General features: G+C 71.9%; 47 protein-coding genes (1 of these 47 running past the window's edge). 26 read left to right on the forward strand and 21 right to left on the reverse strand.

Annotation, left to right across the window (positions count from 1 at the left end; genetic code table 11):
• The 4 genes from HHX41_RS00005 to HHX41_RS00020 form a co-directional block, all read left to right on the forward strand.
• A partial coding sequence (locus HHX41_RS00005; RefSeq protein WP_182904319.1) for an integrase core domain-containing protein occupies positions 1 to 428 on the forward strand: 428 nt, incomplete at its 5' end.
• A 288-nt stretch (positions 429 to 716) separates the two neighbouring features.
• Complete coding sequence (gene dapA, locus HHX41_RS00010) at positions 717 to 1,631, forward strand: 4-hydroxy-tetrahydrodipicolinate synthase (RefSeq protein ID WP_182904320.1); 915 nt, start codon at positions 717 to 719, stop codon at positions 1,629 to 1,631.
• A gap of 101 nt (positions 1,632 to 1,732) precedes the next feature.
• Positions 1,733 to 3,418, forward strand: a complete 1,686-nt coding sequence (locus HHX41_RS00015; RefSeq protein ID WP_169979500.1) for a ribonuclease J — start codon at positions 1,733 to 1,735, stop codon at positions 3,416 to 3,418.
• A gap of 49 nt (positions 3,419 to 3,467) precedes the next feature.
• Complete coding sequence (locus HHX41_RS00020; RefSeq protein WP_169979499.1) at positions 3,468 to 3,965, forward strand: DUF402 domain-containing protein; 498 nt, start codon at positions 3,468 to 3,470, stop codon at positions 3,963 to 3,965.
• A gap of 7 nt (positions 3,966 to 3,972) precedes the next feature.
• Here the strand turns inward: HHX41_RS00020 and HHX41_RS00025 are convergent, their stop codons facing one another.
• From HHX41_RS00025 to HHX41_RS00045, 5 genes are read right to left on the reverse strand one after another with little or no spacing between them, the layout of a single operon-like run.
• Positions 3,973 to 5,505 carry a DHA2 family efflux MFS transporter permease subunit gene (locus HHX41_RS00025; protein WP_182904321.1) on the reverse strand — a complete coding sequence of 511 codons (1,533 nt, stop codon included), beginning with the start codon at positions 5,503 to 5,505 and terminating at the stop codon, positions 3,973 to 3,975.
• 31 nt (positions 5,506 to 5,536) lie between these two features.
• Complete coding sequence (locus HHX41_RS00030) at positions 5,537 to 8,788, reverse strand: BTAD domain-containing putative transcriptional regulator (protein ID WP_182904322.1); 3,252 nt, start codon at positions 8,786 to 8,788, stop codon at positions 5,537 to 5,539.
• A gap of 52 nt (positions 8,789 to 8,840) precedes the next feature.
• A complete protein-coding gene (locus HHX41_RS00035) occupies positions 8,841 to 9,962 on the reverse strand; it encodes a hypothetical protein (protein ID WP_182904323.1) in 1,122 nt (373 codons plus the stop codon).
• Positions 9,959 to 11,233: a glucarate dehydratase family protein gene (locus tag HHX41_RS00040; RefSeq protein ID WP_182904324.1), complete on the reverse strand. Its 1,275-nt coding sequence runs from the start codon at positions 11,231 to 11,233 to the stop codon at positions 9,959 to 9,961. The genes HHX41_RS00035 and HHX41_RS00040 overlap by 4 nt, the downstream gene beginning before the upstream one ends.
• Positions 11,230 to 12,132 carry a 5-dehydro-4-deoxyglucarate dehydratase gene (locus HHX41_RS00045; RefSeq protein ID WP_182904325.1) on the reverse strand — a complete coding sequence of 301 codons (903 nt, stop codon included), beginning with the start codon at positions 12,130 to 12,132 and terminating at the stop codon, positions 11,230 to 11,232. Before HHX41_RS00045 ends, HHX41_RS00040 begins: the two co-directional genes overlap by 4 nt.
• 390 nt (positions 12,133 to 12,522) lie before the next feature.
• On the opposite strand from HHX41_RS00045, the gene HHX41_RS00050 reads away from it, so the two are divergent.
• A complete protein-coding gene (locus HHX41_RS00050) occupies positions 12,523 to 13,326 on the forward strand; it encodes an NAD(P)-dependent oxidoreductase (protein ID WP_169979486.1) in 804 nt (267 codons plus the stop codon).
• A gap of 1 nt (position 13,327) precedes the next feature.
• A complete protein-coding gene (locus tag HHX41_RS00055) occupies positions 13,328 to 14,743 on the forward strand; it encodes an aldehyde dehydrogenase (NADP(+)) (RefSeq protein WP_310741679.1) in 1,416 nt (471 codons plus the stop codon).
• A gap of 96 nt (positions 14,744 to 14,839) precedes the next feature.
• Here the strand turns inward: HHX41_RS00055 and HHX41_RS00060 are convergent, their stop codons facing one another.
• Positions 14,840 to 15,469 carry a TetR/AcrR family transcriptional regulator gene (locus HHX41_RS00060; RefSeq protein WP_182904326.1) on the reverse strand — a complete coding sequence of 210 codons (630 nt, stop codon included), beginning with the start codon at positions 15,467 to 15,469 and terminating at the stop codon, positions 14,840 to 14,842.
• 128 nt (positions 15,470 to 15,597) lie between these two features.
• Here HHX41_RS00060 and HHX41_RS00065 point away from each other — a divergent pair, with 128 nt between their 5' ends.
• Positions 15,598 to 17,280: an FAD-dependent monooxygenase gene (locus HHX41_RS00065; protein WP_182904327.1), complete on the forward strand. Its 1,683-nt coding sequence runs from the start codon at positions 15,598 to 15,600 to the stop codon at positions 17,278 to 17,280.
• A gap of 36 nt (positions 17,281 to 17,316) precedes the next feature.
• A complete protein-coding gene (locus tag HHX41_RS00070) occupies positions 17,317 to 17,739 on the forward strand; it encodes an ester cyclase (protein ID WP_182904328.1) in 423 nt (140 codons plus the stop codon).
• Between the two features lie 52 nt (positions 17,740 to 17,791).
• On the opposite strand, the gene HHX41_RS00075 is transcribed toward HHX41_RS00070, so the two are convergent.
• Both HHX41_RS00075 and HHX41_RS00080 read right to left on the reverse strand, forming a co-directional pair.
• Positions 17,792 to 19,078 (reverse strand): polysaccharide lyase family 1 protein, encoded by a 1,287-nt coding sequence (locus HHX41_RS00075; protein WP_182904329.1) that lies wholly within the window; start codon positions 19,076 to 19,078, stop codon positions 17,792 to 17,794.
• Between the two features lie 48 nt (positions 19,079 to 19,126).
• Positions 19,127 to 20,050, reverse strand: coding sequence for a 5-dehydro-4-deoxyglucarate dehydratase (locus HHX41_RS00080; RefSeq protein ID WP_182904330.1), 924 nt, complete (start codon positions 20,048 to 20,050; stop codon positions 19,127 to 19,129).
• 251 nt (positions 20,051 to 20,301) lie between these two features.
• Here HHX41_RS00080 and HHX41_RS00085 point away from each other — a divergent pair, with 251 nt between their 5' ends.
• The 6 genes from HHX41_RS00085 (at position 20,302) to cmdF (ending at position 27,439) form a co-directional block, all read left to right on the forward strand.
• The gene (locus tag HHX41_RS00085; protein WP_169979830.1) at positions 20,302 to 21,165 is read left to right on the forward strand and encodes a carbohydrate ABC transporter permease; all 864 of its coding nucleotides are present in this window, start codon (positions 20,302 to 20,304) and stop codon (positions 21,163 to 21,165) included.
• 19 nt (positions 21,166 to 21,184) lie between these two features.
• The gene (locus tag HHX41_RS00090) at positions 21,185 to 22,072 is read left to right on the forward strand and encodes a carbohydrate ABC transporter permease (protein ID WP_169979474.1); all 888 of its coding nucleotides are present in this window, start codon (positions 21,185 to 21,187) and stop codon (positions 22,070 to 22,072) included.
• A gap of 49 nt (positions 22,073 to 22,121) precedes the next feature.
• A complete protein-coding gene (locus tag HHX41_RS00095; protein WP_182904331.1) occupies positions 22,122 to 23,417 on the forward strand; it encodes a sugar ABC transporter substrate-binding protein in 1,296 nt (431 codons plus the stop codon).
• Positions 23,418 to 23,528: 111 nt separating this feature from the next.
• Complete coding sequence (locus HHX41_RS00100) at positions 23,529 to 24,692, forward strand: enolase C-terminal domain-like protein (RefSeq protein WP_182904332.1); 1,164 nt, start codon at positions 23,529 to 23,531, stop codon at positions 24,690 to 24,692.
• A 30-nt stretch (positions 24,693 to 24,722) separates the two neighbouring features.
• Positions 24,723 to 25,496, forward strand: coding sequence for an IclR family transcriptional regulator (locus HHX41_RS00105; RefSeq protein WP_169979468.1), 774 nt, complete (start codon positions 24,723 to 24,725; stop codon positions 25,494 to 25,496).
• 320 nt (positions 25,497 to 25,816) lie between these two features.
• Positions 25,817 to 27,439: a tyrosine 2,3-aminomutase gene (gene cmdF / locus HHX41_RS00110; protein WP_169979466.1), complete on the forward strand. Its 1,623-nt coding sequence runs from the start codon at positions 25,817 to 25,819 to the stop codon at positions 27,437 to 27,439.
• A 302-nt stretch (positions 27,440 to 27,741) separates the two neighbouring features.
• On the opposite strand, the gene HHX41_RS00115 is transcribed toward cmdF, so the two are convergent.
• Complete coding sequence (locus HHX41_RS00115; protein WP_182904333.1) at positions 27,742 to 29,328, reverse strand: 4-hydroxyphenylacetate 3-hydroxylase family protein; 1,587 nt, start codon at positions 29,326 to 29,328, stop codon at positions 27,742 to 27,744.
• A gap of 35 nt (positions 29,329 to 29,363) precedes the next feature.
• Complete coding sequence (locus HHX41_RS00120) at positions 29,364 to 30,611, reverse strand: acyl-CoA dehydrogenase family protein (RefSeq protein WP_182904334.1); 1,248 nt, start codon at positions 30,609 to 30,611, stop codon at positions 29,364 to 29,366.
• A gap of 269 nt (positions 30,612 to 30,880) precedes the next feature.
• Between HHX41_RS00120 and HHX41_RS00125 the strand changes: the two genes are divergently transcribed.
• From HHX41_RS00125 to HHX41_RS00145, 5 genes are all read left to right on the forward strand, one after another.
• Entirely contained in the window at positions 30,881 to 31,636 is a 756-nt protein-coding gene (locus HHX41_RS00125) for a class I SAM-dependent methyltransferase (protein ID WP_310741680.1), read from the forward strand.
• A gap of 16 nt (positions 31,637 to 31,652) precedes the next feature.
• Positions 31,653 to 32,783, forward strand: coding sequence for a DegT/DnrJ/EryC1/StrS aminotransferase family protein (locus tag HHX41_RS00130; RefSeq protein ID WP_182904336.1), 1,131 nt, complete (start codon positions 31,653 to 31,655; stop codon positions 32,781 to 32,783).
• Positions 32,784 to 32,857: 74 nt separating this feature from the next.
• Entirely contained in the window at positions 32,858 to 34,078 is a 1,221-nt protein-coding gene (locus HHX41_RS00135) for a class I SAM-dependent methyltransferase (RefSeq protein WP_169979456.1), read from the forward strand.
• Between the two features lie 145 nt (positions 34,079 to 34,223).
• Positions 34,224 to 35,423, forward strand: coding sequence for an acyltransferase (locus tag HHX41_RS00140; protein WP_182904337.1), 1,200 nt, complete (start codon positions 34,224 to 34,226; stop codon positions 35,421 to 35,423).
• Between the two features lie 44 nt (positions 35,424 to 35,467).
• Complete coding sequence (locus HHX41_RS00145; RefSeq protein ID WP_169979452.1) at positions 35,468 to 36,709, forward strand: cytochrome P450; 1,242 nt, start codon at positions 35,468 to 35,470, stop codon at positions 36,707 to 36,709.
• 189 nt (positions 36,710 to 36,898) lie between these two features.
• Here HHX41_RS00145 and HHX41_RS00150 read toward each other — a convergent pair whose 3' ends face one another.
• The 6 genes from HHX41_RS00150 to HHX41_RS00175 all read right to left on the reverse strand — a co-directional run bounded on the left by HHX41_RS00150 (position 36,899) and on the right by HHX41_RS00175 (position 44,463).
• Complete coding sequence (locus HHX41_RS00150; RefSeq protein WP_310741681.1) at positions 36,899 to 37,915, reverse strand: NAD-dependent epimerase/dehydratase family protein; 1,017 nt, start codon at positions 37,913 to 37,915, stop codon at positions 36,899 to 36,901.
• A gap of 187 nt (positions 37,916 to 38,102) precedes the next feature.
• Entirely contained in the window at positions 38,103 to 38,666 is a 564-nt protein-coding gene (locus HHX41_RS00155) for a dihydrofolate reductase family protein (protein ID WP_169979450.1), read from the reverse strand.
• A 235-nt stretch (positions 38,667 to 38,901) separates the two neighbouring features.
• Complete coding sequence (locus HHX41_RS00160) at positions 38,902 to 40,152, reverse strand: acyltransferase (protein ID WP_182904339.1); 1,251 nt, start codon at positions 40,150 to 40,152, stop codon at positions 38,902 to 38,904.
• 151 nt (positions 40,153 to 40,303) lie between these two features.
• Entirely contained in the window at positions 40,304 to 41,707 is a 1,404-nt protein-coding gene (locus HHX41_RS00165; protein WP_182904340.1) for an NAD(P)/FAD-dependent oxidoreductase, read from the reverse strand.
• Between the two features lie 218 nt (positions 41,708 to 41,925).
• Positions 41,926 to 43,098: an epoxide hydrolase family protein gene (locus HHX41_RS00170; RefSeq protein ID WP_182904341.1), complete on the reverse strand. Its 1,173-nt coding sequence runs from the start codon at positions 43,096 to 43,098 to the stop codon at positions 41,926 to 41,928.
• A 252-nt stretch (positions 43,099 to 43,350) separates the two neighbouring features.
• Positions 43,351 to 44,463, reverse strand: a complete 1,113-nt coding sequence (locus HHX41_RS00175; RefSeq protein WP_182904342.1) for a serine hydrolase — start codon at positions 44,461 to 44,463, stop codon at positions 43,351 to 43,353.
• A 248-nt stretch (positions 44,464 to 44,711) separates the two neighbouring features.
• Between HHX41_RS00175 and HHX41_RS00180 the strand changes: the two genes are divergently transcribed.
• Genes HHX41_RS00180 through HHX41_RS00195 form a run of 4 tightly spaced genes read left to right on the forward strand, consistent with a single transcriptional unit; the run spans position 44,712 to position 48,385 of the window.
• A complete protein-coding gene (locus HHX41_RS00180) occupies positions 44,712 to 46,043 on the forward strand; it encodes a phenylacetate--CoA ligase family protein (protein ID WP_182904343.1) in 1,332 nt (443 codons plus the stop codon).
• Positions 46,027 to 46,254, forward strand: coding sequence for a DUF6052 family protein (locus tag HHX41_RS00185; protein ID WP_220503606.1), 228 nt, complete (start codon positions 46,027 to 46,029; stop codon positions 46,252 to 46,254). Before HHX41_RS00180 ends, HHX41_RS00185 begins: the two co-directional genes overlap by 17 nt.
• Positions 46,251 to 46,925, forward strand: coding sequence for a flavodoxin family protein (locus tag HHX41_RS00190; protein WP_169979437.1), 675 nt, complete (start codon positions 46,251 to 46,253; stop codon positions 46,923 to 46,925). The genes HHX41_RS00185 and HHX41_RS00190 overlap by 4 nt, the downstream gene beginning before the upstream one ends.
• Complete coding sequence (locus HHX41_RS00195) at positions 46,922 to 48,385, forward strand: phenylacetate--CoA ligase family protein (protein ID WP_220503607.1); 1,464 nt, start codon at positions 46,922 to 46,924, stop codon at positions 48,383 to 48,385. Before HHX41_RS00190 ends, HHX41_RS00195 begins: the two co-directional genes overlap by 4 nt.
• 234 nt (positions 48,386 to 48,619) lie before the next feature.
• Here HHX41_RS00195 and HHX41_RS00200 read toward each other — a convergent pair whose 3' ends face one another.
• Positions 48,620 to 48,973: a DUF1801 domain-containing protein gene (locus tag HHX41_RS00200; protein WP_182904344.1), complete on the reverse strand. Its 354-nt coding sequence runs from the start codon at positions 48,971 to 48,973 to the stop codon at positions 48,620 to 48,622.
• A gap of 92 nt (positions 48,974 to 49,065) precedes the next feature.
• The gene (locus HHX41_RS00205) at positions 49,066 to 50,448 is read right to left on the reverse strand and encodes an FAD-binding oxidoreductase (protein WP_182904345.1); all 1,383 of its coding nucleotides are present in this window, start codon (positions 50,446 to 50,448) and stop codon (positions 49,066 to 49,068) included.
• 260 nt (positions 50,449 to 50,708) lie between these two features.
• On the opposite strand from HHX41_RS00205, the gene HHX41_RS00210 reads away from it, so the two are divergent.
• On the forward strand, positions 50,709 to 51,590 hold the full coding sequence (locus HHX41_RS00210; protein WP_182904346.1) for a cyclopropane-fatty-acyl-phospholipid synthase family protein: 882 nt from the start codon (positions 50,709 to 50,711) through the stop codon (positions 51,588 to 51,590).
• Positions 51,590 to 53,122, forward strand: a complete 1,533-nt coding sequence (locus HHX41_RS00215) for a class I SAM-dependent methyltransferase (protein ID WP_169979430.1) — start codon at positions 51,590 to 51,592, stop codon at positions 53,120 to 53,122. The genes HHX41_RS00210 and HHX41_RS00215 overlap by 1 nt, the downstream gene beginning before the upstream one ends.
• Positions 53,123 to 53,310: 188 nt before the next feature.
• Here HHX41_RS00215 and HHX41_RS00220 read toward each other — a convergent pair whose 3' ends face one another.
• Both HHX41_RS00220 and HHX41_RS00225 read right to left on the reverse strand, forming a co-directional pair.
• Positions 53,311 to 54,765 (reverse strand): extracellular solute-binding protein, encoded by a 1,455-nt coding sequence (locus tag HHX41_RS00220; RefSeq protein ID WP_182904347.1) that lies wholly within the window; start codon positions 54,763 to 54,765, stop codon positions 53,311 to 53,313.
• Positions 54,766 to 54,812: 47 nt separating this feature from the next.
• Complete coding sequence (locus tag HHX41_RS00225; RefSeq protein ID WP_182904348.1) at positions 54,813 to 56,135, reverse strand: nucleotide disphospho-sugar-binding domain-containing protein; 1,323 nt, start codon at positions 56,133 to 56,135, stop codon at positions 54,813 to 54,815.
• A gap of 512 nt (positions 56,136 to 56,647) precedes the next feature.
• Here HHX41_RS00225 and HHX41_RS00230 point away from each other — a divergent pair.
• Positions 56,648 to 57,076, forward strand: a complete 429-nt coding sequence (locus tag HHX41_RS00230; RefSeq protein WP_169979427.1) for an enediyne antibiotic chromoprotein — start codon at positions 56,648 to 56,650, stop codon at positions 57,074 to 57,076.
• A 188-nt stretch (positions 57,077 to 57,264) separates the two neighbouring features.
• Here HHX41_RS00230 and HHX41_RS00235 read toward each other — a convergent pair whose 3' ends face one another.
• Positions 57,265 to 57,671: the end of an MFS transporter gene (locus tag HHX41_RS00235; RefSeq protein WP_169979426.1), read on the reverse strand. 1,222 nt of this gene lie beyond the right edge of the window; only the last 407 of its 1,629 coding nucleotides appear in the window; the start codon falls outside the window, past its right edge; it ends in the stop codon at positions 57,265 to 57,267.

Here is a 57,671-nt window from a genome sequence, read left to right on the forward strand (position 1 = left end):
ACGCCATCGACGACCACTCCCGCCTGGCCTACACCGAGATCCTGCCCGACGAGACCAAGGAAAGCGCCACCGCGTTCTGGTACCGCGCCCAGGCCTTCTTCGCCACCTTCGGGATCACCGTGCGCCGAGTACTGACCGACAACGGCAGCTGCTACCGCTCCCGCCTATGGCGCGACACCCTGGCAGCAGCCGGCATCACCCACAAACGCACCCGCCCCTACCGGCCCCAAACCAACGGCAAGGCCGAACGCTACAACCGCACCCTGCTCGACGAATGGGCCTACGCCCAGCCCTACACCTCCGAGACCCAACGCCGCGCCGCCCTACCCGCCTGGTTACACACCTACAATCACCACCGCGGCCACACCGCGCTGAACGGCCTACCACCCGCCAGCCGCGTACCCAACCTCATGGGACAGAACAGCTAGCTGATCTGGGGCGGGCTCGCTGATCCGCCCCCGGCCCATGCCTGACGGCCTGGGTATCTTCCGCCCGTAGGGCGCACGACCGGTCGTACGCGGCCTTCCGGAAAAATTTCGCCAGCGGCGTGTAACGTCCGCGTAAGGCGCGGCGATTCCCGGTTAGAGGTCGCTGATGTGTGTACCCCCGAGCACATATCGGCGGCCTCTTCCGCTGTCGGCGGCACCGCGGACGGTACTGGACATAACGGGGTGGCGAGGTCCATCACCCCTGCGGATCCGGGTACCGTTCGGTCTATGGCATCGCCTACTGGAACTTCCGACGCCCCCTTCGGCCGCACGCTGACCGCGATGGTCACACAGTTCGCTTCGAACGGCGCCGTCGACTATGAGGGTGTCCAGCGGCTCGCCGCCTATCTCGTGGACGAGCAGCGCAACGACGGACTGGTCGTGAGCGGTACCACCGGGGAGTCCCCCACCACCTCCGACGAGGAGAAGGACCGCATCCTCCGCGCGGTCGTCGAGGCCGTGGGCGACCGGGCCACGGTCGTGGCCGGCGTCGGCACCAACGACACGCGGCACAGCGTCGAGCTGGCCCGGGCAGCGGAACGCGCCGGCGCGCACGGTCTCCTGGTGGTGACCCCGTACTACAACAAACCGCCGCAGGAGGGCCTGCTCCGGCACTTCACGGCCGTCGCGGACGCGAGCGACCTTCCGGTGATGCTGTACGACATCCCCGGTCGTTCCGGGGTCCCCATCACGACCGAGACCCTGTTCCGGCTGGCCGAGCATCCGCGTATCACCGCGGTCAAGGACGCCAAGGGCGACCTGTTCGCGGCCTCGCAGGTGATGTCCTCCACCGACCTCGTCTTCTACTCCGGCGACGACCTGCTGAACCTGCCGTGGCTCTCCGTCGGCGCGGTCGGGTACGTCAGCGTCGTGGGCCACGTGGCGGGCGCGGAGCTGGCCTCGATGGTCGACTCCTACCGGTCCGGCGATGTCGAGAACGCACTGGCCGTCCACCGCCGGCTCCTCCCGGTGGTATCGGCGATCATGACGCGCACCCAGGGCGCGATCATGGTCAAGGCGGCGCTCACGCTGGTGGGCCAGGACGCCGGGTACGTCCGGCCGCCGCTCGTGGACGCCACCCAGGAACAGATCGCGGCGCTTCGCGAGGACCTCATAACGGGGGGTCTCAAGCTTGTGGATTAGATCAACAGATGGAGTCGAATGAGCGACGTGTACAGAGAAAACGAACATAGGGAACGACGCGTGCGCGCCGCAGGCGAGCGGCGCGGGGCGAGGGGGGCGGCATGAGTCATCCGCATCCCGAGCTCGGGCCGCCTCCGCCGCTGCCGGAAAACGGCCTGCGCGTCGTCGCGCTGGGCGGTCTCGGCGAGATCGGCCGCAACATGGCGGTCTTCGAATACGACGGCCGTCTGCTCGTGGTGGACTGCGGCGTGCTGTTCCCCGAGCCGGACCAGCCGGGCGTGGATCTCATCCTGCCCGACTTCGACTACATACGGGGGCGCCTCGACGACATCGAGGCGCTCGTGCTCACGCACGCCCACGAGGACCACATCGGCGCGGTGCCGTACCTGCTGCGGGAGCGGCGCGACATCCCGATCGTCGGCTCGCGGCTGACCCTCGGGCTGATCGAGAGCAAGCTGACCGAGCACCGGATGCAGCCGGTCAAGGTCGAGGTGATCGAGGGCGAGCGGCGCTCGTTCGGGCCGTTCGAGTGCGAGTTCGTCTCGGTGAACCACTCGATCCCCGACGCGCTGGCCGTGGCGATCCGCACCCCTGCGGGTCTCGTCCTGCACACCGGCGACTTCAAGATGGACCAGCTGCCGCTGGACGGGCGGCTGACCGACCTCGGGGCGTTCGCCCGGCTCGGGGGCGAGGGCGTCGACCTGCTGATGTCCGACTCCACCAACTCGGAGGTGCCGGGCTTCGTCACCAGCGAGCGGGAGATCGCGCCGGTCATCGACGACGTCTTCCGCAGCGCGTCGAAGCGGATCATCGTGGCGAGCTTCGCCTCGCACATCCACCGCGTCCAGCAGATCATGGACGCGGCCGAGAAGCACGGCCGCAAGGTCGCGCTCATCGGCAGGTCGATGGTCCGCAACATGGGCGTGGCACGCGAACTCGGCTACCTGAAGGTGCCCGGGGGGCTGCTCGTGGACTCCCGGGAGATCGAGGAGTGGCCGCCGGAGGACGTGGTGCTGATCTGCACCGGCTCCCAGGGCGAGCCGATGGCGGCGCTGTCGCGCATGGCCAACCGCGACCACCCGATCAGGATCGCCGAGGGCGACACGGTCCTGCTCGCCTCGTCGCTGGTGCCGGGCAACGAGACGGCGGTCAGCAAGGTCATCAACGGCCTCAACCGCTGGGGTGCGCGGGTGGTCCACAAGGGCAACGCGCGGGTGCACGTCTCGGGTCACGCCGCCGCGGGCGAACTGCTGTACGTGCTCAACCTCACCAAGCCGTCCAACTTCATGCCGGTGCACGGGGAGTGGCGGCACCTGCGGGCGCACGCCGCGCTGGCCGAGCTGACCGGGGTCCCCCGGGAGAACATCGTGATCGCCGAGGACGGCGTGGTCGTCGACCTCGTCGACGGCCAGGCGAGGATCGCCGGCGCGGTCCCGTGCGGGTACGTCTTCGTGGACGGCACCTCCGTGGGCGACATCACCGACGTGGCGCTCAAGGACCGGCGCATCCTGGGCGACGAGGGGTTCATCTCCATCGTCGTCGTCGTGGACTCCACCACCGGGAAGCTCACCGGCGGGCCGCAGATCACCGCCCGGGGCTCGGGCATCGACCCCGACGCGTTCGACGCGGTCATCCCGCAGCTCGAGACCGCGCTGCAGGAGGTCGCGGCGGCGGGGGTGGCCGACGAGATGCAGATCCGCCGGACCATCCGGCGTACGGTGGGGCGCTGGGTCAGCGACACCTACCGCCGCCGCCCGATGATCATTCCGGTGGTCGTCGAGGTCTGACGGACAATCCCGTTGTACTCGGAGACGGGCGTGGCGTAGCGTCCCGCCCGTGTCCGAGGTGAGGATCATTTACCGCAAGTACGGCGGTTCGCTGCACTGGCACCACCACGCGCGGGTGCTGGGCGAGGACGAGCACGGCGTCTGGGTCGGCTGTCCCTCCGGGATGATCGCCCAACGGGGGCACGAGCGCCCCACAGTGTTCGACTTCGCGTCCGTCATCCTGTTTCCCCGCGACGCCTGGTGGACGGCGGCGTTCAACGCGCCGCCGCACAAGGCGGAGATCTACTGCGACATCACGACGATCCCCGTGCGCGGCGACGCCCGGATCACGATGGTCGACCTCGACCTCGACGTGCTCCGCATGCGGGACGGCCGGCTGATCCTGGACGACGAGGACGAGTTCGCCGAGCACCAGGTGCGGTACGCGTACCCGGAGGAGATCGTCCGTCAGGCGGAGCGGTCGGCCGCCTGGCTGATGGAGGCCGTGGGGGCGCGCACCGGTCCCTTCGGCGGCGCCCACGACCGCTGGCTGTCCCAAGTGACATGACCGGGGATCACTTGACCGGGACCGGCTCGTCCACGGACTCGGGGATCACCTTGGGCACGCCGCGCAGCGCGAACGGCACGGCGACCGCGAGGACGAGCAGGATCGCCGCGCCGGTCAGCACCGTGACGTGGATGCCCTCGACGAACGCCTGCCGCGCGGCCTGTGCGACGGCCCCCGCGGCGTCGCCCGGCAGCGCGGCGGCGGTCTTCAGGGCGCCCGCGAGCGTGTCGCGGGCCTCGGCCGCCGCGCCCTCGGGCAGCCCGGGCGGAAGCGCCAGGCCGTTCCGGTAGGCGCTGGTCAGCACGCTGCCGAGCACGGCGATGCCGAGCGCGCCGCCCATCTCGTGGGCGGTCTCGGAGATCGCGCTCGCCGCGCCGGCCCGCTCCTTGGGCACCGAGGCGAGCACCGTGTCGCCGGTCACCGCGAACGTGAAGCCCATCCCGACGCCCTGGACGATCATGGCGGCGAGCATGTAGAGATAGGGCGTCTCGGTGTCGATCCGGCTGAACAGGATGAACCCGATGGCGGTCAGCACGAGCCCGAGGCTGACGATCGGCCCGCGTCCCCACCGGTGCACGAGCACCCCGGACAGCGCGCCGCCGACGCCCCCGGCCAGGCCGCCCGGCATGCCGGCGAGCCCGGCGGTCAGCGGCGACCAGCCCATGACCAGCTGGAAGTACTGCGCGAAGACCACCGACATGGCGAGCATCGCGAAGACCGCGACCAGTTGGGCGCCGACCGTGGCCGCGAACGCGCGCCGCCGGAACAGCGCGATGTCGATCAGCGGCTCGGCCAGCCGGGTCTGCCTGCGGACGAACACGACCAGCGCGGCTACCGCGATCACCGCCGCGGCGATCACGGAGGGCTGCGCGACACCTCCGGTCGTGGCCTCCTTCATCGCGTAGATCAGGCCGAGCACGCCCACGGCGGACAGCGGGACGCTGACGAGGTCGAGCCTGCCGGGGCGGGGGTTGCGCGACTCGGGCAGCACCACGAGCCCGGCGGCCAGGACGGCCGCGACGACGGGCACGTTGATCAGGAAGACCGAGCCCCACCAGAAGTGGTCGAGCAGCAGGCCCCCGGCGATGGGCCCGAGGGCGAACCCGACCGCACCGACGCTGCTCCAGACGCCGACCGCGGTGGTCCGCTCCTTCGGGTCGGGGAACACGTTGCGGACCAGCGACAGCGTCGACGGCATGATCGTCGCGCCGGCCACGCCGAGCAGCGCGCGGGCCGCGATCAGCAGCGGGGCGTTCGGCGCGTACGCCGTCAGCACCGAGGTCGCGCCGAAGGCGGCCAATCCGACGAGCAGCAGCCGCCTGCGCCCGATCCGGTCGCCGAGGTTGCCCATGGTGATGAGCAGCGCGGCCAGCGCGAAGCCGTAGATGTCGGCGATCCACAGCAACTGGGTGGCCGAGGGTGCGAGGTCCTCGCCGAGCTTCGGCAGGGCGAGGTGCAGCACGGTGAGGTCGAGGGACAGCAGGAGCATGGCCAGGCAGGCGATGACCAGCGTGCCCCACTTGCGGGAGGTGTCGTTCATGGCCGCCAGCGTGCGCCCGGACGCTGACCGTTCACCCACCGAGCGCTGACAGGTGCCCTTCGACGATGGTCAGCGCCGCGGCGTCCGTGCTCCCCGTGATGCCCACTGCGACGGGCACCCGCTCCTGTGCGTAGGCCCGGCCCTGGGCGTACGCCCGGTCGAAGGCGTCGCCGCCGAGGACGGTCCGGCAGCCCGCCTCGATGCGGGCGACGTCCGGGTCGCCGGCGGCGGGAGCGCCGCGCAGGGCGGCGGCCATGCCCAGCAGCCAGGCCGCCCGCCCGCGGTCTCCTTCCAGCAGCGCGACGCCGGCGACCCCCTCCGCGACCGCGCCGGTCATCCCGAGGCTGCGGGTGCCGGGCACGGTGGTGAGGGCGCGCCGGTGCCACGCCAGCGCCTCGGCGGCGGCGCCCGACATCTGCGCGGCCCAGCCGAGCGCCAGGTAGACGCGCGAGCGGGTCTCCTCCACGCTGAACCACGCGCTCGTGCACTCCGCCAGGGCCGCCTCGTAGCGGCGCCGGGCCTCGGTCACGTCGCCCGCGAGCCGGGCGAGCTCGCCGAGCCCGAGGAGCGCCGCCGCGAGGGTCTCCGGGGCGCCGGTCCGCCGCGACAGCTCGGCGCCGCGCTCGAAGTCGGATCTGGCGGCGTCCGCGTGTCCGGAGCGCATCCGCGCCCAGGCACGCCGGCAGAGGGTCTCCGCGACGTCCGACGCGGCGCCCAGCCGCTCGGCCAGGTCGAGCGCCTCGTTGGTCAGCGCCTCGACCCGTTCGTGGTCGCCCCGCCGGTCGGCGACGTCCGCCATGGCGGACAGCATGATCACCCGGAGCCAGATGTCCCCCACGGCGCGGGCCTCCCGGAGCGCGCCGGTGAGCTCCTGTTCGGCCTCCGTGAGCCGGCCGTCGAACACCTTGAGATAGGAGAGGCTGAAGCGGCTGAGCGTCCGCGTCCACGGGTCGCGGTCGAACACGCGGAACAGGTCCTCCATCGTGTGGAGCTGCTCTCGCGCGGGGGGACCGCTGATCATCGCCTGCAGCACCAGCAGGAACGGCTGCCGGGGCGGCATGGGCAGGAGGTAGGTCCGCCGGACGGCCTCGGCCACGAGCGCGTCCACGGCGGGGCCGCCCGTCCCGCCCCAGGCCACGAGGCAGGCGCACACGACGTGCTCCTCCTCCAGCCCCTCGGGCGGTGTGGCGCCGATCCCGGCCAGCAGTTCGGCGGCGGGCCTGGCCGCCTCGCCGCGCAGCCCGCGCAGCAGCCAGTAGCCGGTCGCGGCCGACAGCAGCCGCAGCGCGGGCGCCGCGTCACCCGCGCGTACGGCGCGGCGCAGCGCGGCCTGCAGGTTGTCGCGCTCGCCGTCCAGCTCGCGCAGCCACTCGACCTGGTCGGGCCCGCGCAGGTGCGGGTCGGCCGTGGCGGCCAGGTCCAGGAAGTACGCGAGGTGGGCCTTCCGCGTGGACTCGCTCTCGCCGGCCTCGGCCAGCCGTTCGGCGCAGAACGCGCGGATCGTCTCCAGCATCCGGTAGCGGTCGTCCACCACCTCGACGAGGGACTTGTCCACCAGGGAGGCGAGCACGCCGTCGGTGTCGGGCAGGCCGCACACCCGCTCGGCCGCCTCCATCGTCGCGCCGCCCGCGAAGACCGTCAGCCGCCGCGCGAGCGCGCGTTCCGGCTCGTCGAGCAGGTCCCAGCTCCACTCGACGACCGCGCGCAGCGTCCGGTGGCGCGGCTGGGCCGTACGGCTGCCGCGCGACAGCAGCGCGAAGCGGGGGGCGTCGCCCTCCGGTTCGGGATCGTCGGTGCCGAGACGGGCGGCGATCTGGGCCAGGGGCAGCGAGCGCAGCCGGGCGGCGGCCAGTTCGAGCGCCAGCGGCAGCCCGTCCAGCGCCCGGCAGATCCGCAGCACGTGCCCGACGTCGCCGGGCCCGAAGGCGATGCCGGGCCGTACGGCGGCCGCCCGCTCGGCGAACAGCCGTACGGCCGGATAGGCGAGGGCGTCCTCGACGGCGTCCTGCGTCGCGGGCTCGCCGCCGGGCGGCGGGACCCGCAGCGGGGGGACGGGACACAGGCGCTCGCCGGTGATGCCGAGCGCCTCCCGGCCGGTGGCCAGCACGCGCAGGGCGGGGCACGCCGCGAGCAGCCGGTCGGCGAGCCGGGCCGTCTCGTCCACGACGTGCTCGCAGTTGTCGAGCACGAGCAGCACCGGCCGCAGGGTCAGGGCCGCCACCAGGCGGGCGACGGGATCGGCCGTGGCCGGCCGAGTCCCGGAACCGGGGATGGTCACGGCGCTCTCGCGCAGCCCGAGCGCGCCGAGCACGGCCTGCGGCACGTCGGCGCCGTCGGTGAGCGGGGCGAGTTCCACGAGGCACACCTCGCCCGGCCACCGGGCGGCCGCCTCGATCGCCAGCCGGGTCTTCCCGGTGCCGCCCGGGCCGGTGAGCGTCACGAGCCGGGCCTCGGCGAGCAGCGCGCCGATGCGTCCGAGCTCGGCGTCGCGGCCCACGAGTGAGGTGAGCGGCACCGGCCGTCCGCCGGTCGCGGCGGGGGTGGGAGCGAGCGCCGGGTCGGTGCGCAGCACCGCGAGGTGGATCGCCGACAGTTCTGCCGACGGGTCGGCGCCCAGCTCGCCGGCGAGGACCCGCCGTGCGTCCTCGAAGGCGGCCAGTGCCTCCGCCGGGCGGCCCGCGGCGTACAACGCGCGCATGAGCTGCCCGCGCGAGCGTTCCCGCAACGGGTGCGCGGCGACCCGTTCCTGCAGCTCGGGCAGCAGGTCGCGGTGCCGCCCGAGGGCGAGGCCCGCCTCGGCGAGGTCCTCGGCCGCCGACAGGCGCAGCTCCTCCAGCCGGGCCGCCTGGGCGGGCGCGAACGGCGCGTCGGGCACGTCGGCCAGCGCCGGCCCGCGCCAGAGGGCGAGCGCCTGGTCGAGCAGGCCGGCGGCACGGGCGGGGTCGCCCGCGTCGAGCGCCCGCCGCCCCTCGGCCGCCAGCCGTTCGAAGCGCGGCGCGTCCACGTCGTCCGGGTCCACCGCCAGCCGGTAGCCCGCCGGCTCCCGCACGACCAGGTCGCCGAGGTGCTGGCGTAGCCGCGACACCTGGGCCTGCAGCGCGTTCGTCGCCCCGGACGGCGGCTCGGCGCCGTAGAGGCCGTCGATCAGGCGGTCGGTGGTGACGACCTTCCCGGCATTGAGGACCAGCAGGCCGAGCAGCGCGCGCAGCCCGGGCCCGCCGACCGGCACCGGGTGGTCGCCGTCGGGCCGCGCCTCTGTCGGGCCGAGGATGCCGAACCGCATGGCCATGATTGTCCCGCATCGCCCGGCCAGGCGCGGTGTGGAGCGGTGCGGCTCAGCGGCGGACCGCCTCCGCGATCGCCTTCAGCCGGGCCGCGGAGGCGAGGCCGCCGTGGTACCAGTGGATCTCGGCGGCGCCGGCCGCCGTGTAGGCCTCGGCCAGGAACGACAGCGCCGCGCCGTCCGCCGGGCGCGGGGGCAGGGCCAGCACGTACGCGCCCACGCGGGGGCCGAGCCGGCCCAGGGCGCGCAGCCCGGCCTCGTCCACCTCGGGGGCGTTCCAGCAGTTGCCGACGAGCAGGTCGACGTCCACCCCTTGGGGGACGGTCGCGAACGGGCCGGTCGCCCACGGGTCGGCGTTGGCGTGCAGGGCGATCTTCAGGTCCGGCCGGATCGCCCGGGCCTGCGCCAGCAGCAGGTCGCGCAGTTCGCCGGCCAGACCGGTGCGCAGGTCGCGCATCGGGTCCGCGAGGTCGCCGAGCGCGTCCTCCACCGAGCCGGGCGCGCCGTCGACGCCCGCCCGCACCCGCGCGCGGACCTCGGCGACGTCCATCCCGGCCGTCTCGTAGCGGCGTACGCAGGCCGCGCAGAAGCACAGCGACAGCAGCGCGATCTGGGCGGGCGACCAGTCGGCGCCGTCGGTCTTCTCATGGTGGCCGCCGTGGCGGAAGCCGAGGGCGCCGCACGCCTCCAGGATCAGCGCGTCGGGGTCGCCGATCTCGACGATCTCGTGGACCAGCGTGCGGCAGTAGTCGCGCACGTCGGCCGCCGCCGGGCACAGCGCGTACGGGTAGGTCTCGCCGAAGGCGTTGGTGACGACCAGGTCGGGGTTGGCCGAGCCGAGCAGCGTGTTGTGGGTCAGCACGGTCCACGCCTGGACCGGCAGCCCGGCGGCGCGCAGGGCGTCCCTGGCCTCCCCGAACGGATCGTCCGAGTCCACCCACGACGGCGTGCCGGGCACGAGCCGGTTGCCCTTCCACGCCTCCTCGCGTACGGGGACGTAGCAGGCCGCGTGCCGGGCGTCGACCAGCCGGTGGGCCGGATGGGCGGGGGTCGCGGCGCGGGTCGTGTGGTAGGACGCGGCGAGCGCCACCGCGTCGACGCCGAGCGCCTTGAGGCGCGCGGCGGCGCCGGGGTCGCCGACGATGTCCCAGGGGTAGGCGTAGATGACGTTCACCAGCGTGGCCTCCGGGCGGAGAAGGACGGGTCGACGGACCGCATGTACGTCGTGTCGTCGCGGGAGCGGACCCCGCACTTCTCATACTGCTCGTTCATGATTGCGAGGGCGTCGCGGTCGAGCTCCACCCCGAGCCCCGGGCCGTCCGGCACCGGGACCGCGCCGTCGACGAACCGCAGCGCGCCCTTACCGCCCGAAGACGGGACGACCACGTCCTGGCCGTCCTGCCAGGGGGTGTGGGTGTCGCAGGCGTGGGTGACCGCCGGGGTGGCGGCGGCCAGGTGCGTCATGGCGGCGAGGCTGATCCCGAGGTGGGAGTTGGAGTGCATGGACAGCTCGATGCCGAAGGTCTCGCACAGCGTGGCGATGTGCGCAGAGCGCACCAGACCGCCCCAGTAGTGGTGGTCGGTCAGCAGCACCCCGATGGCTCCCTGGCGTACGGCCGGAGGGATGTGCTCGGGGGTGACCACGCACATGTTCGTGGCGAGCGGCATCGGCACCTCGGCGGCGACCCGCGCCATGCCCTCGATGCCCTCGGTGGGGTCCTCCAGGTATTCGAGCACGCCGTCGAGCTCGCGGCCGACCCGGATGGAGGTCTCCACGCTCCAGACGGCGTTGGGGTCGAGGCGCAGCGGATGCTCCGGGAACGCCGCACGCAGCGCGCGGATCGCCTCGACCTCCTGCTCGGGCGGGAACACGCCGCCCTTGAGCTTGATCGAGCGGAAGCCGTACGCGCCGATCAGCAGGCGGGCCTGCTCGACCACCCCCTCGGGGTCGAGGGCGGCGCCGAAGCAGTCGTCCGGCGCGCCCGGATGACCGGCCCACTTGTAGAAGAGGTAGGCGCTGTACGGCACGGCGTCGCGCACCCGGCCGCCGAGCAGGTCCACGACGGGCCGGCCCGCCGCCTTGCCGCGGATGTCGAGGCAGGCGACCTCGAAGGGGGAGAAGATCCGGTCGACGGTCTTGGCCCGCGAGGAGGTGCCGGTCAGGCCGTGCAGGTCGGTGACGACGTCGGCCCCGACGAGGCCGGCCACGGTGGCGTACATCGCGTTGCCGCCGTAGACGTCGTGGCCGATCAGCGCCTCGGCGGCGGCCCGCACCCGGACGAGGTGGTCGAGGTCGCCATAGGTCTCCCCGAGACCGGTCAGCCCTTCGTCGGTGACGACCTCGACGATCGTGCGCAGCGCCCACGGCTCGTGGACGCCGGCGGCGTTGAGCAGCGGCGGATCGCGGAAGGCGACCGGCGTGACGTTGATCTCGCGGATCCTCATCCCACCAGCTCCAGCCCGGTCGCGATGAGCTTGTCCAGCCGGGCGACGTGCTCGGGGGCCGCGTCGACGAGCGGTGGCCGGACCCGGCCCACGTCGAGGCCGCGCAGGGCGACGCCCGCCTTGACGAGCGAGACGGCGTAGCCGGGCACGAGGTCGCGCAGCTCGACCAGGGGCCGGTAGAAGCCGCCGAGCAGGCGCCGCACCAGCTCGTCGTCCCCGGCGGTCACGGCCTTGTGGAAGGCCAGAGCCACCTCGGGCAGGAAGCAGAACACGGCGGAGGAGTACAGGCTGACGCCGATGCCCCGGTAGGCGGCCACGGTCATCTCGGCCGTCGGCAGCCCGTTGAAGAACGTGAAGTCGCGGTCGGTCGCCTCCCGGACGGCGAGGACGATCCGCTGCATGGCGTCGATGTCGCCGAGGCCGTCCTTGAACCCGGCGACGTTGGGGATCTCGGTCAGCGCCGCCGCGGCGGCGGCCGTGAAACGGGCGTTGGCCCGCTGGTAGACGATGATCGGCAGGTCGGTGGCGGCCGCGACCTCGCGGACGTAGCGCACCAGCCCTTCCGCGGGCGCGCTGACCAGGTACGGCGGCAGCAGCAGCAGGCCGTCCGCGCCCGCCTCCGCGGCCCTGCGCGCGCACTCGCGGGCGAACGGGAGCGCGCCGCCGGCGCCGCCCAGGACGGGAACCCCCCCGGCCGCCGACTCGACGGCGATCCGCACCACCCGCGCGTACTCGTCGATGCCCAGCGCGTTGAACTCGCCCGTGCCGCAGGCGGCGAACACCCCGCCCGCACCCTCGGCGACACCGCGCGTCACGTGCGTGGCCAGCACGTCCTCGGCCAGCTCACCGTCCGCGCCGAACGGTGTGACCGGAAAGAAGAGAACGCCGTCGAGCTGCATCCGCCCACTCCCTTGGGTGTCCATATATATGGACAAAGTTCTTCAATATGTCCACGACGCTAGCTGTGTGATCTCGCGAAAGTCAACCGAGGCCGTCCCTCGACGGCTCGGTGGTCAGGCCGGCCCACCTGTTCACGTACTCGAACTGGCTCTGCAATTGCGTTTACTTGCCAGCAAAAACGATAAAAATTGGCAATAGTTGCGTCAAGAATCTGTCTCGGGTCAGATATGTGAATCATGCCCGTACTTGTGAACAGCTGGGAATTGCTGCGAGACTGGCGCCGTTCGCCAATGACACGGTCCGTACGCCGCGCGGACGATCACGGGGCACCGCCCACGGCGCGGGCGCCCGGGCCGCGCTTGCCGCAGGGCCGATCCGACAGGAGGCACATGCGAATTCTCATGACCGGCGCGGCGGGCGGCGTCGGCACCCTGCTGCGACCCCGGCTGGCCGGGGAGGGGCGCGTGCTGCGCCTGCTCGACGTCGTCCCGCTGGAGGCGGGGCCGGGTGAGGAGGCGGTGACCGCCGACATCACCGACCCGGAGGCGATGGACGCGGCCATGGACGGCGTGGACGCGGTGCTGCACCTCGGCGGCCACAGCCTCGAACAGCCGTGGGCGGACATCCTGCAGGTCAACATCAACGGCACCTACGTGGTGCTGGAGGCCGCGAGGCGGGCCGCGGTGCGCCACGTCGTGCTGGCCAGCAGCAACCACGCGGTCGGGTTCTTCCCGCGCGACGCGGGCGAGGCCCCCGACTACCTGTTCCCACGCCCGGACACCTTCTACGGCGTGAGCAAGGTGACCAAGGAGGCACTCGGCTCGCTCTACCACGACCGGTACGGCATGCACGTCACCTGCCTGCGGATCGGCTCGTGCTTCGAGCGGCCCAGGGACGTGCGCATGCTGTCGACCTGGCTGTCGCCGGACGACTGCGCGCGGCTGGCCGAGGCGTCGCTCGCGGCGGACGGCTTCCACGTGGTGTGGGGGGTGTCGGCCAACACGCGCCGCTGGTGGTCGCTGGAGGAGGGCCGGGCCATCGGCTACGAGCCCAAGGACGACGCGGAAATCTACGCCGATAAGCTGATCGCCGAGCACGGCGAGCCCGATCTCGGGGAGCTGCCGCACTCGCTGGTCGGCGGGGCCTTCTGCGGCCCCCGCTACGACGTCGAGAATCTCACAGCGGGGAGCTGAGGTGACTGACCAGGTGAACGACGCCGTCCAGTCGGCGGTCGAGCGGGCCGCCGCGGCGGGGCAGGCGTGGCGGGCGACGCCCCCGGCCGAGCGCGCCGCCGTGCTCGAAGGCGTCGCCGACGCCCTGCTGAAGCACGCCGAGGAGCTGTGGCCGGCCGCGGCGGAGGAGACCCGGCTGCCGGAGGCGCGGCTGCGCGGCGAGATCGCCCGTACGGCCGCGCAGTTCCGGCTGTTCGCCGACGTCCTGCGGGACGGCGGGTGGGTGGAGGCGGTGATCGACCACCCCGACCCCGGCGCCACCCCGCCGCGTCCCGACGTGCGCCGGATGAACCACCCGCTCGGCGTCGTGGCCGTCTTCGCGGCCAGCAACTTCCCCTTCGCGTTCTCGGTGGCGGGCGGCGACACGGTGTCGGCGCTCGCGGCCGGCTGCCCGGTCGTGGTGAAGGCCCACGAGGGGCACCCCCGCACCTCCGACCTGACCGCCTCCGTCGTACGGCAGGCCCTGCCCGACCCCGGCCTGCTCGGGCTCGTGCACGGGTTCGAGACGGGGGCCCCGCTGGTGCGGCACCCGCTCGTCACGGCGGTCGGCTTCACCGGCTCGGTCGCGGGCGGGACGGCCATCCAGAAACTGATCGACGAGCGGCCCGACCCGATCCCGTTCTACGGCGAGCTGGGCAGCGTCAACCCGGTCGTCGTGCTGCCCTCGGCCGACCCCGCCGAGGTGGCCTCGGGGTTCGCGGCGTCGCTGACGCTGGGGGTGGGGCAGTTCTGCACCAACCCCGGCCTGGTGTTCGTCCCCGCGGACGGAGGCTTCGAGCCGGCCGTCGCCGAGGCGGTCGGCGCGACCAGCGGCGGGCCCATGCTGACCGACAAGATCCGCGAGGGCTACCTGCGGGCGTCCGGCCGGCTGGCCGAGCGGCTCACCGTGCTGGCCGGCGGGGGCACGGTGGACGGCATCACCCCGCAGGTCTTCGCCGCCGATCTGGAGGCGTTCGCGGACGGGCTGCCCGAGCTGGCGGAGGAGTGCTTCGGCCCGTCGGCGATCGTCGTCCGCTACCGCGACCCCGGCGACCTGCCCGCCGTGCTGCGCCGGCTGCCCGGGTCGCTGACCGCGACCGTCCACGCGGCCGCGCCCGAGGAGGCCCGCGACCTCGTGCCGGTCCTGAACCGGCTGGCGGGGCGGCTCATCTGGAACGGCTGGCCCACGGGCGTCGCCGTCTGCTGGGCGATGCACCACGGCGGCCCCTGGCCCGCCTCCACCGCCCCGGCGCACACCTCCGTCGGCGCGGCCTCGATCAGGCGCTGGACGACCCCCGTGGCGTACCAGGACTGGCCGGGGGATCTGCTGCCGCCGGAGCTGCGCGACGACAACCCCCTCGGCGTTCCGCAGCGCGTGGACGGCCGCCTGCGCGTCTGACGCCGCCGCACGCGTCTGCGCGCCGCTCCCGCCCGGGTTTTCCGCCGCTTCCGCTCGGGTTTCCGCGCCGCTCCCGCTTGGGGGCGGCGCGCACGCCTATCCGGGATCGAGTCCGAGGAGCCGGCCGAGGAGGGCGACCTGGTCGGCGTAGTGCCGGACGAACTCGGGGGAGCGGGGATCGACCCCGCAGACGCCTTCGACGACGTGCGGCAGCGTCGTGGTCGCCATCGCGGCGGCCATCAGCATGACGGTGAGGCAGGCCGGGTCCACCTCGTCCGGCAGCCGGCCGGCCGCCTGCCGGGCGCGGACCTCGTCCACGTAGTCCCGCAGCCGCTCCGAGCGCGGCGCCTGGTCGGGGTCGGTCGCCGGCCCTTCGTACTCCAGGCCGCTCCATGCCAGCAGCCGGACGCCGTCCGGGTCGTGCAGCACCTCCAGCGCGTACCGGCGGAGCTGCTCGGGCAGCGGCGTGCCGGGCGTCACCAGCTCGCTCTGGCGCTCCCGCCAGCGTTCCCCGAGGGCCCGATAGAGGCCTTCCTTGCCGTCGAAGTAGTACGAGATCAGCTGCTGGTTGACGCCGGCCCTGGCGGCGATCGCGCTGAGCCGGGCCCCCGCGTACCCGTGCGCGGCGAACTCCACCGTCGCGGCGTCCAGGATGAGCCGCCGGGTGCGGTCCGGGTCGCGCTGCCGTTCCTGGGGTTGGGGAGACCGGCGTGGCTTCGTGGGCACGCCCCGATCGTACAGCCGGCGGTCATAATCAACCGGACGATTGACACAATTTTAGGTTCGGTTGATTATCGGAGGGGCGGGGCCGGCGTTCTGGACGACCCCGCCGGGCACAGACGGGAGCCGCAGCGATGACCGGACCGTACGACCGCAGGACCGCCGTCCTCATCGTGGGAGGAGGCATCACCGGCCTGTCCGCCGCGCTCTTCCTCACCCGTCTGGGGGTCCGGCCGATGCTGGTCGAACGGCATCCGTCCACGGCGATCACGCCGCAGGCGCGGGCGTTCAACCCGCGCTCGATGGAGATCTACCGTGCCGCGGGCCTGGAGGAGGAGATCCGCGGGCGTCAGTCGATCCTGGCCGGTCTTCCGGAGATGATCGGCGCGGACACGCTGGCCGGGCGGGAGCGCTTCCGGGTCGACCTGCTCGCGCACGTCCGGCCGCCCGCGGCGGTCAGCCCCGCCGACTGGGCGATGATCGACCAGGACGAGCTGGAACGCGTCGTGCGCGCCCATGCCGAGGGCGGCGGCGCGGAGGTGTGCTTCGGCACCGAGCTGGTCTCCTTCGACGCCGACGACGACGGTGTGACGGCCGTCGTCCGCGACCTCGCCACCGGCGCCGCACGCCGCGTCCGTGCCGATTATCTGGTCGCCGCCGACGGCCACCGTGCGGGCGTCCGCGACCGGCTCGGCATCGGCGCGGACCGGCCCGGACCGACCACCGACGTGTCGTATTTCGTCTTCGACGCCGATCTGTCCGCCGTGCTGCGGGGGCGGCGCTTCCTGCTGGCCTACCTCGACCGGCCGGCGCCGGGCACGGTCCTGGTGCCGCTGCGGACGTACGGACGGTGGATGCTCGGGGTGCCCGCGCATCCGGAGCAGCCCCAGGGCGACTTCTCGGATGAGCGTTGCGCCGAGCTGGCCCGCCTCGCGACCGGGGTGGCGGACCTCGACGTCACCCTCGTGCCCCCCGTGCCGGGGCGGCCGGGAACGGTGTCCCGCAGCACGATCGGCGGCTGGATCGCGCACCGCTTCCGGGCCGGGCGGGTGTTCTTCGCGGGCGACGCGGCCCACGTCGTGCCGCCCGCGGGTTCGTACGGCGCGAACACCGGCATCGCCGACGCGCACAACCTGGCGTGGAAACTCGCCGCCGTGCTCGCGGGCCGGGCGGGACAGGCGCTGCTGGACACCTACGAGCGGGAACGCCTTCCGGTCGCGCGGCTGACGCTGGAGACCGCGACGCGGCACCTCGCCGGCCGCCGCACGGGAGGGGACGTCACCGGGGTCGACGACGTGACGATGATCTTCGGTTACCGGTACGACTCCGCGGCGATCATCCCGGAGACGCCGGCCTTCGAGACACCGGCCTTCGAGACACCGGCCTTCGCGGTGCCGGCCGAGGATCCCCGCGCTCCCAGCGGGCGCCCGGGTCTGCGCGCACCGCACGTGTGGCTGGAGCGGGCGGGGACCAGGCTGTCCACGCTCGACCTGTTCACCGGCGCCTTCACGCTGCTGACTGGCCCGGACGGCGGGGAGTGGGCCGCCGCGGCCGCGCGGGAGGCCGGGCTGGACGTCCATCGGATCGGCGCCGGCCTGCGCGACCCCGAGGACCGGTTCCCCGGTGCCTACGGCATCACGAAGACCGGCGCGGTCCTCGTCCGGCCGGACGGCTTCGTCGCCTGGCGCGCACGCGAACTGCCCGCGCTCCCGGGGCGCCTGTTACGGGATGTGCTGACGCGCCTGCTCGGCCTGGACACCGCGCCGCCCGACCGGCCGGTCCTGCCGGCCTGGCCCGGCCCTCCGCCGCCCCGATAACCTGGACTTCCAGGTGCGAGGATCGGGGGTCTCGCCATGGCCGACGTGGTGGACCGGTATTTCAGCGCGTACAACGCCCACGACCTGGACGCGGTCATGCGGTGCTACTGCGCCAAGCCCGTCACGGTCGTCCCGGGCGGGCCGGCGGAGGGCCGCTCGGAGGTGGCGTCCTACCACACCGGCATCTGGCAGGCCTTCCCCGACGTCCACGTCACGGTGCTGCAGAAGGTCGCGGACGGCGGGACCACGGCGGTCGCCGCAGTGGGGACCGGCAGGCACACCGGGCCGTTCCCGATCACCACGGGCGAGGTCCTCCAGGCCACCGGGCGGTACGTCAGCGTACGGTGCTGCTGGTTCTTCGGCACCGAGGGCGGCCTGATCGTCGACCAGCAGGTCTTCTACGACCAGCTTGAGCTGTATCTCCAGCTCGGGCTCCCGCTGGCCCGCCTCGGCGTGTGACGCGGGGGGACGCGCGGCCCCTCCGGGTGGAGGGGCCGCACGCCGCCGGCCGTCAGTGGATCTCGCCGGCCCCGGCGTGCCGGGAGACCTCCCTGCGCACGGTCGCGGCGGGGTCGACGGTCGTGTGGAGGGTCGGGGTCCAGCCCGCGTCGGAGCCGAGGTCGGGGTCGTTCTTGGCGTTGTAGGCGGCGACCAGGTCGAGCGGGGTCTCCCTGCCGCCGACCCGCAGCAGGTTGCCCTTGGCCGTCAGCGTCGTGCCGCCCCAGTTGTAGAGCAGGTCGGCGGGGTCGACGCCCCGGCTCAGCCGGAAGTAGTTGTTCTCCGCGTAGATCTGGGACTCCACACCCACGCCCAGCGCGTACTCGAAGGGCCCGGCGTCGGGCACCTGGTAGTAGTTGTTGTAGACGTGCACCTTGCCGAAGCGGACGCGCGGCAGCCGCTGGAGGTTGTTGTAGAACTCGTTGTGGTGCACGGTGACGCTGAGCTTGCCCCGGTCGGTCGCGGGGTTGTTGGTCGAGCCGATCAGCATGGTCTTGTCGTGGTCCGTGAACTTGTTCCATGACACGGTCACGAAGTCGGACCCGGCCGTGATGTCCGCCTGGCCGTCGTGCACCTGGTAGGGCCGGCCGAAGTAGACCGGCTGCGCCGAGTCGGGGTTGTCCCCGTCGCTGAACGTGTTGTGGTCGATCCAGACGTGGGTCGAGCCGGTGACCGAGATGTTGTCGTAGAGGGAGTTCCAGTTGCCCTCGGCGCCGTCGGTGGGGTCCCACTGGGGGAAGCAGTCGGCGGCGTCCTCGAACCGGATGTTGCGGATGATGACGTTGTCGGCCTTGTCCACGTGCAGGTTGACGCCCCGGATGGTCGCTCCGGGCAGGCCCACGATGGTGGTGCCGGACGGCACCTTGAGCTTGATGTACTTCGTCTGCGCCGCGGCGGAGGCGGCCCGCGCGTCCTCCAGCGGCCCGGACGGCTCGGTGTCGCGGCCCCACACGGCCGGGTCGTACGCCGCGAGGTAGCCGGCCAGCGTGTAGCCGCCGGTGGCGAAGTCCGCGCAGGTCCTGTCGACGTCGACGACGCCCTTGACGTAGATGATGCGGGGGCCGGGGGAGGCGAGGGCCGCGGCCAGGCCGGCGCGGTCGGTGACCACGCGGACGTTGGCGGCGGGGGCCGCCGCGCCGCCGGTGGTGCCGGTGCCGGCCGAGGCCCAGCCGTCGCCCGCGGGCAGCGTCTGCCTGCCGAGGTCGGGCCGCGGGGCGGCCGCGGCGGGGCCCGCCCCGAGCACGGGGACGGCGGCCGCGACCGCGAGGGCGGCCGACAGGAGTAGGGATCTTCCGGGCATGACTGTCTCCGTTCTGCGATCGCTCCCCCGAAACTCGTCGCCCGGCGCTCAGGCCGGATCGGGCGACCGCTCCAGTTCGTCGAGAAGGGCGAGACCGCGGTCGATCAGCGCGGCGAGCCTGTCGATGTGCTCGGGGCTGGGATCGGACAGCGGCCGGCGGACGGGTCCCACGTCCAGACCACGCAGGCGTACGCCCGCCTTGATGAGCGAGACGGCGTATCCCGGGCCCTCGCCGCGCAGGTCGACCAGGGGCCGGTAGAAGCCCTCGATCAGACGGGTCGCGACGTCGTCGCGACCGTCCCGCAGCGCCTCGTAGCAGGCGAGCGCGAGGCCGGGGAGGAAGCAGAAGACGGCGGAGGAGTAGCGGACCACGCCGAGGTCCCGGTAGCCGGCCTGGGACAGCTCCGCCGTCGGCAGGCCGTTGAAGTACAGCATGGAGGGCGGGGCGGCCTCGATGATCCGGCGCATGAGGCCGAGGTCGCCGTAGCCGTCCTTGAGCCCGATGACACCCGGGTGCTCCGCGAGCGCCGCGACCGTCTCCGGCTCGAAGACGGCGTTGTCGCGCTGGTAGAGGATGACCGGCAGCCGGGTGCCGTCCGCGATCGCCTCGTAGTGGCGGCGCAGGCCGTGCTGGCCCGCCTGCACGAGGTACGGCGGCAGCGCGAGCAGGGCCGAGGCCCCGCCGTCCTCGGCCGCTCTGGCGAACTCCAGGGCCATCGCGGTGCCGTAGCCGATCCCGGCGACCACCGGGACGCGCCCGGCGGCCTCCTCGACGGCCGCGGCCACGCAGGCGGCGTAGTCCCGCAGGCTGAGCGAGGGGAACTCGCCGGTGCCGCAGCAGGCGAACACCGCGCCGCACCCCGCCTCGACGCCCTGCCGTACGTGCCGGCGGAACACCTCGAGGTCGAGCCGCTCCTCCTCGTCGCACGGCGTGACCGGGAAGAACAGCAGGCCGTCGAATGTCACCGGCATTCTCCGTCATCCTCCTGCGTCATCCATCTGAACCTGATTCATATTCGTGAACACCGGGAACGTACGGCGCGCGGCGGCGCGTGGTCAAGACGCGCACCCAAAGAGGGCGAATGTTTCGAAAAGGACACGGGTCCTTGACAGGACCGAGGCCCGAACATCAACGTTGATCCGTCCACGCTTGTGAACAAAGTTCAGGAATATGTCCTGACCGAGTTCCGAAAAGTCACAGAGGAGATGCGCCGGTGACGACGATGCGCCGCAGGGCCGTGCCGTACCTGCTGATCTCGCCGACGGTCGCGCTCATCGCGGCGTTCCTCGTCTATCCCATCGGCAGCGTCGCGTACTACAGCCTGCAGCACCAGAACCTCACCAGGCCATGGGCCAACGGCTTCGCCGGGCTGGACAACTTCCGGCGGATGCTGTTCGAGGACGAGCTGTTCTGGCAGAGCCTCGGTTTCACCGCAAAGTGGGTGATCGTCGAGGTCGGCCTGCAGCTGCTCCTCGGACTCGCGCTCGCCCTCATCGTCAATGAAAGTTTCATCGGCCGGGGGCTCGCCCGGTCGCTGGTCTTCTCGCCGTGGGCCGTCTCCGGGGTGCTGACGACGGGCATCTGGATCCTGCTCTACACCCCCAGCACCGGAGTGCTGCGGTTTCTCGGGCAGCCGGAGGCGGCGGTCCTCGGCAACCCCGACACGGTCTTCCCGGCCGTCGTGGTCACCGAGTTGTGGCGCGGCGTGCCGTTCTTCGCGATCCTCCTGCTCGCCGGCCTGCAGGGCATCCCGGGCGAGCTGTACGAGGCCGCGGCGGTGGACGGGGCGGGCCGGACGAGGCGCTTCTTCCACGTCACGCTGCCGCACCTGCGGGACGCGATCGTGCTGGCCACCCTGCTGCGCGGGGTCTGGGAGTTCAACAACGTCGACCTGCTCTACACGCTCACCGGCGGCGGTCCCGCACAGGCGACGACCACGTTGCCGCTGTACGTGGCCCAGCGCGCCGTCGACTCCAAGGACTTCGGGTACGGCTCGGCGCTGACGATGGCGGGCTTCGTGATCCTGCTGTTCTGCTCCATCCTCTACCTCCGGCTGAACCGGTTCGGGGAGGACCGAGACCGATGAAGAGGCGAGGGTTTTCGCAATGAGCGCCGACGTCATGACCCGCCCCCGCAGCCGGGCGGCGGTGCCCGCGGGGGCACGCCGCCGTCGTTCGAAGAGGAAGGACCCCGGCCGTGTGCTGCGGCTCTACATCCCCCTCGGGCTGTATCTGGTCTTCACCCTCGTGCCGTTCTACTGGATGCTCGTGTTCGCCCTGCGGCCGGCGGGATCGACCGACCCCGTCCCCTGGCCGATCACGTTCGAGCACTTCGAGACCGTCTGGAACGACATCGGCTACGCGGTCTTCTTCAAGAACAGCGTGATCGTCGGGGTCTGGTCGCTGCTGTTCACCACGGTCATCGCGGTGATGGGCGGGTACGCGCTGGCGCGCTACCGGTTCCGCGGCCGGAGCCTGTTCATGGTCGTGCTGCTGTGCACCCAGTTCATCCCCGGCGCGATGATGCTGATCCCGCTGTTTTCGATCTTCAAGTCGCTCGGCCTGATCAACAGCCTGGGGAGCCTCGTCCTCGCCGACACCGTGTTCAACCTGCCTCTGTCGATCATCCTCATGAGCGGTTTCATCTCGGCCGTGCCGTTCACGGTGGAGGAGGCCGCGATGGTCGACGGCTGCACGCGGTTCCGCGGCTTCCTCGCGATCGTGCTGCCGCAGCTGCGGCCCGGCCTGATCGCCGTGGGGTCGTTCGCGTTCATCCACACGTGGAACAACTTCCTGTTCGCGCTGATGTTCGTCAGCAAGCAGGACAGCTTCACGATCCCCGTCGGTCTCAGCTACACGATCGGGGAGTACAGCGCCGACTTCGGGGCTCTAGCGGCCGGGGGCGTCGTCGCCGCCCTGCCTGTGGTCTGCGTGTTCGCTGTGGTCCAGCGCTATCTCGTGCACGGCATCAGCGCCGGCGCGGTCAAGGGATAGCACCCCCCACCCATTCAGAGACCAGCCTGTCGAGAGCAGGAGGACACAGATGAGAATGAAAGTGGCCTGGGCGGCGCTCGCCGTTCTCGCCGTCACCGCCACGGGATGCGGGTCGGACTCGGGCTCGGGTTCCGGCGACGGCTCCGGCAAGACGACCATCACGTTCTGGGACAACAACGGGGGCACCCGCACCCCGATCTACCAGGAGCTGATCAAGCGGTTCGAGGCGGCCAACCCCTCGATCCACGTCGAGTACGTCGGCGTCCCGATCGCGTCCGTCCAGCAGAAGTACGACACCGCCATCGCGGGCGGGGACACCCCCGACGTCGGCGGCGTCACCACGTCGTACCTGGCCAACCTGACCGGTCAGCAGGCGCTGGAGCCGGCCGACGACTGGCTGTCCAAGAGCTCGGTGAACGGCAAGCTGGCCACGCCGATGCTCGACTCGGTCCGCAAGACCGTGCCCGACGGCAAGCTCTACCTCGTGCCGGGCACCTCCAACATGGACGTGGTGTGGTACCTGAAGGACAAGCTCCAGCAGGCGCCGAGCACCTGGGATGAGTTCTTCACCAGCGCCGACGAGCTGACCAAGAAGCCCGACGAGTACGGCTACACCATCCGCGGCGGCGCCGGCTCGATCTTCCAGATCCTCGCCGAGATGTACTCCTACTCGGGCGTGGGCGAGTTCTTCGACGCCTCGGGCAAGAGCACGGTCAACGACCCGAAGAACGTCGAGTTCCTCGGCAAGATGGCCGGGCTGTACAAGAAGGACACCCCCGAGGCCGACGTCACCAACGACTTCCCGAAGATGGTCGCCGCGTTCGGCACCGGGAAGATCGCGATGATGCACCACAACCTGGGCTCCTACAACGACCACGTCAAGGCGCACGGCAAGGACAAGATCGCCGCCTTCGCGCTGCCGACCGGCCCCGGCGGCAAGCGGACCATCGTGGCCAACCCCGTGGACGGGTTCGCGGTGTTCAAGAACAGCGAGCACAAGGACGCCGCCTGGAAGTTCGTGGAGTTCCTGGTCTCCCACGACAGCAACAGCTACTGGAACCAGCAGACCGGCCAGATCCCGGCCAACACCGAGGCGCAGGGCGACTCCTGGCTGCAGGACCTCCAGCACGTGAAGACGGCCGTCGAAACGCTGAACGACCCGAACACCCAGGTCGTGTCCCCGCCCTACTACCTGCCGCAGTTCTCCTCCATCACCAAGGCCGACACCGAGCCCCTCTTCCAGAAGGTCCTGCTCGGCCAGATGAAGCCCCAGGAGTTCCTCGACACCCTGGCGCAGAAGCTGACCGACGCCCAGGCCGAATGGAAGAAGGCGACCGGCGGCTGATCGAGCCCGCCGGCATCCGGGACCGGGCCGGTGCGTCCCTGACCGCGCACCGGCCCTCTGGGCCCGGTCGACACGGTCCCTCCCGAACTCACCGACGAAAGGGAAGAGTCCATGGCGGTAGTCGAACGCGTCATCGTCACGCTCTTCACCACGGTCACCGAATCCGTGGTGGACGGGCACGGCCACCGGCATCCCGGGCCGCCCAGGGAGGTGCGGGAGGCGCTGCTGGCCGTCACCGACAGCGACGGCGCGACCGGGTACTGCCTGGCCGCGCCGGACACCGTCAGGGAGGCGGTGATCAACGGCCACATCGGCCCCGCGCTGGTCGGCCAGGACAGCCTCGACCGGGAGCGGCTGTGGCACCGCGTCGCCCGCCGGCAGCGGGGCGCCCAGGGCAACCTGTCCGACCGCGCGCTCAGCGCCGCCGACCAGGCCCTGTGGGACCTCGCGGGGCGCAAGCTCGGCCTGCCCGTCTGGAAGCTCCTCGGCGGCGCCCGCTCCGAGGTGCCCGCCTACGCGAGCACCATGTGCGGCGACGACATCACCGGCGGCCTGGCCACCCCCGAGGACTACGCCGCCTTCGCCAAGGAGCTGGTGTCCCGCGGCTACCGCGGGATCAAGCTGCACACCTGGATGCCGCCCATGCCGTACGGCGTGGACCGCGACATCGAGGCGTGCGCCGCGGTCCGCGAGGCGGTCGGGCCGGACGTCGCGCTCATGCTCGACAGCAACCACTGGTACTCCCGCTCCGAGGCCCTGACCCTCGGCCGGGCCCTCGACGAGCTGAACTTCACCTGGTACGAGGAGCCCATGGAGGAGGCGTCGGTACAGTCGTACCGATGGCTCGCCGACCAGCTGAAGACGCCGATCCTCGGGCCGGAGACCTCCTGGGGCAAGCACATGGCCCGGGCGGAGTGGGTGGCCGCGGGGGCCTGCGACATCCTCAGGGTGGGCGTCGTCGGATCCGGCGGGATCATCCCGGCGGTGAAGGCGGTCCACCTGGCCGAGTCGTTCGGCATGGACTGCGAGATCCACGGCAACGGCTCCGGCGCGCTGGCCGTGATCGGCGCCACGCTGTGCGGGCAGTGGTACGAGCGGGGGCTGCTGCACCCGCACTCGGACTACGACACACCCGCCCCGCACCTGCGGTCGATCGTCGACCCGCTCGTCGACGGCAGGGTGCGGATGCCGGACACTCCCGGATTGGGGGATGATCTGGATATGGACTACATCGCCTCCCGGACGGTGGCCAGCTGGGGAACCGGCTCACAATAGGAGGTGGACAGGCGGGTCAGGGAGGTACACATGGCGGAACCCGTGCCGCACGTGAAGTCGGCACTCCGGACGGTCGAGCTGCTCGACTTCTTCGCGCAGTATCCCGGACTGCACAGCCTCACCGACCTTCAGGGCAAGCTGGGCTATCCCAAGAGCAGCCTGCACGCCCTGCTGCGCACGCTGGTCGACCTCGGCTGGATCGAGACCGACGTCACCGGCACGCTCTACCGGATCGGCATGCGGGCTCTGCTGGTCGGGGCGACGTACATCGACGGGGACCCGGTGGTCCAGCTCGCGCACGACGCCCTGGACTGGCTGGCCGAGGTGACGGGGGAGACGGTGCACCTCGCCCGGCTCGACCACTTCGACATCGTGTATCTCGCCACGCGTGCCTCGCGGCACTACCTGCGGCCGTTCTCGCGGGTGGGCCGCCGTCTGCCGGCGAGCACCACGTCGCTCGGCAAGGCGATCCTGGCGAGCAGGGACGACGACGAGGTGCGCGCGCTGCTGCCCGCCGAGCTGCCCTCGCTGACGGCCCACACGATCGTGGACGCCGAGGAGCTGCTGGTCGACCTGCGCCGGGTGCGCAAGCAGGGCTACGCGGTGGACCGCGAGGAGAACACCGAGGGGCTGCGGTGCTTCGGCGTCGCGCTGCACATCAGCGACCCGCCGCGCGACGCCATCAGCTGCTCGGTGCCGATCCCGCGCCTGACCCCGGAGCGGGAGAAGGAGATCGCCTCCTGCCTGCTGGAGGCCCGCGAGCGCATCGAGCGCTCCGCCATGCGCCAGCGCCGGGCGTACTGACCGGCGCCCGCCGCCCGTTCACAGGAGCCGTCCGCACCGGACCACGAGCGCCCCGGGACGTGTCGCCACGCCGCGGGGCGCTTCGCCGTGTCCGCGTGCCCGCCGCCCGGGAAACGCGCTGCCCGGGAACGCGTGCGCCGCCGGGGAAGATCCGGCGAGCATCCCGGAAGATGCGCGGGTCACAGCCCGGACGTGACGATGACGGGGTGACGGTCGCGCTGCCTCCCGCTCCACGGGTCCACCGGCCGCGACCCGACCGGAGCCGCCGCCGTGGTGCCGGTAGCGGCCGCTTCCGTACCCAACCTATGGCGGGGTGAGAGATGACTCTGGTCGAGACCGAGACGTCAGTCGATTTCGACGGTGAGACCCTGGACATCGCGACCGTACGGCGTGTCGCGGAGAACCAGGTGCCGTGCGGCGTGGCGCCCTCCGCGCTGGCCAAGGCCGCGGCCAACAGGCGGCAGTTCGAGGACATCGTCCGGCAGGGCATCCCGGTGTACGGGGTGACCACCGGGTACGGCGAGATGATCTACATGCTCGTGGACACCTCCAAGGAGGTGGAGCTGCAGACCAACCTGGTCCGCAGCCACAGTGCGGGGGTCGGGCCGACCTTCGCCGAGGACGAGGCGCGGGCGATCGTCGCGGCCCGGCTCAACGCCCTAGCCAAGGGCTACTCCGCGGTCCGGCCCGAGCTGCTGGAGCGGCTCGCGCTGTACCTGAACCTGGGGATCACCCCGGCCATCCCCGAGATCGGCTCGCTGGGCGCCAGCGGCGACCTCGCCCCGCTGGCGCACCTCGCGTCCACGGTCATCGGTGAGGGGTACGTCCTGCGCGACGGCCGCCGGGTCGAGACCGGCCCGATCCTGCGCGAGCTCGGCATCGAGCCGCTGCGGCTGCGCTTCAAGGAGGGGCTCGCCCTGATCAACGGCACCTCGGCGATGACCGGGGTCGGCTCCCTGCTCGTCAGCAGGGCGCTGGACCAGGTGCGGCAGGCCGAGATCGTCACCGCGCTGATCTGCGAGGTCCTGCAGAGCTCCACCAGCCCCTTCGTCGCCGACGGGCACGACGTGGCCCGCCCCCACCGGGGCCAGATCGACGCCGCCGCCAACATGCGTGCCCTGCTGCGGGGCAGCCGCCTCGCCGTGGAGCACGGCGACCTGCGGCGGGCGCTCAAGGACGGCGCGGAGGCGTCGCCCGGCGCCGAGGGCGCGGGCGTCCACCGCACCGAGGTCTACCTGCAGAAGGCGTACACGCTGCGGGCGATCCCGCAGGTCGTCGGCGCCGTCAGGGACGCCGTCTACCACGCGTCCGGCACCCTGGAGATCGAGCTCAACTCCTCCAACGACAACCCGCTGGTCTTCGAGGGCAAGGAGGTCTTCCACGGGGCGAACTTCCACGGCCAGCCGGTCGCCTTCGTGATGGACTACCTCACCATCGCCCTCACCCAGCTCGGGGTCTTCTCCGAACGCCGCACCAACCGGCTGCTCAACCGTCATCTCAGCAACGGCCTTCCCGAGTTCCTGGTCGCGGGGGACCCCGGCCTCAACAGCGGGTTCGCCGGCGCGCAGTACCCCGCCACCGCGCTGGTCGCCGAGAACCGGACGATCGGCCCGGCCAGCATCCAGAGCGTCCCGTCCAACGGCGACAACCAGGACGTCGTCAGCATGGGCCTCATCGCCACGCGCAACGCCCGCAGGGTGCTGGAGAACAATCACAAGATCCTCGCGGTGGAGTACCTCTCCGCCGCCCAGGCCGTGGACCTGTCGGGCAGGTACGACGGGCTCAGCCCGGCCGGCAAGGCGGCGTACGAAATGGTGCGCTCGCTGGTGCCGACGCTCGACAGGGACCGTTACATGGCCGACGACATCGAGCTGGTCGCCGCCGCGCTGTCCCGGGGCGAGTTCGTCAACGCGGTCGCCCGCGCCGACCTCGAACTGCGCTGAGCGACCGGCCGGAACGGCCGGGACCGAGAACCGGGGAACGCCCGGGGCGGGACTCCCGCCCCGGGCGTTCCGCGTGCGGGCACGGGCGCGGTACGGGCACGGCACGGGCCCGGCAGGGACGCGGCGCGGGCGCGGAGGCGGGGGAGGAGGGCGCGCGGCGAGCGGAGTGGGGCAGGACCGGCCCCGGTGGCGCGAGGCCGGGAACGGCGAACGCGCCGGATCCCGGGGGAGATCCGGCGCGCCGGTGGTCGTGGTCTCGGCAGGGGCCGCGGCCGGGGCGGCGGTGGCCGTCCCGGCGGGGCTCACAGGTCGAACAGGCTCTTCTTCGCCTGCCGCAGCTCCTCGAACGAGGACAGGTCGGGAACCGTCCAGCCGTCCAGGTCGTACTCGCTCAGGCACTCGTCGACGAACGCCTTGTAGCCGTCGACCTGGCCGTTGGCGATCTGCGCCGACAGCAGCTCCACCCTCGTGTTCTCGTGGTTGCCGGCGTAGTTGCGCTCGTACAGCTCGTGCCGGCCGCCGAACTCGGTGCCGACGGCGTCCCACAGGAGCTTCATCACCTTGATCCGCTCGACCGAGTCGATGCCGTCCGAGCCGCGCAGGTACTTGTCCAGGTACGGCCGGACGTCGGGGTTGCGGAAGTCCTCGGCGCCGGAGTTGACGTAGATGAGGCCGCTGGCGATGTCCTGCTCGACGATCTCCTTGACCCGGGGGTAGCCGATCTGCATGAACCACCGGTAGGCCAGGCCGTACGCCGGGTTGGGCAGGACGGCGCCGTTCACCCACGGGACGGGGTTGCGCGCGGCGGCGTCCGACAGGCCCCAGAACAGGTTGCGCCAGGCCAGCACCTCGCCGATGCGGCTCTGCACGCCCCGGAAGTCCTTGGTCCCGGTGATCTCCACCGCCTTGGCCAGCAGGCCGGCGATGAACTCCAGCTTCACCGCCAGCCGGGTGCACCCGTGGAAGGTGAAGCGCTCGGGGAAGCCGGACCGGCCGGTGAAGAGCTGGACCTTGCCCAGGTGCCCGTAGATGAAGACGTTCTCCCAGGGGATGAGCACCTTGTCCAGCACGAGGATCGTGTCGTTCTCGTCCAGCCGGGAGGACAGCGGGTAGTCGAACGGGCTGCCCATCACGGCGGCCATGGCCGAGTAGGACGGACGGCAGATCAGCTTCAGCCCCGGGGCGCCCATCGGCACGGTCGCGACCAGGGCGAACTTCTTGTCCTTGATCGGCAGGCCGTAGTGGGCGATGAAGTTGTAGTGGGTCAGCGCCGAGCCGGTCGCCACGACCTTGGCGCCGCTCACGACCAGGCCCGCGTCGGTCTCCTTCTCGACGTGCACGAAGACGTCGGCGACCTCGTCCGGCGGCCGGTTGCGGTCGACCGGCGGGTGCACGATCGCGTGGTTCCAGAACAGGACCTTCTCCTGCGACTCGCGGTACCACCGCCGGGCGTTGTCGGAGAAGGGCTCGTAGAACTCCGCGTTCGCGCCGAGCGTGCCGAGGAACGCGCCCTTGTAGTCGGGGCTGCGCCCCATCCACCCGTAGCTCATCCGGGCCCAGGCCGCGATCGCCCGCTGGTCGGCCACCAGGTCGTCGGCGCTGCGCGGGGTGGTGAAGAAGCTGTGGGTGTAGCCGTCGCTGCCGGTGTCGGTCGGCACGACGAGGGCGTCCCGCCGGTCCGGGTCGTGCAGGGCGTCGTACAGCCGCGCCGTCATCCGGATGGGGTTGTGGAACGCCGGATGCGTGGTGACGTCCCGGACCCGCTCGCCGTACAGGTAGATCTCGCGGTCGTCGCGCAGGCTCTCGACGTACTCGGCGCCGGTCAGGGGACGCGTCTTCCGCGGCGGAGCGTGCTCCGCCGCGAGCGGCGCGTCGTGGAGGTCTGTCATCGCCAGATGTCCCTTCCTTCTCGGTCGTCCGGGGCTCACCCGTGGTCCGCGACGCCGAACCGGGCCCGGGCCAGGTCGCGCTTGGCGATGGTGGCGAGGAAGGTCGAGACGCCGGCGTGCGTGACGAACATCGACATGTCCCGCCACACGCGCTCGATCCGCTCGCCCCGCCGTACGGCGCTCGACCCGGCCGTGGGGAACAGGTAGCGCTCGACCGCGCGCCAGCACAGCGACACCACCTCGGCGCAGATCGCGGCCAGGCGCAGCTCGTGCTCGTGGGTGACCGCCGCCGGGCCCTGGGCGCAGGCCTCGCGCCACTGCCGGATCGCGTCCATGGTCGCGGCCTCGGCCGTGGCGATCAGGCCGGCGGCCTTGCCGTACCTGAGCTGGAAGTCCGGGTCCTGCGAGCGCACCACGATGGGCGGGAACGGGGTGGTGCGGGTGCGCATCAGGTCCTCGTACCCGTCGAGCGCGCCCTTGGCCATGCCGACGGCGAGCACCGCGTCCTCCATGACCATGAAGCTGAGCTGGCCGCCGCCGTACTCGGGGTTGCCGTGCAGGGCGCGCCCCGGCGAGCCCTCCCTGACGTCGATCTGGCTCATGTGGGTCTTGATCGTGTAGCGGTCGGGGACGCGGCCGCCGGTGATGCGGATGCTGTGGGAGCCGCTCCCCTTGAGGCCCAGCGCGTGACCCCAGTCGTCCAGGCGGGTCCACTGGTCGCGCGGCGCGATGAACATCATGGGCTCCGGCTCGCCGCCGTCCTCCGGGGTGACCATCGCGTGGCCCATGAAGTGCGTGGCGTACGGCGAGCCGGAGCAGTAGCCCCAGGTGCCGTCGACCACCCAGTCCCCGTCCGCGGTGCGCTCCGCCGTGCCGCCGGGCACGACCGTGGCCGGGCAGATGAACTCGCCGGAGGCGAAGATCTCGTCCTGCACCTCCCGGGGGAACACGGTGGCGGCCGGGAGCGCGTGCGCGGCGCCCAGACAGAACATCCAGCCGGTCGAGGGACACCCCCGGGTCAGCGCGATGGCGACCCGCATGAACGTGTCGATGCCGAACTCGTAGCCGCCGTACCGGCGGGGCACCAGGATCCGGTAGAACCCGGCCTTCCGGAACTCCTCGTGGACGTCCTCTCCGTAGTACGTGCGCTGCTCGGTCTCCGCCTGGCGTTCGACCAGGCGGGGCACCATGGCCTCGGCCCTCGCGACCACCTGCTCGGGCGTGAGGCCGGGCTCGGGAGGGGACGGGAGGCGGTGCTCGGGAAGATCGGTGATGACTCCCATGCTGCGCGGTTCCTCACGGTCTCGTGGGCGTACGGATACGCGGTCAGCGTCACACCCGCCACCGGACCGGTGCATCTCCCGAAATGCCCTGCCATATCGCGGGACGTGCGGGCATGGCATTCCGGGATAAGACAGCGCGCCGGAGCCCCGGAGAGAATCCGAGTGCGGTTCCCCGTCCCGGAGACGGTCAAGTAGCGGACGAGGCGCCCCCGCGACGCCGGACGCGCCCGGCGTCCGCGTGGCGGGCGCCCTGGCGGTTGGGAGTTGCGGTGACCACAGTCGACAGCCGAACGCGGGACGACAACGTCTACGGAGAGGACGTCAGCGAGATCTACGACCTCCTCTACCAGCGGCGCGGCAAGGACTACGCGCAGGAGGCCGCCGTGGTGGCCGGTTTGATCCGCGACCACGCCCCGCACGCGGCGACGCTCCTCGACGTGGCCTGCGGCACCGGAGAGCACCTCAGGTCGCTGCGGACGATGTTCGAGCACGTCGAGGGCGTCGAGCTGTCCGACGCCATGCGGGAGCGGGCCCGGGCCAAGCTGCCCGGCGTCGCCGTCCACCCGGGGGACATCCGCGACTTCGACCTCGGCCGGTCCTTCGACGCCGTCTGCAGCCTGTACGGCACGGTCGGCTACATGGCGGGCACGGAGGAGCTCGACGCCGCGATCGGCAGCATGGCAAGGCACGTCGCCCCGGGCGGTGTGCTCATCGTCGAGCCGTGGTACTTCAGGGACGGCTTCGCCGACGGCCACATCGGGCACGACGTCGTCCGCGACGAGCACCGGGTGGTGGCGCGGGTCGCGCGGTCCGTGCGCGCCGGCGACACCGTCGAGGTGCGGGCCCACTACCTCGTCGGCGACGGCGACGGGGTGCGCCACTTCGAGCACGTCCAGGTCATGAGCCTGTTCTCCCGGGAGGAGTACGCCGCCGCGTTCCGGCGGGCCGGCCTCGACGTGACCTGCCTGGAGGAGACGGGCGACATGCTCGCCGGGCGCTCGCTGTTCCTCGGCGTGCGCCGGTGAGGGGGAGGGGCGGGCGGTGATCCCCCTGTTCCGGTCCGCGGTCGCGCCCGGCGCCGCCGAACTGGTCGCCGACGTGGTGCACAGCGGCCGGTTCGGCCACGGGCCGCGGGTGGAGGAGTTCGAGCGCGCCCTCGCGGAGCGCGTCGGCCACCCTCGCCTGGTCGCGCTGAACAACGGCACGTCGGCGCTCCACCTCGCGCTCCATCTGGCGCTGCGACCGGCGGGCGGGCCGGAGTGGGACGGGCCGCCGGGCGAGGTGCTGACCACGCCGTTCACCTTCGAGGCCACCAACTGGAGCATCCTCGCCAACGGGCTGCGGATCACCTGGGTGGACGTGGACCCGGCCACGCTCAACATGGACCTCGACGACCTGGCCAAGAAGATCTCGCCGGCCACCCGGGCCGTCATGGTGGTGCACTGGGGCGGCTGCCCGGTGGACCTCGACCGGCTGCGGCGCATCCTGGACGACGCCGAGGCGGCGTACGGCGTCCGCCCCGCGGTGATCGAGGATTGTGCCCAGGCGTGGGGGGCCGTCTGCCACGGGCGGCCGCTGGGCAACCACGGCAACCACTGCGCCTACAGCTTCCACGCGACCAAGCACCTGAGCTGCGGCACCGGGGGCATGCTCGTCCTGCCCGACGAGCCGTCGCTGGAGCGCGCCCGGCGCCTGCGCTTCTTCGGCATCGACCGCGACGCCGACCGGGTTAACGCCGACTACGACGTGCCCGAGTGGGGCTACAACTTCTACCTGAACGAGATCGGCGCGGCGATCGGCCTGGCGAACCTCGCGGACGTGGACGCCCGGGTCGAGCGGCACCGGCGCAACGCGGCCTTCTACGACCGCGAGCTCGCGGGCGTGCCCGGCCTGGAGCCGACGGCGCGCACGCCGGGGCTGGAGTCGTCGTTCTGGCTGTACCCGGTCAAGGTCGAGGACCGGGCCGCCTTCATGCGGAAGATGACCGCCGCCGGGATCACCGTGAGCGTGGTGTGCCGGCGCAACGACGCGCACGGTTGCGTGACCGCGGCGCGTACGGCCCTGCCCGGCCTCGACGCGGTGCACGAGCGGGTGGTCAACATCCCCGTCGGCTGGTGGCTGTCGGACGAGGAGCGCGAGCACATCGTGGCGACGGTGAGGTCCGGCTGGTGATTGCCGCGCCATTGGCGGAACGCACCGCAACCGCCGATAAGAAATGCCGCGGACAGCGGTGTTAACGTCCAGTCATGGATATTTCCTGCCGGATTTGCGGCGGCCCGGTCAAGGCCTCGGTCGACCTGGGGTCGCACCCCCGCGGAAACGCGTTCCCCAAGCCCGGGGATATCGCGGACGAGTTCTTCTTCCCGCTCATCGTCGGAATGTGTGACTCGTGCACGATGGTCCAGCTCATGGCGGACATCCCGCAGGAGGTCAGATATCACGACGAATATCCGTACCACGCCTCGAATTCCGTGGTGCACAGCCGGCACTTCGAGGGAATCGCCGAGCGGTTCCTGGAGACGGAGCTGACCGGCCCCGACCCGTTCATCGTGGAGATCGGCAGCAACGACGGCGTCATGCTCGCCCGGATCGCCAGGGCCGGGGTGCGGCACCTCGGCATCGAGCCCTCGCGGCAGGTGGCCGAGATGTCCCGGGCCCGCGGGGTCCGGGTCCTGTCCCGGTTCTTCGACGAGTCGGCGGCGGGGCCGATCCGCGCCGAGCACGGCCCGGCCGACGTCATCTTCGGCGCCAACGTGATCGCGCACATCGCGCACCTCGCCTCGGTGCTCAAGGGCGTCAAGCTGCTGCTCGGCCCGCGCGGCGTGTTCGTCTTCGAGGAGCCCTACCTGGGCAGCGTCGTCGAGCAGACGGCGTTCGACATCCTCTACGACGAGCACTCCTTCGTGTTCTCGGTGCGCGCGATCAAGGCCGCGGCCGAGCGCTACGGGCTCGAGCTCGTGGACGCCGAGCACGTCGAGCTGCACGGCGGCTCGATGCGCTACACGCTGAGCCAGCCGGGCGCGCGCGAGGTCCGCCCCGCGGTCGGCGAGTGGCTCGCCCGGGAGGCCGCCCAGCGGCTCGGCGAGCACGCCACGCTGGAGGAGTTCGCCCGGCGGGCCGCGCGCGTCCGCGACGACCTCACCGCGCTGCTGCGGAGCCTGCGCGCGGAGGGGAAGACGATCGCCGGGTACGGCGCCCCCGCCAAGATCACCACGGTGACCAACTACTGCGGGATCGGCACCGACACGGTGCCGTTCGTCTGCGACTCCACGCCGTCGAAGCAGGGCCGCGTGGTGGCCGGCTCGCACATTCCCGTCGTGTCGCCCGAGGTTTTCGCGGCGAACCCGCCGGACTACGCGATCCTGTTCGCCTGGAACCACGCCGGGGAAATCATGCGCAAGGAGCGGGAATTCGCCGAGCGCGGCGGCCGGTGGATTCTCTACGTGCCCGACGTCCACGTCGTCTGAGTGCTATTCGGAATAAGCACGGGCGGAGATGCGGCGGCGCGCCGCGGATGCGAATGATGGAGTCGCCGGAAAGCGTCATCCCGAGATTGCCCAGCGTTTTCCCGTTCGCCGGCAGGGGCAGTCCGAGTGGAAAGGAAGACCCACCGTGTCCGTGGCGACGTCGTCCGTTCACCGCGGCGCCCTCCAGGAGGAGCGCCGCCCCGATCTGCCAGCACTGACCGGCATGCGGATCATCGCCGCGCTGCTGGTCTTCATGAGCCACGTCATCTACCCGATGACCGCGGGCGACCTCGATCCGGCGACGCCGTACCAGGACGACGCCATCACCCAGAACCTGATGTGGTTCTTCTCCCCGGGTGGCTCCATCGGGGTGTCGTTCTTCTTCATCCTGAGCGGCTTCGTGATCACCTGGTCCTACCGGCCCGGCGACTCGGTCCGCGCCTACCTGCGGCGCCGCTCGGTGAAGATCCTGCCCAACCACGTGGTGACCTGGGCGCTCGCGATGCTCCTGTTCGCCGCCGCCTACACGCCGATGTGGGGGCTGCCGAACCTCCTGCTCGTCAACTCCTTCTCGCCCGACTCCAACTACTGGGGCGGGGCCAACATGCCGGCGTGGTCGCTCAGCTCGGAGATGCTGTTCTACCTGCTGTTCCCGCTGCTGATGATCCCGATCGGGAAGATCAGGGAGAGCCGCCTGTGGGCGTGGGCCGGCGTCACCGTCATCGGCATGGCCGCGGTCTGCCTCGTCACGTTCACGCTGCTCCCCGACGAGCCGCGCTACCCGGGTGACCCGCTGTCGCTGCCGCAGTTCTGGTTCGTCTACATGTTCCCCCCGGCCCGCCTGTTCGAGTTCGTGCTCGGCATGGTCCTCGCCCGGATCGTGATCAGCGGCCGGTGGCCCCGGATCGGCATCACCCCTGTGGCCGTCCTGCTCGCGGTCGCGTACGCCGCCACGCTGTGGGTGCCCTCGCCGTACAGCCTCGTCCTGGTGACGGCGGTCCCGTTCGGCCTGGCGATCGGCACGTTCGCCGCGGCCAACCTGAGCGGCCGGCGCACCGTGATGGGCAGCAGGCCGATGGTGTGGCTGGGCAACGTGTCGTTCGGCTTCTACATGACCCAGGCCGTGGTGCTCTTCTGGCTGCGTCCCGCCGTGCTGGGCCGCGCCGAGTACGGCGTCGTGGGCGGCACCCTGCTCGTCCTCGCACTGATCGGCGTGAACGTGCTCGCGGGATGGCTGCTCTACCGGTTCGTCGAGCAGCCCGCCATGCGGCGGTGGAGCCGGTCCCGCAGGACCGGGACCGAGGGGCCGCGCCTGACGGCGGCCTCCGCCGGATCGTCCGACTGAGCGATTCCTCGTCCAACGCACCGAAGCAAACCCTGGAGACATCCGTGGAAAGACGCTGCCCAGTCCTCGACACCACCGGCCGGGACATCCACGCGGAGACCGACCGCCTGCGCGCACAGGGTCACGCGACCCGGGTTGAGCTTCCCGGCGGGGTGGTCGCGTGGTCCGTCAACACCCATGCCGCGATCCGTCAGTTGCTGACCGACCCGAACGTCACCAAGAGCGCCAGGAACCACTGGCCCGCGTTCATCAACGGCGAGATCCCCCCGGACTGGGAGATGATCAGCTGGATCGCCATGGACAACATGGTCACGGCGTACGGCAAGGACCACGTCCGGCTGCGCCGGCTGGTCGGCAAGGCCTTCACGCCGCGCCGGACCGAGGCGATCAAGCCGCGGATCGTCGAGCTGACCACCATGCTCCTCGACGGGCTGGCGGCCACCCCGCCGGGCGAGGTGGTCGACCTCCGGCAGCGTTTCGCCTACCCGCTGCCGGCGATGCTGGTCGCCGACCTGATCGGGATGTCCGAGGCCGCCCGGGTCGAGACCGCCAAGGTCATCGACATGATGGTGGACACCACCGTCACCCCCGAGCAGGCCCAGGCGATCCTGCGCGGCTGGCGGGGCGCGATGGAGGAGCTCATCGCGGAGAAGCGCCGCAACCCCGGCGAGGACATCACCAGCGACCTGGTGGCCGCGCGCGACGAGGACGGCTCGCGCCTGTCCGAGCAGGAGCTGGCCGACACCATCTTCGCGATCCTCGGCGCGGGCTCGGAGACCACGATCAACTTCTTCGACAACGCCATCACGGCCCTGCTGTCCCACCCCGAGCAGCTCGAACTGGTCACCTCGGGCCGCGCGAGCTGGGACGACGTGATCGACGAGACGCTGCGGGTCGAGTCGCCGCTGGTGCACCTGCCGCTGCGGTACGCCGTCACCGACATCCACCTCGACGGGGTCACCATCCCGAAGGGCGACCCGATCCTCGTCAACTACAGCGCGGTGGGTCGCGACCCGGCCCTGCACGGCGACGACGCCGGCCGCTTCGACATCACCCGGCCGGACAAGGAGCACCTGTCGTTCGGCCACGGGCCGCACTACTGCCTGGGTGCGAGCATCGCCCGGGCGGTCGCGACCATCGGCCTGTCCAGCCTCTTCGAGCGCTTCCCCGAGCTGACCCTCGCCGTCTCGAAGGACGACCTGCAGCCGCTGCCGACGTTCATCATGAACGGCCACCGGGCCCTGCCGGTGCGGCTGACCGCCCCGGTGCCCGCCGGCGTCCGCTGAGCGCTGCGGACCTCGCGGCCCGGCCACAGAGCCCCCCGCACCGGATGAACCATCCGGTGCGGGGGGCTCTGCCGTCGCCCGGGCATCCGGTCACACGGCATCCGGTCACACACGGGCATCCGGGTCACACACGGCAGGAGGGCCGGGCGGCGCCCGGCCCTCCTGTTCGTCGGCCGACGTGGCCTCCTGTCACGCGGCGCTGTCCAGCACGGCGGGCTCGCGCACGCCGACCGCGCCGGTGTCGGGCAGGGCCAGCCACCAGGGGTTGGCGCGGGCCCAGGCGATGGTCCGGGCGACGCCCTCCTCCAGCGAGGTGGCGCACCGCCAGCCGAGCACGCGGCGCGCCTTCGTGCTGTCGGGGATGCGCCGGGGGACGTCCTCATAGGCCGAGCCGAGGGCGCGGCGGGTGTCCACGGTGTCCACCGGTTCCTGCGCCGCGTCGGCCCCGGTCAGCCTGGCGACCAGCGCGCCGGCCTCGCGGACCGTCGTCTCGACCATGCTGCCCAGGTTGAACGACTCGCCGACGGCGGCCGGGTGACCCGCGGCCAGCAGCGTGCCGTCGACGGCGTCCTCCACGTAGGTGAAGCATCTGGTCTGCCCGCCCCGGTCGTACATCACGATGGGCCGGCCGTTCAGCGCGCGGTGGATGCTGCGGCTCAGCACGAACGCGGGGCGCTGGCGCGGGCCGTAGGCGTTGAAGTAGCGGACGACCGTCGCCGGCAGGCCGTGCTGGCGGGCGAAGGCGAAGGTCAGGTGCTCGGTCAGCGCCTTCGCCGTGGAGTAGGTCCAGCGGTCGGCGGAGGTGGAGCCGAGCACGCGGTCGGCCTCCTCCGTCCACGGCACCGCGGGGTTCTTGCCGAACACCTCGCTCGTGCTGGCCACGACGACCCGGGCGCCGGCGCGGACGGCCTGCTCCAGCACGTTGCGGGTGCCCTGGAAGTTGATGTCGATGACGTCGAGGGGCCGGGCCAGGTACTGGTCCACGCCGACCACCGCGGCCAGGTGGTAGACCACGTCCACCCCGGCGGTGATCGCCCTCGCGAGCCGGTCCGGATCCCGTACGTCGCCCTGCACGAGCCGGGCGTGCTCACGGGCGAGCCGCTGGTGCTCCGGCAGCGGGCCGCTGTCGAAGACGGTCACCTCGTCCCCCCGGGCGATGAGGCGGTCCACCAGGTGGCTGCCGATGAAGCCGGAGCCGCCTGTCACCACCACACGGGAGGGACGGTGGCCCGTCCCGTGCGGCGGTGACAGCGGATTCACCCTTCTTGCGTCTCTTTCCACGGCCGCTGATCCCTTCCGTAGCCGACGACGCGCCTGGTCAGGCGCGCATCCGAAATGGCGCGACGGCCGCCCGCGACCGGCGCGGGGGCCGTCGCGGGGCGACCGTGTTCTCCTAGTCCTCCGGTGCCTTTGGGGCGGTGGGCCGGTAGTTGAGGATGACGATGCCCGAGGCGAGCGTCCTGCTGTCCACGAGCTCCAGCGGCGAGGCGACGCCCTTGCGGTGGAGCTGCCCCTCCTCGCTGCCCACCAGAACGGGGTGGAGCCAGACGTTGATCTCGTCGAGCAGGCCGTGGCTCAGCAGCGAGTCGGTGAGCCGGCCCCAGCCGAAGGTCAGGATGTTCTGCCCCGGCTGCTGCTTGAGCTTGGCCACCTCGCCGGCGACGTCGGACCCGATGACGGTGGAGTTGTTCCAGTCGGCCTTCTCCAGCGTCGAGGAGACGACGTACTTGGGCAGGCTGTTCATCCGCTCGGCGTACCCGCTCTCGTCCGTCATCTCGGGCCACGCCTCGGCGAAGCCCTCGTACGTGACCCGCCCGAGCAGCAGGGCGTCGCTCGCGAACAGCAGCTCGCAGGCCTGGGCCTCCGCCTCGTCGCTCCAGTAGTCCATCGACCAGACCTCGGGGTGTTCGATGGCCCCGTCGAGCGACGTCATGACCGATGCGATGAGTTTCCTCATCCGCTGACCTCCTTCTTCGTGTTCGCGGCCGTGCCCCCGCACCCTCCCACGCGGAGGGGGTCGAGCGGTGGCGCCGGCCGGATGTGGCGCGTGGCCGGATCCGGCCGCGCGGGGGAGTGGAGATGTGTTTCGACCGCAATGCCGGAGAGGCCGGTGACGGTCGCGGCTGGCGATCCATCGGGGTCCGGCGCTCTCCGGCGTTGCGGTCGTGGTTGTGCGTCCCGTGACGCGGCGGTCAGGCGCGGTCGGAGCCGGTGGACGCGGCGCCCACCGGCACGCCCGGCTGGGCCGGGTCCGCGGCCGTCACGCGTGCCCTGGTGTCCTTCCTGAACCAGACGTTCCACAGCTTCATCACCGGGCGCTCCAGGGCGTAGTAGCTCACGGTGGACAGGACCACGCTCACCGCGAGCACGAAGGCCGTCGTCTCCCAGAAGCCGACGGTGCCCCGGAACTGGGTGGCGTCGAGCGGGTCCACCCCGAAGATGTTGCCGTTCTTCAGGTAGAACTCCTGGACCAGCACGTGCCAGAGGTAGATGCCGTACGAGATGCGCCCGAGGTAGCGCATCACCGGGTTGGCCAGCACCGCGTCGATGAACCTCGACTTCGCCTCCGGCAGCGTCAGCGGCACGATGAACAGCACGCCGAAGACGAGCACGAGGGTGTGGCCGACCAGCTCCTGGATCAGGGCGGGCCAGTCGCCCATGCCCGGGGTGCCGAAGGGCTGCGGGGCGTACGCCAGGTAGACGACCAGCGCGGCGAGCCAGAACAGGTTCGGCCGCCTGGCCGCCAGCCGGTAGAGCCCGGGCACCCGGCCGGTCACCTCGGAGTAGGCGTGCAGGATGCCCAGCGCCATGCCGCAGGCGAAGGCCGTCATGTAGTAGAAGGGCCAGAACCAGAACTCGTACGGGCCCTTGAACGAGGGCAGGTTCGTGTAGACGATCCACGCGAACCCGCCGGCCAGCACGAGGGCGGGCGTGATCATCATGAGCCGCATCCGCCGGGCCGGGTCGGCGCTGCGGCGCGCGAGCCGGTTGGAGGCCAGCGCGAGCAGCGGGATGGCCAGGTAGAACGTGAGCTCGGTCGGGACGGTCCAGGTGTGCAGCAGGCCGGTCAGCGGCTGGCCTTCCTGCCAGAAGAAGTGGATCGCCAGGAACGGCCGGATCACGTCGCGGATGCCGTGGATCCCGTTGAGGTTGATGAACAGCAGCGCGACGGCCAGCATCAGCCAGTAGGCGGGCAGGATGCGGAACGCGCGCCGGGTGAGGAACGCCGGCACGTTCGGCCTGCGGGTGCCGGCCAGGACCGCGCGGGCGAAGGGCCGGTAGAGGAACAGGCCCGACAGCACGAAGAAGGGCGGCAGGCAGACCGCGAGGCCGTCCGCCAGGTATCCCCAGATGCCGTTGCCGGGCTGGTCCATGAAGCTGGTGGCGCCCGCCAGCCACGCGGCGTGGAAGACGAGCACTCCCAATGCGAGGACGCCGCGCACGCCCTCTAGTCGCGGAATTCGTTCACCGCTGTCGGCTCTCGCGCCGTGCGCGCTGGATGTGGCCACCATTTTCCTGCTCCTATCAGGAGTGAATCCGTTCGCAATCGTTTGGCGACGCCAATCGACCCCCCTTGCGTCGTTATCATCAGGTTCAGCCGGAAATGCGCACATCTTTTGGAATGCTGGATTCGGCGCGGCTTTCCGCCCGCCACGGCGCGCTCGCCTGTGGACGGCCGCCCTTCAGCAGGACCCGCAGGATCATGCCGGGGCTCATCAGCGCCTGCGGGGGGTCGACGAGCCCCGCCACGCGCATGAACGTCCTGGTGACGACGCCGTCCCTGGACATGGCGTTCTGCAGCCTGGCCATGTAGGAGTTCATCACCCGGACCATGAGCGGGCGCTCGCCCTCGACCTGGGGGAAGCTCAGGTCGCCGCCGGCCGAGATGTTCCAGGGCACGTCGATGACGGCGGCGATGTCGCGGAGGAAGTCGAGCGGCCTGGGCTCGGTCCCCTTGCGCAGGTGCGTGCGCAGGGTGAGCGCCTCCAGGGCGGCCACGGTCATGCCCTGGCCGTACACGGGGTTGAAGCTGCAGGCGGCGTCGCCCATGACGAGCAGGCCGTCGGGGAAGCGGGTGAGCCGCTCGTAGTGCCGGCGGACGCTGGCCGGGTAGCGGAAGGAGACCGGGTCGTCCAGCGGCTCGGCGTCCTTGATGACGTCGTAGATGTCCGGGACCGGCAGGGACCGGACGAAGTCCATGAAGCCCTCGGGGGTCGCGGGGGCGCTGTCGCCCAGCACGCCGGTGAGGGACACCACGCACCGGCCGCCCTCGATCCTGGAGAAGAAGGCGCCGCGCGGGTGCGAGGGCGAGGAGACGGGGTTGATGGACAGGTCGCCGTGGAGGATGCTCTCGTCGGGCAGCCGGAAGTGCCGGGTGGTGTAGGTCAGGTTGATCTTGACCTTCTCCTCGGCCGGCCGCTCGTAGCCGAACTCCTCCAGCCACACCGGGGTCCGCGACCCCCGGCCGGTCGTGTCCACCACGAGGTCGGCCTCGATGGTGACCTCGTCGCCGTCCCCAGCCTGGGGACGCACGCGCGCCCCGGTCACCCGGCCGCCGTCGGGCGTGGCGACCAGCCCGGCGATGTCGTGCTCCTCCAGGAACGTGACGTTGGGGAGCGCGGCCACCCGGGCGCGTACGTGGCTCTCCAGCACGGGACGGGCGGCGGAGACGCAGATCAGCCCGGTGCGGGCCGGCTCCAGCCGGGCCCCGTTGAAGAACCAGCGCAGCTCGCCCAGGTCGCCGGTGGGCACGCCGGCGGCCACCGCCCCCTCGGTGAACCCGGGGAACAGCTCCTCCAGGATCTGCTGGCCGCGGGCGAGCAGCCCGTGCACGTGCCGGCCCTGGGGGACGCCGCGGCGCGCGGTCGTCACGCCGCTCAGCCGGTCCCGGTCGACCACCACCACCTCGGCGTAGCCGTCCGCGAGCACCCGCGCCGCGAGCAGGCCCGCCATGCTGCCGCCGAGCACCACCGCGCGGTTTCCCACGAGACTGCTCATCGGGTTACCTCCCTGTGTACCGGATCGCGCAGAAAGTGCGGCGATCCGCCGTTTCGCACCCCGTCATCGTCAGACGCCCTCGGGAAGCGGCGCATCTTCCGCAGTGCTCCGGTGCTCCGGCGGTCGGCGGGCTGTTCGCGGGCATGCCGAAGGGCCGGGCGGCCGGGACCGGCTCCGGTCCCGTCCGCCCGGCCGGGGCGTCCGGTTCGGTTACGGCGTCAGGCGTTCACCGGCGCCGGCCGCAGCGAGCGCGCGAAGGCCCGCACGTCGCCGACCAGCAGACCGGGCTGCTCCATCGCGGCGAAGTGCCCGCCGCGGTCGAACTCCGTCCAGCGCGTGATCGTCGGCAGCGCCTGCTCGGCGAAGCGGCGGATCGGCCGGGTCGCGTCCTTGGGGAAGACCGCGACCGCGACGGGCACGGTGAGCGGCCACGGCCCGCCCCACGTCCGTGCGAAGGCCGCGTCGCCGTAGCTGGACTCGTAGTAGAGCTGCGCGGACGAGCCCGCGGTGGCGGTGAACCAGTAGATGGACACGTTGGTCAGCAGGTCGTCGCGGTCCACCGCTTCCTCGGGGGCGTTCTCGGAGCCGGTCCACTCCTTGAACTTCTCGACGATCCAGGCGAGCTGGCCGACCGGGGAGTCGGTGAGCGCGTAGGCGAGGGTCTGCGGGCGCGTGGACTGGATCTTCTGCCAGCCCACCCCGTCCTGCTGGAAGTGGCCGCCGTGCTGCAGCCGGGCCAGCTCGTCCGCGTCCAGGTCCATCGTGGAGGGGTCGCCGGGCGGGAACGTCACCAGCATGTTGATGTGCACGCCGGCAACGTGCTCGGGGTCGACGAGGCCGAGCTGCAGCGAGATCACCTTGCCCCAGTCGCCGCCCTGCGCGATGTACCGGTCGTACCCGAGGCGCTTCATGAGCTCCGCCCACGCGCGCGCGACCCTGGTCACGTCCCAGCCGGTCTGGCCGGTGGGTCCCGAGAAGCCGTAGCCGGGGATGGACGGGATCACCACGTGGAAGGCGTCGGCCGGGTCGCCCCCGTGGGCGGCCGGGTCGGTCAGCGGGCCGATGACGTCGAGGAACTCGGCGACCGAGCCGGGCCACCCGTGCGTGAGGATCAGGGGAGTGGCGCCGGGCTCCGGCGACCGCACGTGGACGAAGTGCACGTCCGTGCCGTCGATCTCGGTCACGAACTGGGGGTACTGGTTGAGCCGCCGCTCGGCGGCGCGCCAGTCGTAGCTCGTCCGCCAGTACTCGGCGAGTTCCTTGAGGTACGCCAGGGGGACGCCGCGGTCCCAGCCGACGCCCGGCAGCTCGTCCGGCCACCGGGTGGCGGCGAGCCGCCGCTGCAGATCGTCCAGGTCGGCTTGCGGGATTTCGACACGGAATGAACGCATGTGTGCACCTGATTCGGTAGAAGCTGTGCTGCCTGATGCGATGCGATCTCGGGCGCCGGCGGAGTCGTCGGGCCGCGTGAGGACCTGTCCTCACCCCGCCATCGTCGGCCGGGGGCCCGCCGTGCCGCATCTCCCGCAGTGCTCCGTGCGCTCTCCCGTAACGGCAAGGGCTCCCTCTCCGCCGCGCCTGGCGCGGTACGGCGGAGAGGGAGCCCTGACGGAAGGATCCCGGCGTCGGTCACACGGCGTCTGTCACACGCTGGCGCCGGCCTTGGTGATGACGTCGGAGACCGCGGCGACGGCGGAGTAGTCGCCGGGGCTGAACCGGGTCTTGGTCAGCGCGAGCGTGGTCCCGCTGGACAGGTCCATGTCGGCGTGGCTGCCGCCCGCGCCGGGCCAGCCGAGCACGCTCGACGCGTCCGGGCCGTTCTCCACCGGGCGGCCCAGGCCGAAGCCCAGCGCGTACTGGGAGGGGTGGCCGAAGATCTCGTCGACGCCGTCGACCGCGACGGCCGAGACCTCACGCAGCCGCTCGGGCGAGATCAGGCGGACACCGTCCACCTCGCCGAGCAGCGCGGCGTACAGCTTCGCGATCGCCCGGGCGCTGAAGGTGCCGCCGGCCGGGATGTCGGCGGCGAGGTAGTCGCGCCGGTTGCACATCTCGACGCTGAGCTGCACCGCCTTGGGGACGGCCTTGAAGTAGGTGGGCATCCACTGCTCCAGCTGGTCGAGGTCGACCGGGTCGCCCACCTGGACGAGCGGGGCCACCTTGTCCAGGTGGGAGGCCGGCACGCCGAGGAACAGCTCGTCGGCCACGCCCAGCGGGGTGGCCACCTCCTCCTTGAGGACCTGGGAGATCGGCCTGCCGGTCGCGCGGCGCACGGTCTCGCCGAGCAGCCAGCCGAAGGTCTGGGCGTGGTAGCCGGTCTTGGTGCCCGGCTCCCACCACGGCTCGGCGTCGGCGAGGGCCGTGACCATCTTGTCCCAGTCGACCAGGTCGTCCGGGGTGGTGTCGGCGGGGACGCCGGGGGTGCCGAGGGTGTGGGTCAGGGCGTGCCGGATGGTCGCCTTGTCCTTGCCCTTGGCGGCGAACTCCGGCCACACCTCCGCGATGGGCGTGTCGTAGCCGAAGACGCCCCGCTCGACGAGCACGTGCACCACGGCCGAGGTCAGAGCCTTGCCGGCGGAGCTGCTGTAGATCAGGGTGTCTGACGTGATCGGGCTTCCGGTCGCGGCGTCGACGCCGGCCACGGCGTCCACCACCTGACGGCCGTCCTGGTGGACCGCGACCTGCAGACCGGTCTCGGCCCCTGACTCGACCAGCTGGTCAATGGTTTCCTGAACTTTCCGCTGGAGTTCGCTCATGTCCTTATCCCTTGTCGTCGGCCATTCCGTCGTATTTTCTCGCCCGCGGTGGCCGTCCGACAACGCGTTGTCAGGACAGCGCAATCTGAAAGAAGTTTTCCCCGCAATTTCAGAGATGCGTCGTGGAGTGCCGCCCGATCACGATGTCACGGTAATCAGGGATTTATCGACAAGTTTCGTGGTGCCGCGCCGGCGCCTGTCGCGCCGTCACCGCAGCCGGTTGTCGACGAGGTCGTAGGGGAGGCTTGATGGCATCGCTCGGACCGGCCCGCCCGGAGACCGCCGAGTACTGGAACCGCAAGACGGAGACCATGCCGCGCCGGGAACTGGAGCAGTGGCAGTGGCGCAAGCTGTCCAAGGCCCTGGACTACGCCCGGAGCAACTCGCCGTTCTGGCGGGAACGGCTGCCCGAGCGGATCGGCTCACTGGAGGAGTACTTCGCGACCGTCCCGTTGCTGCACAAGTCGGAGCTGATCGCCGCGGAGGAGGCGGCTCCGCCGTACGGCGCCTGGCCGTCGACCGATCCCGTGCTCGGGATCCGGCACCACCAGACCAGCGGCACGAGCGGCAGCCCGCCGGTGCGCACGTTCGACACCCTGCGCGACTGGACCTGGGGCGTGGACCTGTGGTGCACCGTGCTGTACGGCATGGGAGTGCGCCCCGGGCACCGGGGGATGGTCGCCTTCGGCTACGGCCTGTTCATCGGCTTCTGGGGCATGCACTACGGGCTCGAACGGATGGGCTGCCGGGTCGCCCCCTCGGGCGGGCTCGACTCGAAGGCACGCGTCCGGCTGCTGGTGGACCAGCAGATCGAGGTGCTCGGCTGCACGCCCAGCTACGCCATGCGGCTGATCGAGACGGCCCGCGAGATGGGTGTCGACCTCGCCAGGGACGCCAACGTGCGGATCATCATGGCGGGCGGCGAGCCGCGGCCCGAGTCGACCACGCGGACGATATCCGAGGCGTTCGGGGCCCGGGTGTTCAACGCCGCGGGCACCACCGAGTTCGGCACAGTGTCGATGTTCGAGTGCCCCTGGCAGAACGGCGGCTGCCACATCATCGAGTCCGGGCTCATCGAGGAGGTGCTGCACCCCGAGACCCTGCAGCCCGTGGGGTACGGCGAGGAGGGCGTCCGCGTGACGACCGGCCTCGGCCGTGAGGGCGTGCAGCTGTTCCGCCACTGGACCGACGACCTGGTGGTGAAGCGGCCCTGGCACGAGTGCGGCTGCGGGCGCACCTGGGACTGGTTCGACGGCGGCATCCTCGGGCGGCGCGACGACATGCGGAAGATCCGCGGCGTCTCCGTCACGCCGGTGATGATCGAGGACGTGCTGCGGGGCTTCCCCGAGGTGAGCGAGCACCAGGTGATCCTGCGTACCGTCCGCGGGCTCGACACGATCGTCGTGCGGGTGGAACCGCACGACCTCGCCGGCCTGGACGCGCCGGACCTGTGCGCGCGCATCAGCAGGGCGGTGAAAGAGGAGATCGGCATCCGCCCGGAGGTCGAGACGGCCGAGCCGGGCAGCCTGCCCCGATTCGAACTGAAAGCGGCGAGGTTCCATGATGAACGCTCCAGGTGAGCTGTCCCCCAAGCAGGAGCGGCAGCTCCGCGAGTGCTACGCGACCCTTCACGAGCTGGCCGATTCGTGCGACGTCCCGTCCGTCGCCGCCGCCGCGCGGGTGGCCGTGGCGGAGCTGCACGCGGCGCTCGACGGGCAGGCCCTCGACTTCGAGTTCTACTCGCACCGGTGGAGCGGCGAGCGGGAGATCCCGTTGCGGGAGGCGTCGTGACCGGGCGGCGGAAGCGAATCGTCGCCATCAACGGCTCCGAGCGCGACGGCAACACGGTGGACGTCCTGCTGCACGCGGCGGAGGTCGCCGCCAAGCGCGGCGTCGACCTCGAGGCCGTCGACCTGCGGAACATCCGGATGGTGGCCTGCGGGCCGTGCGGTGACTGCAACGACCGCGTGGTCCGCTGCGTGCAGACCGACGACGTCGCGGGCGTGGTGGACAAGATGAGCGCCGCGGACGGCATCATCTACGCCGCCCCCGTCCACGGCTTCGGCACCTGCAGCCTGATGCAGACGTTCCTGGAACGTGCCGGGGTCGGCTACCTGCGCTTCGACCGGCCCCTGCGCAACAAGGTGGCCGGCGTGATCGCGCTCGCGCGCCGCTACAGCGCGGGAGAGGTGTGGGCGCAGCTCACCGCCAACGCGCTGCTCAACCGGATGATCGTGGTCGGCAGCGGGTTCCCCGCCACCGTGCACGCCCTGCACAAGGGCGACGCCGCGTACGACGAGGAGGGCATGATCAACGTGACCCGGCTGGTGGACCGCATGATCGACATGATCGAGCTGCTGGACGAGTACCGCGAGCTGACCGGCAGGGAGGAGATCCTCCCGCTGCGGGAGCGCAGCGAGCGCGACGGCCTGACCTGGGACGCCGCGCGGGAGCGGATGTGAGTGCCGTCGCGGCCCGGCCGGTGGTGAACGCCGTCGCGGCCGAGCCGGCCGGCCCGCCCGCGCTGCGCGAGTTCTGGCAGGAGTACCGGCGCACGCTGCGCGCCTTCCACGACGGCCGCATGACGCAGGCGGACTGGGATCGCTGGTACGGCGAGCGGCTGACGGCGGTGCTGCGGCACGTGACGTCCCGCTCGCCGTTCTACCGCCGCCACCTGGCCGGAGTGGACGTCGAGCGGGTCACTCCGCGCACCCTGTCCACCCTGCCCTTCACCACCAAGGACGACCTGCGCCGCGAGATGTACGACGTGCTGTCGGGCAGCCCGGCGGAGGCGGCCATCTTCTACGAGACGACGGGCACGACCGGCGCGTCGACGCCGTGCCCGCGCGGGGCGAAGGACATCCTGACCAGCAACTCGGCGGTCGAGGAGTCCTGGCGGCGATTGTTCGAGGCCCGCTTCGGCGACCGGAGACCGGTGGTCGGGCTGATGGGCCCCTCCGAGCTGTACGCGTTCGGCGACGTGTTCACGGCGGTCACGGCCGCCCTCGGCGCGTGCCACGTGAAGATCTGGCCGGAGTCGCCGCGGGTCGGGTTCCGCAAGGCGCTGCGCCTGATCGAGGAGCTGGGGATCGAGGTCCTGGTCTGCGCGCCGGCGATGTGCCTCAGCCTGGCGAAGGCGGCCCTGCACTACGGCTACGACCCGGCCCGGCTGCCCGTCTCCCTGTTCCTGGTGCTGGGCGAGGTCTGCACCCCGGCCTTCGCCGCCAACGTCTCCTCGCTCTGGCCGGAGGCGATCGTCCGCCCCGCGTTGTACGGCTCGCAGGAGGCGCTGTGCATCGCGACCGGCGCGATCAGCGGCGACCTGCACCTGTCCAAGCTGAACTACCTGGTGGAGCTCGTCGACCCCGACACCGGCGACGTCCTCGGCGACGAGGGTGTGGGGGAGCTGGTACTGACGATGCTGGTCGACGGCATCAAGCCGCTGATCCGCTACCGCACCGGCGACCTCGTGCGGATCACCCCGGCACCGGACGGCGCGCCGCTGCCGGGGCCGGTCGTCGAGGTCATCGGCCGCGCCGCCGACCGGATCCACCTGGGCACCGCGGTGCTCCAGCCGGCCGAGCTGGAGACCGCCGTGCTCACCGGCGTGCGCGGCTGCCTCGGCTACCAGATCGTCATCGACGACGACGGCGGGGGCGGCGACAGGGTGACCGTGCGCATGGACCTCCTGCCCGAGATCGGCGGCGACCCGCGCGACATCGGCGCGGGCGTGGCCGCCCGGCTGCGCCGGCTCGCCGGGGTGGACGCGGACATCACCGTCGAGGCCGAGCTCGACCCGGTGACCAACACCGGGGCGTTCGTGAGCTGGAAGGCCGCCAGGATCCTGGACAACAGGTCGGCGCCGGACCCCGCGGCGCTGGTCGCCCGCGAGGTCGCGCACCGCTACGCGATCACGACCTGAGAAGGGGCCGCCCGGCCGGCGTGCCGCCCGCACGCCGGCCGGGCTCCTGCCCGTCCACCGCCCGTCCACCGCCCGTCCACTGCCTGTCCTCGCGGACATCTCGCTCGGACATCGCGTGTGGACATCTCGCGTGGACATCGCGCACGACGTCTCTCCCGGACGTCTCTCACGAACACGGAACGCCGCCCGGCCGCGCGGGAGGCGTGACCGGGCGGCGCGTGCGGACGTCGCCGGCTAGTTCGCCGAGTCGATCCTGATCGCCTGGGCGACGTAGTCGCGCAGCGCCTCGCGGTTGATCTGGTCGGGCTTCTTGATCTTGACGTGCCGCGTCTGCTTTCCCACGCCCGCCAGCAGGCCGTGCGCGTCCTCGAACTCCGCGCCCCGCTCGAAGGCGAAGGTGATGTGGGTCTTGCTGCTGCTGATGATCGCCAGGATCTTCTTCTGCTGCCAGGCCGGGGAGCCGAACTTGATGACCTCCGCCGCGTCCGGCGCGCACTCGGCCATCAGCTCGCGCAGAGCTGTGACGATCTCCTGCTGCTCGGGCGTGAGCCTGGTCTTCATGTACTCGTCCACGTCCGGGTTGCCCATCCGGGGGACCTCCTTCGGAATCGTCCGCGCCGGGCGTCGGACCTCGGCGCCATGGTCATCTTCGCAATCCCGTCCCGCGCGCGGTGCGCGTTTTACAGACGGGAGGCATTCGGGGTGATGTCGCCGCGGAACAGCCCGTCCGGGTCGACGCGCTCGCGCACCCGGTCGGCCGCGGCGATCCGCTGGGGGCCGAGGTGGCCCTGCGGCTGCTCGACGTTCTCCACGAACGAGGGCGCGGTCCGTCCGGTGTCCCACGGGCTCAGCGCGGCGCGCACGGCCGCGCAGTGCTCCTCTATGGCCGCCAGGCTCGCGGCGTCCTCGACGACGCCCGCGCCGGAGTACGCGTACGCCGCGTCGAGGTGGTTGAGCGCGCCGCCCGTCGGGTCCGGCACCGCGTACGCGCCGCCGAGCTGCCGCAGCCCGGCCGTCACCAGCGGCGAGCCGGACCCGTCCCCGAGCAGCCGGAGGAACTCGGCGGCGCCCTCGTCGCCGATCTCACGCAGCAGCATGTGGTCGCCGGCGATGGCGATGGGGTCGTCGGGCTCCATGTGCGCCTCCAGCACGGCGGCTGGGACGGTCTCCCCCCAGGTGTCCATGACCGGCTCGGCGATGGCGCGCAGCGGGGCGAGCAGGTTCTCCGCCTGCCGCCGCGCGAGGGTCAGGTCGTCGCCCGCGGTGCCGAGCACGGCGCCGTCCACGCTCACCACGGGGCCGGCGCTCAGCGCGGGCGGGATCTCCGGCAGCGCCGGCAGGTTCATCACCCGCAGCGACGTCGTCACCTCCCAGGGGGCGTCGAGCGTCCACCGCCGCCACTCGGCCAGCAGACGGGGCGCGTGCGCGGCGGGCCAGAAGGACGCCCCGGTGATCACCCGGGTCGCCGGGAACAGGTCGATCTCGATCGCGGTGACGACGCCGAAACCGCCCCCGCCGCCGCGCAGCGCCCACAGCAGCTCGGGGTCGGACGCCGCGTCCGCGCGGCGCAGTTCGCCGTCGGCCGTGACCAGTTCGACCGCGCGCACGCTGTTGGCGGCGAGCCCGTGCAGCCGGCCGTAGAAGCTCAGCCCGCCGCGCAGCAGATAGCCGACCACGCCGACGGTCGGGGCCGAGCCGTGCGGCGCGGCCAGCCCATGGGCGGCGGCGGCCTCGACCACCGCGGCCCAGCGCGTGCCGGCGGGGACGCGCGCCACCCGGCGGTGGGAGTCGACCTCGACGCCGCCCCCCAGCTCGGTGCGGATCAGCAGCGCGTCCTGCACGGGACGGCCCGCGGGGGCGCCGTGTCCCGTCGTGTGGACGCGCACCGGCAGCCGCCGCGCTCTGGCGTACCGGATGGCGGCCCGGACCTCGTCGACCGTGCGGGCGGTCGTCGCGGCCACCGGCCGCACCCGCCCGGCGAGGTTGAAGATCTGCGTGGCGGCGTCGAAGGCCGCCTCTCCCGGCAGCGCGATGCTCACGCCCTGCTCGCCGACCATCGTCATGACTGGCGTGCCCTCCAGCTCAGCGGTGCCAGGCCGGTGTCCTGGCGTTCGGCCGTTTCCCAGGCTCGCACGCCGGTCGCGCCCGCCGCGTCTCCCAGCGTGCGCAATGCGCGGCCCCGCCGCCGGGCCCGTTCGCCCCCGCACTCTGGGAGATGTGACCGCGCCGCCCGCCACGGACGATGGCGTCGACGCGTTGTGTCCCGGCAGTCGTCCGAACCCGTCCGCCCAGATGAGGGCGGCACGATGGGAGCGACATCTCCATGGCTTTCGAAGTGGGTTCCGAAGCCGTCGATACGGCAGAGATCGGCAGGCACTACGACGAGCGCTCGCCCATCGGCGACGTGCTGCGCGACGGCCAGATCCACATGTGGTACTGGTACGACGACGAGGACGACACCCCGCTGGCGGAGGCGATCCACCGTCTCGGCCGCAAGGTGACCGACACCCTGGGCCTGCGGCCCGGTGAGCACCTGCTGGACGCGGGATGCGGGCCGGGCGCGACGGCCGTCTTCCTCGCCAGGACCTACGGCGTCCGGGTCACCGGTGTCACGGTGAGCCGCTTCGAGATCGACACGGCCAGGGCGCGGGTGAGCGCCGCCGGCGTCGGCGACCTGGTGAGCGTCGAGTACGGCGACTACGCGGCCCTGCCCTACCCGGACGCCTCCTTCGACGCCGTGCTGGCCCTGGAGTCGCTGCAGAACGCGGCCGACCTCGACGTCGTGCTCGGGGAGCTGCACCGGGTGCTGCGGCCGGGCGGACGCCTCACGCTCTCTGACTTCAGCCTGGAGTCGCCGGCCGAGCCCGAACGGGTGGCGAAGTTCATGGACACCCTCAAGCTGCGCGAGCTGCCCACCACGCAGGGCTGGCTCGACCGCGTGCGCGCCGCCGGGTTCGCGGTGGAGGAGCACACCCAGTGCGGCCCGCGCGTGTTCGGCAGGAAGTCGAAGTACATCAAGGCCGCGATGGCCCGGCGGGACGAGGTGGCCGGGAGGTTCGGCGAGGAGGCCGTGACCCGGTTCTCCCAGCGCCATCTGGGCTTCTTCGCCCCCCGGCCGGACCAGATCGGCTACGTCATCGTCTCCGCGCGCAAGCCCCGGAACGACCAATCCCCCCGCGAGTTCCCCCGCGAAAGGACGCGCTAATGACCACATCCCTTGTGCAGCCGGCCGTCGCCGATCTCCTGCACGCGTTCGCCGACGCGCCGCCGGAGCGCCGGGACGAGGAGTTCCGGCGCCTGGTGGACGCGCTGTGGCACGACGGCGCCCTGACGGACCTCGCCCTGCCCGCGGTGCCCCTGCTGGTGGAGACGCTGGAGCGGATCGGCGACGACGGCGGGGCCCACCTCGCCGTCCTGCTCGGCATGCTGGCGGAGGCCGGCGACCCCACGGGCGGCGAGGTGGCCGCGGCCGTACGGCAGGGCCTCGACCTCTACCTGGAGCTGTGGGCCGGCAGCGCGAACGGGCAGCCGCTGTCGCTGGCGCTGGCCTACCTGCTCGGGCACTTCCCCGAGGACCGGGACCGCGTCCTGGCCGCGGCCGAGGGCCGGGGGCTCGACGTGTACGACCTGTCCAAGCTCGACCGCGCCCTGCAGCGGCTGGACCCGGACAACCCGGTGCTGGGGCGGGTCTTCCCCTCGCCCGCCGTGTGGGCGCTGATGGACGAGGCCGAGCGGGACTTCGACAACTCCTGGATAAAGCGGATGCCGCCCGAGCAGATCCGGCTGAACTGGGACAAGGACACGCAGAGCGTGCTGGGCAACCTCGGCGCCATGGCGTACTGGGCGGCCGGGAACGGCGCGCCCACGCCCGTGGAGGTCGGGACCGTGCCGCCCCGCGACACCCTCCCGCCCCCGCCGGAGGCCGGTGCGGAGCTGTTCGCGCGGCACGCCGCCGCGTTCCGCTGCCCGCACTGCCGGGGCGCGCTGAACTTCGAGGGCGACGAGGTGCGGTGCGCCGACTGCTCGGCGGCGTACCCGATCGCGAGCGGCATCCTCAACCTCACCGAGGACGCCGAGCGCAACGCCGGCGACTTCCTCTACAAGCTGGCCGAGGTGCCGAGCATGGGCCACTTCTACGAGGCCTACGCGCGGCCGAACTTCCTGCGGCTGGCCGGCTCCAACTGGGGCGCCGCGGTGACGCCCGCCGACGAGGACGCCTACATCGCCGAGCACGTGCGCCCGGTGGACGGGCCGGTGCTCGACCTGGCCGCCGGCGCGGGCCGGTGGACGGAGACCCTGATGAACGCGGTGGGCGCCGACCGGCTCATCGCGCTGGACATGTACCCGCCGATGCTGACCGCGCTGCGCAGGAGGCTGCCGCAGGTGCCGGCCGTGATGGCGAACGCCCGCAGCCTGCCGTTCGGCGACGCGACGCTCGGCGCGGTGATGTGCTGGAACGCCCTGCAGGCGTTCCCCGAGGACGCGGCCGAGGCGATCGCGGACGTGGGCCGCTGCCTGCGTCCCGGCGGCACGTTCACCTTCCTGACGTTCCGCACGCCCTCCGACCCGATCGCCCGCTACTTCCAGTCCCGCCACTTCTTCCCGGGGCACCAGGGCGGGCTGGAGCTGTTCGACCTCGACGACATCAAGGCGTGGCTGGCCGCGGCGGGGCTGACGATCCGGGACGAGCGGGGCCCCGGCACCTTCGTCATCATCACGGCCGAGCGTCCCAGCTGAGAGCACAGCTGAGAACACACGGCTGAGAGCACACCCGCGCGGCTGAGCGGGCGTACGTCAGGGCCGGTCCGGGCATCCGGGCCGGCCCTTCCGCCGTCTGCGGGGGGCCGTGCCTCTGCCGGAGCGCACAGCACAGGAGAAGGCCGCCGCCCCCGGTGGGGGACGGCGGCCCTGGGTGCGGCGGGGGCTCAGCGGGCGAGCTTGAGCCGTACGACCTTCTCCAGGTCGGCGGCCGAGTAGTCCCGGCCGGCCGAGGCCTCGCTGAAGGACTCCACGGCGAGGCTGTGGCCGGGGGTGCCGGCCGGGTCGCGGAACCCGGTGCGCAGCGCGTACTCGTTGTACTCGTCCAGCAGCCGCTGGGCCTCCATGGTGGCCTCGGTGAAGCGGACCAGCGGGTCGGCGCCGTGGGCCAGCACGTCGCCCATGGCGCGCGTCATGACGTCCTGGTTGCCGGCGAAGTCGCCGAACAGCGCGCCCTGGGAGAGCGGCACGCCGCCGGCCAGGGCGGGGTCGACGGTCGCCCCGCTCGGGAAGCGGCTGACGTGCTCGTAGGCCAGCCGGTGGTAGGGGTGCTTGTCGAACCAGCCCTCCTCCTCCAGCAGGTCGTAGGAGGCGCGGGTGATCGGGATGAAGCTGCTGAACTTGTGCCGGTCGGCCGCGTTGCGCGGGTTGTGCAGGAACTGGATCAGGGCCAGCGCGCCGTCCTGGGTGGCCTCGTCCAGGCCGTTCGCCAGCCACAGCGAGGTCCCCGCCACCGCGTTGCCGACGTACGGGACCTTCTCGTTGTAGGGGAAGATGCCGATCTCGATGGGGAACCCGCTCTGCTCGGCCGCCTGGACCATGTAGTTGACGTCGTTGGACGAGGTGAACCTGATCGCGACGTCCTGGTCGGCGAAGGCCCTGAACGTGCCCGCCCAGTCGGGGATCTTGCCGGTGTAGAGGTAGTGGCCCCTGCGGTGCAGCCCCCGCCACCACTCGACCCAGGCGAGCATCTCGTCGGAGGCCAGGTAGGCCGTGGTGGCCCGGCCGGAGCGGCCGTTGTCGTTGTCCACCAGCAGCCCGCCCTGGGAGGCGAGCGCCTGCTGGAAGAACGTGCCGTGGTTCGACCAGGTGATGGCGTGCGCGGGACCGTTGCGGAGCTTGGCGATCTCGTCGCAGACGGCCTCGACCTCCGCCCACGTCTGCGGCAGTTCGGAGACGCCGGCCGCGCGCAGCAGGTTCGCGTTGGCGAACAGCAGGCTGGTCGTGCCGCCGGACGGCATCGAGGTGAGGTCGCCGTCCAGTGAGTAGTAGTCGCGGAAGGCCGGCAGCAGGTCGTCGATCACGACGGGCTCGCCGAGGATCTCCGTGCGTCCCCCGACGGCCTTCTCCACCGAGGTGAAGACCGGGCTGCCGTCCCTGTTGCGCAGGTCCCTGGCGGCCTGGCCCATGTAGAAGTAGATCTCCGCGACCATCGGGGCCCGTCCCTCGGCGGCCGCCTCGGCCACCTTCAGCGGGAACGTCCAGAAGTCCTGGCCCACGATGTTCACTTGATATTCCGGGTGCGCCTTCTCGAAGTCCCGGCCCTGCTCGTACCACCGGTCCATCCACCCGGGGAAGGTCAGGTCCGGCACCCAGACGTCGAGGACGATTCGCTCCTTCATCCCATCTCCTGTGCTCGCTCGCTCTTGTGGCTTCGGCGGGCCCGGCGCTACCGCCGGTGCTGGCCGGTCAGCTTCTCCAGGTCGGGGACGATGTCCGAGGGGCTCGGCTTGGCCAGCCACTCCTCGTGCACCGCGTCCGCGCCCGCCCGGATCGACGGGTCCTCCAGCGCCTTGACGATCAGGTCGCGGACCTCCTCGGCCGACTGCTTCTGGTGGTCGAGGCGCAGTCCCGCTCCGCGCCCGGTCACGAACGCGGTGGCGATCGGCGAGAGGATGTGCCGCTCGGGGATCGTGCTGCCGCCGTCCTCGTGGAACTCCAGCCGCTGGCTCTCGTCGGTGTCGGTGATGATCTGCGGGAGGTTCGCCGCCACCGAGGACCAGAAGGTGCCGCTCGACCCGTGGTTGATGCTCACCGAGCAGGACGGCAGCAGCTGGGTCAGCGGGACGTAGTCGACCGTGCGCACGTTCGGGGGCAGCGGGGGCAGCCCGACGAGCTGGTCGGCGTTCAGCGTCGCGACGAGCTCGACGTCCAGGTCGGCGACGGCCTCGAGGATCTTGGGGGTCCGCCACTCGCCCTTGTGGTAGGTCCGGGTCGACAGGCCCACCGACAGGGCGATCCGGGGCCGCTCCGGCCTGCCGTACAGCCACTCCGGCACGACGCCGCCGCCGTTGTAGGGAATCCAGCGGACGGGCAGCGAGGTGAGGTCGCGGGACAGGCGCATCTCAGGCGGCAGCGGGTCGAGGGTCCACTGCCCGAGCAGCAGCTCCTCGTCGACCTCGACGCCGTAGCGCTCGGCGAACGGGCGCACCGCCTCGGCCAGCGGGTTGAGCACGTCGCCCGAGCCGGTGGCGCCGCCGGCCTGCTCGGCGAACCTCTCGGTCGCCCAGCCGCTGTAGTCGGGGCCCATCAGCATCCGGGCGTGCGCCGCGCCGCAGGCGCGTGCCGCCACGGCTCCGCCGGGGAACCAGGGGTCCCACAGGACCAGGTCCGGCCGCCAGCTCCGGGCGAACGCGACCAGGGCGTCGTTGTCGGTGCTGGGCTCCGGCGGGAGGTGGTACTTCGCCGCGGACAGCAGGAACTGGAAGAACACGTCCCAGCTGTCGCGGTCGGCGGAGCCGATCTTCACGGCGTCGGCGAGACGGTCCATCTCGCCGGGGTTGGGCGCGAGGTCGGGCCTGGCCCACCCCTGCGCGGTCGCCTCAGGAGTGCCGCAGACGACCGCGCTGAGGCCCGCCGCCACGATGTCGGCCTCGGCGCCCGGAGGGCAGACGATGCGGACCTCGTGTCCCGCGGTCTGCAGGGCGTGGGCGTACGGAATGATCGGGTACAGGTGGCACTTCTGCGGCCAGACCGTGAGCATTACCTTCATCGAGGCTCCTGAATCAGTGAGGGACGTGGACCGCGGCGGGAGAGCGCCGGGGCGTCCCACCCGGCCGCGCGAGTTCAGGGCCGCCCGGCGGGCACGGCGGCGTGGGGCGAGCGATGGCGACGCGGGTGCTCGGCCGGGGCACGCGCGCGAGCAGCGGCACGCCGCGGTCGTGGCCGGGACCTCGCATGCCGCCAGCGTCACATCGCCGCCTGATCACGCGCATCTTCCCTCGTGCGGAGCACGGCCAGGACGTCTCGTGCGGAGCACGGCCAGGACGTCTCGTGCGGAGCACGGCCAAGAGGTCTCGTGCGGAGCACGGCTGAGCCGAGCTCGTGCGGAGCACGGCCGGGAGTCCTTGATCAATTTGATGACGAATATCAATGACTTCGCTGACAGAAAGGTGTCAAGTCGCGCGCAACATGCTGACACGGATTTGTCTGGATTGCCGGTCCCGAATCAAGCAGATTTGTTCTTGCAAGCACCACTGACCGCTCGAAGAAAGGATGCGGAAAATGAGGAACAAGACCGGTGTTCTCGCCAAGCTCGGTGTCGCCGCCGCCATGATGGTCGGTCTGACCGTCGCCTCCCAGACGGCCGCAGCGGCCGCCGCGCCCACGTTCTCCGTGTCGCCGGCCTCCGGCCTGCACGACGGAGACACCGTGACGGTCACGGTGACCGGCGCCGGCGCGAACGAGGTGTACGGCATCGCGCAGTGCGCCAACATCGGCGCGTCGTTCGGGTGCGACGGGAGCACCGCCACCACGTTCACCACCAACGCGAGCGGCGCGGCCACGTTCACCTTGCCCGTGCACAAGAGCTACCAGGCCGTGACGCACGACGGCGTGTCGCTGGGCACGGTGGACTGCGGTACGACGAGCTGCTACATCGGCGCCGGGAACGAGAACCTGGCTCTCGGGGACGTGCTCCTGTCCTTCCGCTGAGCCGGGCATCCGCACCAGAAGATGGGCCCTGCCGGTATGCCAATAAAACCGGCAAGGCCCATCTCCGGGCGAATCTCGGTGTTCACCGTCGCCTGCGCGAAACGGAGGGCTCGCGGCCCGGGTGCGTGCGCGCCGCCCCCGGGCCCGCCTCCCGCCTCTCGTTCACGACGGGTTGTTTGGAAACGGCATCAGGAAATCCGCGCCGCCTCGGCCGGCTCCTGGACGGCCTCCGCCTCCGGCTCGGGCAGCCGCTCGCCGCCCTCCTCACCCGTGCCGTCCTGCTCCGCGTCGCCGGTCGCGGGAACGTGCCGCAGCGCGACCGCGGCCAGCGTGGCGAGCACGAGCGCGATGGCGGCGCTGACGCCGGCGGTGGAGTTCAGCGCCGTGGTGAAGGCCTCGCGGGCGGTGGTCAGCAGGTCGGTCGCGAGCGGGGCGGGCAGCTGCTGCGCGGCGGCGTAGGCCCCGGCGATGCTCTCCCCGGCGGTGCCCGCCGCCTCGGCCGGGACCCCGGCCGGGATGGTGCCGGACAGCGCGCCCTGGTAGACCGCCGTGCCGACGCTGCCGAGGACGGCGATGCCGAACGCGATGCCGAACT

Source organism: Microbispora sp. H13382 (assembly GCF_014161445.1).
Lineage (GTDB): Bacteria > Actinomycetota > Actinomycetes > Streptosporangiales > Streptosporangiaceae > Microbispora.

Excerpts from the sequence above, each read along its gene's own strand:
- HHX41_RS00155 (WP_169979450.1), bottom strand. The coding sequence starts at position 38,666 with ATGAGGAAACTCATCGCATCGGTCATGACGTCGCTCGACGGGGCCATC.
- HHX41_RS00220 (WP_182904347.1), bottom strand. The coding sequence starts at position 54,765 with ATGAAGGAGCGAATCGTCCTCGACGTCTGGGTGCCGGACCTGACCTTC.
- HHX41_RS00065 (WP_182904327.1), top strand. The coding sequence starts at position 15,598 with ATGACCGGACCGTACGACCGCAGGACCGCCGTCCTCATCGTGGGAGGA.
- HHX41_RS00115 (WP_182904333.1), bottom strand. The coding sequence starts at position 29,328 with ATGACAGACCTCCACGACGCGCCGCTCGCGGCGGAGCACGCTCCGCCG.
- HHX41_RS00030 (WP_182904322.1), bottom strand. The coding sequence starts at position 8,788 with ATGCGGTTCGGCATCCTCGGCCCGACAGAGGCGCGGCCCGACGGCGAC.
- HHX41_RS00175 (WP_182904342.1), bottom strand. The coding sequence starts at position 44,463 with ATGAGCGAACTCCAGCGGAAAGTTCAGGAAACCATTGACCAGCTGGTC.
- HHX41_RS00185 (WP_220503606.1), top strand. The coding sequence starts at position 46,027 with ATGAACGCTCCAGGTGAGCTGTCCCCCAAGCAGGAGCGGCAGCTCCGC.
- dapA (WP_182904320.1), top strand. The coding sequence starts at position 717 with ATGGCATCGCCTACTGGAACTTCCGACGCCCCCTTCGGCCGCACGCTG.
- HHX41_RS00215 (WP_169979430.1), top strand. The coding sequence starts at position 51,590 with ATGACCACATCCCTTGTGCAGCCGGCCGTCGCCGATCTCCTGCACGCG.
- HHX41_RS00090 (WP_169979474.1), top strand. The coding sequence starts at position 21,185 with ATGAGCGCCGACGTCATGACCCGCCCCCGCAGCCGGGCGGCGGTGCCC.
- HHX41_RS00025 (WP_182904321.1), bottom strand. The coding sequence starts at position 5,505 with ATGAACGACACCTCCCGCAAGTGGGGCACGCTGGTCATCGCCTGCCTG.
- HHX41_RS00100 (WP_182904332.1), top strand. The coding sequence starts at position 23,529 with ATGGCGGTAGTCGAACGCGTCATCGTCACGCTCTTCACCACGGTCACC.
- HHX41_RS00135 (WP_169979456.1), top strand. The coding sequence starts at position 32,858 with ATGGATATTTCCTGCCGGATTTGCGGCGGCCCGGTCAAGGCCTCGGTC.
- HHX41_RS00205 (WP_182904345.1), bottom strand. The coding sequence starts at position 50,448 with ATGACGATGGTCGGCGAGCAGGGCGTGAGCATCGCGCTGCCGGGAGAG.
- HHX41_RS00225 (WP_182904348.1), bottom strand. The coding sequence starts at position 56,135 with ATGAAGGTAATGCTCACGGTCTGGCCGCAGAAGTGCCACCTGTACCCG.
- HHX41_RS00120 (WP_182904334.1), bottom strand. The coding sequence starts at position 30,611 with ATGGGAGTCATCACCGATCTTCCCGAGCACCGCCTCCCGTCCCCTCCC.
- HHX41_RS00165 (WP_182904340.1), bottom strand. The coding sequence starts at position 41,707 with ATGAGCAGTCTCGTGGGAAACCGCGCGGTGGTGCTCGGCGGCAGCATG.
- HHX41_RS00180 (WP_182904343.1), top strand. The coding sequence starts at position 44,712 with ATGGCATCGCTCGGACCGGCCCGCCCGGAGACCGCCGAGTACTGGAAC.
- HHX41_RS00210 (WP_182904346.1), top strand. The coding sequence starts at position 50,709 with ATGGCTTTCGAAGTGGGTTCCGAAGCCGTCGATACGGCAGAGATCGGC.
- HHX41_RS00230 (WP_169979427.1), top strand. The coding sequence starts at position 56,648 with ATGAGGAACAAGACCGGTGTTCTCGCCAAGCTCGGTGTCGCCGCCGCC.
- HHX41_RS00070 (WP_182904328.1), top strand. The coding sequence starts at position 17,317 with ATGGCCGACGTGGTGGACCGGTATTTCAGCGCGTACAACGCCCACGAC.
- HHX41_RS00045 (WP_182904325.1), bottom strand. The coding sequence starts at position 12,132 with ATGCAGCTCGACGGCGTTCTCTTCTTTCCGGTCACACCGTTCGGCGCG.
- HHX41_RS00085 (WP_169979830.1), top strand. The coding sequence starts at position 20,302 with ATGCGCCGCAGGGCCGTGCCGTACCTGCTGATCTCGCCGACGGTCGCG.
- HHX41_RS00015 (WP_169979500.1), top strand. The coding sequence starts at position 1,733 with ATGAGTCATCCGCATCCCGAGCTCGGGCCGCCTCCGCCGCTGCCGGAA.
- HHX41_RS00105 (WP_169979468.1), top strand. The coding sequence starts at position 24,723 with ATGGCGGAACCCGTGCCGCACGTGAAGTCGGCACTCCGGACGGTCGAG.
- HHX41_RS00080 (WP_182904330.1), bottom strand. The coding sequence starts at position 20,050 with ATGCCGGTGACATTCGACGGCCTGCTGTTCTTCCCGGTCACGCCGTGC.
- cmdF (WP_169979466.1), top strand. The coding sequence starts at position 25,817 with ATGACTCTGGTCGAGACCGAGACGTCAGTCGATTTCGACGGTGAGACC.
- HHX41_RS00075 (WP_182904329.1), bottom strand. The coding sequence starts at position 19,078 with ATGCCCGGAAGATCCCTACTCCTGTCGGCCGCCCTCGCGGTCGCGGCC.
- HHX41_RS00050 (WP_169979486.1), top strand. The coding sequence starts at position 12,523 with ATGCGAATTCTCATGACCGGCGCGGCGGGCGGCGTCGGCACCCTGCTG.
- HHX41_RS00200 (WP_182904344.1), bottom strand. The coding sequence starts at position 48,973 with ATGGGCAACCCGGACGTGGACGAGTACATGAAGACCAGGCTCACGCCC.
- HHX41_RS00095 (WP_182904331.1), top strand. The coding sequence starts at position 22,122 with ATGAGAATGAAAGTGGCCTGGGCGGCGCTCGCCGTTCTCGCCGTCACC.
- HHX41_RS00170 (WP_182904341.1), bottom strand. The coding sequence starts at position 43,098 with ATGCGTTCATTCCGTGTCGAAATCCCGCAAGCCGACCTGGACGATCTG.
- HHX41_RS00040 (WP_182904324.1), bottom strand. The coding sequence starts at position 11,233 with ATGAGGATCCGCGAGATCAACGTCACGCCGGTCGCCTTCCGCGATCCG.